Consider the following 57,671-nt stretch of genomic DNA (forward strand, 5'->3'; position numbering starts at 1 on the left):
CTCATCATTTATAACTAAAAACTTATAACTATATATTAAGCATAAATATATATTAAATTTTCAAAACTAAATTATTAATTACAATTTGGCTTTCATAAAATAACAGCCAAAAAATTAATAATTTATGAGGAAAATATTAAGTTTTATTGGATTAGCTTTAATCAGCAGTTCTGTATACGGCCAGGGTTCCCCTGATTATGGAAACGGTTTGAAAATAAATTTAAATACTGAAGGCGATAAGTATGTAAGATTTATATTATGGGACCAGTTCTGGATCCGGAACACGGAAATGAACCCCGGAAGTATGGTGGGCGGCGAACCAACTAAAAACACGTGGAACCTGGGAAACCGGAGGGCGCGTATTTTAGCCTATGCCCAGATTACAAAACGTTATATGATCCTGACCCATATCGGGATCAATAACCAGACGTTTATCAACGGCGGCGCCACCGGAACAACCGGAACAGGAGGTTATGGAAACGGTAAAAAACCACAGCTTTTCTTTCATGATGCATGGAATGAGTATGCGGTTGTAATGCCCGGAGAAGCCGGAAAATTCAGCCTTACTTTAGGAGGCGGCCTTCATTATTACATGGGGCTTTCCCGGATGACGATGGCTTCAACACTCAACTTTTTAACCCTGGATTCCCCTGTTTTCAGCTGGCCTCTGATTGACAATTCAGATCAGTTTGCCAGACAGATGGGTGTTTTTGCTAAAGGGAAATACGGAAAATTTGAGTACCGGATGAGTTTAAACAAACCGTTCGCAACCGATTTAACACCTGCAAATACCTTGATTCCCGGAAACGAAGTCGCGGTTGACAATAACGGAAACCCCAACTGGTCCAAAGCCGGTTATTTTGAATATCAGTTCTTAGATACGGAATCCAATCTCCTTCCTTTTAAAGTCGGTTCTTATCTGGGAACTAAAAAAGTGTTCAACATCGGTGCCGGTTTTTACCACCAGGCGGAAGGGACCAGAACTTCAGTCAATTCAAATATAGAAAAGCATGACATCACTTTACTTTCGGTAGATGCTTTTGCCGATATTCCTCTGGGTGGAGCCAAAAACAAAATGGCCGTTTCTGCTTATGCAGGATTTTACAACTATAATTTCGGTCCGAACTACGTGAGAAATTTAGGAACCATGAACATTGCTGCCAGCGACCCGAATTTTGTGGGACAAAGAGCTTTGGCAGGCCCCGGAAATTTACAGCCGATGATCGGAACCGGAAATGTAGTGTACGCTCAGGCAGGTTTGCTATTACCGAGCCAGGCAGAGAAACCGAAAATCAGGATCCAGCCTTTTGCAGCTTACACCTATAAAGATTTTGAAGCGTTTGACAAGCCTTCCTCGCAGTTTGATGTGGGAGCCAACTGGTTTTTAGACGGGCACCATGCAAAAATTACCACGCAATATTCTACAAGGCCGGTTTACACAAGCCCGACCGAAAGCCCGAAATCTAAAGGGGAATTTATTGTACAGCTTCAGATTTATTTATAAAAACATCTTCCATATAATTTAAACAATCAACAAAAAAATTAGTGATATGAGCGAACAACACCACGATGTTTACGAGAATATGACGGAAAGGCAAAAGAACCGCACCATCTGGAGCGTCATCACGGCTTCGTCCCTCGGAACTCTGATAGAATGGTATGATTTCTATATTTTCGGAAGTTTAGCGGTCGTTCTGGCGACCAAATTCTTCCCGGCAGACAATCCTACCGCAGCATTTTTGTCTACCCTGGCAACTTTTGCGGCCGGGTTTGTAGTAAGACCTTTCGGAGCTTTATTTTTTGGAAGGCTTGGGGATATTATCGGAAGGAAATACACTTTCCTGGTTACTCTCCTGATTATGGGATTTTCTACATTCCTGATCGGATGTATTCCCGGCTATGAAACCATCGGATTCATGGCGCCGGTTCTGGTTTTAATCCTGAGACTTTTACAGGGACTTGCTCTAGGCGGAGAATACGGCGGAGCGGCAACCTATGTTGCGGAATACTCACTGCCGCACAGAAGAGGTTACTGGACTTCATGGATCCAGACTACCGCTACCGCAGGACTTTTCATTTCATTAATTGTGATCCTTATTACAAAAAATACACTTTCAGCGGAAGAGTTTGACTCCTGGGGATGGAGGGTTCCGTTCTGGATTTCAATTCTGATGGTGGGCGTTTCTTATTTCATCAGAAAAAACATGAAGGAGTCTCCCCTTTTTGCCAAGGCTAAAAGTGAAGGGAAAACATCAAAAAATCCTTTAAAAGAAAGTTTCGGAAATAAATTTAATTTCAAATTTGTCTTATTGGCATTATTCGGTGCTGCAATGGGACAGGGTGTAATCTGGTACACCGGGCAGTTCTACGCCATGAGTTTCCTTCAGAAAGTAATGAATATCAACTCTATGCAGGTAGATTACCTGATGGCAACGGCATTACTGATGGGAACGCCTTTCTTTGTGTTTTTCGGCTGGCTTTCAGATAAAATCGGCAGGAAAGCGATTATGATGACCGGAATGCTGGTTGCTATTTTAGCCTACCGCCCGATCTACGATGCCATGTACAAAAGCGTGAACATAGAGGCTAAAACCGTTGCAAGTGAAGGTGTCAAAGAAACAAGAATGGCCACCCTCCATAAAACGATTGCAACGGACAGCATGGTCACCTTTCATAAAGAAACCGCTTTTACAGACGGAACTTTAATTAAAAAAGACAGTATTGTTCACTGGTCTGCTGCAGGTCCCGTAATGAAAGACGGAAAAGCTGAAGAACCGAAAGTTTCCACAGCAATCACCCTTAACAATGAAACAAGATGGTATCTGGTATTCCTTGTATTTATTCAGGTAATTTTCGTGACGATGGTATATGGACCGATTGCCGCATTTTTAGTGGAGATGTTCCCGGTGAGAATCCGTTACACATCCATGTCTTTGCCGTATCACATCGGTAACGGGGTTTTCGGGGGACTGCTTCCTGCCGTTGCTACTTATCTTGTTACTTCCGGAAAAGATGCGGGGCATGCGACGTGGTATCTTGAAGGGCTTTGGTATCCGATTGGGGTTGCTGCTGTCTGCTTAGTCATCGGACTGATTTATCTTAAAAACAAGAACAACAATATCCATGATTAATAGGGATAATCACTTAAAAATTTATTAATTTTAAATCTACTAAAATGAACGGATTAAAAAAGATATTAGGCATTGTATGGATTTTAGCTGCCTTAACCGTTGCCTACTTCGGCATCACGGTGATGGGCATTCCTAAAATCACCTCCGGCAAACAGGAAGACCTGGTATTCGGTATCATCATACTTTTCGTACTGGTGCCGATTGTTACCGGCGGGCTGGCCATCTTCGGATATTATTCTTTAACAGGAGAATACTCTGACGAGAAATAAATTATAAAAGATAATTGATGAATGATTTTGTTCATCAATTATCTTTTATTAATAATCGATAATGAAAAAAAGACACGAGCAAAAACTGATTATCCTGAGCATAGGCTTATTTATTGCTTTCAGCATTCCCATTTCACTGCTTTTCAACAGTGAGAAGGAGGTTTTCGGCTACCCGATGCTTTTGGTTTACGTGTTCGCCGTCTGGATGCTTTCCATCATTATTTCTTTTGTAATCGTAAAAAAATATGATGAGTAGTTTCGCATTATTTATCGTTGTCCTTATTTACCTCGCACTTTTGTTCTTAGTTGCCCATCTGGCAGAGAAGAAAAAGAGTAAGATCTGGATCAATAACCCATACATCTACGCATTGTCCCTTGCCGTATACTGCACCGCATGGACGTATTACGGAAGTATCGGCGTGGCAGCGACCAGCGGACTCAATTATTTACCCGTTTACATCGGACCAATTGTGGTGGTTCCGGCCTGGATTTACATCAATACAAGGATTGTCCGCATCTCAAGAGTGAATAAAATAAGCAGTCTGGCAGATTTTATTTCATTGCGGTACGGAAACAGCAGGAGCTTCAGTGCCATTATTACCCTGGTTTGTTTTTTTGCGATTATCCCTTATATCGGATTGCAGATCAAAGCCATTTCAGAAACATTTCATCTGGTGACAGAAACGAAAATATCACCGAATATCCTTACAGACAGCGGGACTTTTGTGGTCATCCTGATTGCTGTCTTTTCATCATATTACGGCACAAGATACGTTGATGCCTCCGAAAAACGCTTGGGAATCATTTCCGCCATTGCCCTGGAGAGTTTCCTTAAATTATTCTTTATTATTATTCTTGGATTGTTTGTCATTTATTATGCTTTTGACGGATTTTCAGACCTGTACCAAAAGGCAAGTCAGTTTCCGGATTTTAAAGCTAAAAATACCTTCAACGGAATTGAAGGTGCCATGAACTGGATGGTTCTCTGCATGATTTCGGGAACGGCCATCTGTATTCTTCCGAGACAGTTCCACACTGCAATTGTTGAAAACAGACAGGAAAAGCACATCAAAACAGCAATCTGGTTTTTCCCTTTGTATCTTCTGATATTCACCGTTTTTATCTTCCCGATTGCCTGGGGCGGAAGGTTGATTTTTAACGGGCAACACGTAAACCCTGAGTTCTACTCTATCCTGATTCCGCAGCATTTTGACAATACCCTCATTACGGTTTTTGTATTTTTGGGAGGCCTGAGTTCCAGCATTTCAATGATTATTATTTCGGCCATCACCTTGTCGATTATGCTTTCCAACAATCTGATTATCCCTTACGGATTACTGGGAAAGTTTAAAGCTGAAAACGAAACCCAGAATACCAGAAACATTACCAACATCCGTAAATTCTCGATTTTCGGATTGATTATCGTAGCTTTTGCTTTTTATAAATACTTCATTTTAAAAACTTCTTTAGACTCCGTCGGATTGATTTCGTTTGTTATCATTGCGCAGCTGGCACCTGCATTTTTCGGAGCGATATTCTGGAGAAGGGGAAGCTACAAAGGCGCGGTGGCCGGCCTGTTGGCAGGGTTGGTTATCTGCTATTTCGGACTGATTATTCCGCAGTACTATTTTTCCTATAACTCTGAACTGAAAGGAATTTTAAGGGATCTGTACAATGCTTTCCAGTTTTTTGACATTTCTTTTTTAACCCGGATTCCGGAAATTTTCTTCTGGTCAGTTTTAGTAAATACCGCTTTGTTTACCATACTTTCCGTCAGCATGAAAGGAAATTACCGGGAGAGAAATTTTGCTGAACTCTATGTTGATATCGATAAATACATACAGAATCACGAAAACGCATTCATCTGGAGGGGAACAGCGTATGTTTCTGACATCCAGAACATCCTGGAACGTTTTTTAGGAAAAAAGAAAACCGAACAGGCAATGCGGATTTTCAATATCAAATACAATATCGATTCGCAGACGGAAACCGCAGATTCCAGATTTATCAAATTTTCCGAGAACCTTCTGGCCGGAAGAATCGGGACGGCTTCTGCTAAAATCCTGATTGAAGGTGTTACCAAGGAAGATAAAATTTCATTAAAGGAAGTCCTGGATATCCTGGAAGAATCCAAAGAAAATATCACCTTAAATAAAAAGCTCACCGAGAAATCCGAAGAGCTGAAGCAGCTTTCCAGTGACCTCAGTACAGCCAATGAAAACCTGATTGTTAAAGACCGTCAGAAAGACGATTTCCTGGATTCTGTGGCGCATGAACTGAGAACCCCGATTACCGCCATCCGTTCAGCCGGGGAAATCTTAGCTGACGATGATGATATTCCGTCAGATCTCAAAAAAGAGTTCTTAAACAACATCATCACGGAATCTGACCGCCTGAGTGAAATCATCAACGATATTCTGTATCTGGACAAGCTTCAGCACGGAGAAATTGCTTTAAATATTCAGGAAAATAATATTATTGAAACCTATAAAAAAGCCCTGAACCCAATTTTTCACCTGATTCAGCAGAAATTTATTCATGTCAGCGAAGTGGATTTGCTGAATGATTACCTGTTTAAATATGACGAGGCCAGGTTTATCCAGCTGTTTCAGAATATTTTAGGAAATGCCCTGAAATTCACGGATGAGCAGGGAATTATCCAGACCAAGTTTTCACAGAAAGATGATAATCTTATTATGAAGATATTCAATACCGGAAAAAACATTCCTGATGAAGACCTGAAACTTATTTTCGATAAATTTTACCAGTCCAAAAACCAGAATATCCGGAAACCCACCGGAAGCGGCCTTGGATTGGCTATTTCAAAAAAGATTACTGAAGCCCACGGTGGAAATATAAAAGCGGAAAACAGCGGGCTGGGTGTGACGTTTACCATTACCTTACCGATGAAAAACATTGTTGATGACAACACAGAACCCGAAGGGTTCAATTTTAATAGCCCTGGGTGAAACCCATGGAAATTGGAAGCAGCAAATAAGAACCCGGAAGGGTTCAATATTAAAAACAAACACAAATGGGAACGTACAGACAAATATTTTACCACATTGTTTTTGGAACAAAGCACAGAAGCCCGGTAATTAATGAAAAGAATGAATCAGAACTTTACAAATACATCTGGGGTATTCTAAAAAATAAAAATTGTAAATTATACAGGATTAATGGAATGCCGGATCACATCCATATTTTTTGTGACCTTCATCCCAGCGTGAGTCTTAGCAATTTAATAAAAGATATAAAAGTTGCAACGAATTTATGGATGAAAGAATCAGGATTATTTCCTGAATTTGATGGTTGGCAGGAAGGTTATAGTGCGTTTACAAGTTCGGTAAAAGAAAAGGAGACCATTATAAATTATATAAAAAATCAAAAAGAACATCACAAACATGAAAGTTTTGAAGATGAATTTAAAAAGCTATTGGCTGAGCATATAATCGAATTTAAACAAAATAATTGAAATTCAACCATACGGGTTGGCTTGATGAAAATCATAATTACACAGGTTTCACCTGCGGCTATTAAAATTGAACCCTTTGGGTTCTCCAATCAAACAAAGAAAAAAATGAAAAAGATATTGATTGCTGATGACGAACACAAAATATTAATGTCCCTGGAATACAGTTTCCGGAAAATAGGTTACGAAGTTTTTATCGCCAGGGACGGAACAGAGGTTCTGGAATTTCTGAGAACACTGGTTCCTGATGTCATTTTACTGGATATCATGATGCCGAACCTAGATGGCTACAGCACGCTGGAAGAAATCAAAAAAAATGAGGCCCTGAACAGCACGAAAGTCCTTTTCCTGAGTGCCAAAAACAATCCCAGAGATATAGAGAAAGGCCTTGAGATGGGAGCCGATGCCTATGTAACGAAACCGTATTCAATAAAAAAACTGATCCAGCAGATTGAGGAAATGTTTGAATAGATTTCAGATAATAGAGAAGAGATCAGAGACTTATAATTTATGGCTAATGATCATATTAACATACAAATTACAGAAGGCATTCAGAAATTGAATAAGTCTCATTTCAAGTTTTTCACCACTAAAATGATGTAAGAAACTGAGATTATTGAGATCATATAGCAACTTTATTCTCCGAAATGACAGAAACACAAGAATTAATATGAAGGCAGAAGATTTTTTTAAACAGAGCATAGAAAACAAAGTGCAGTTCTGGAAAGAACAGGCTCAGGAAATTCCTTGGTTTGAATTTCCCGAAACTATTATTTCAAAAGATGAAAACAAGTATACCCAATGGTTTGCAGACGGAAAGCTGAACATGTCGTATCTCTGCATAGACAGGCATATTGAAGACGGCTTTGGTGAAGAAACGGCGATAATTTATGATTCTCCGGTTACCGGTCACAAGAAAAAGTACACGTTTAATCAGGCTAAAGAAGAAGTTTCAAAATTAGCCGGCGGCCTGGTTTCCCTGGGTTTAAAAAAAGGCGACACGGCCGTTATTTATATGCCGATGATTCCGCAGACCCTTTTTGCAATGTTAGCCTGCGCTAGAATCGGTGTGATCCACAATGTTGTTTTCGGAGGCTTTGCGCCGCATGAATTGGTCATAAGGATTGACGACTGTAAACCAAAAGCTTTGATTACCGCCACTGCAGGAATAGAGATTGCGAAAAGAATCCCGTATTTGCCTTTGGTGGAAAAAGCGATTGAACTGGCACAGGATAAGGTGGATAACATCATTGTATTCAACAGAAAATTAGTTGATAATCAGAACGAAATGTTTGAAGGAATTATTGATTATGAAGAATTGGTCGGTAAATCAGAACCTGCAGACTGTGTTCCGGTAGAATCCAACCATCCACTATATCTACTTTACACTTCAGGAACAACGGGAAAGCCGAAAGGAATCACGAGAGATACAGGAGGTTACGCAACTGCTCTGAAATTTTCCATGAAATATATTTATGGAATTGAACAAGGCGAAACGTTTTGGGCAGCTTCCGATTTTGGATGGGCAGTGGGCCACAGCTACAGCGTTTACGGACCTTTAATTAACAGAAACACCACCATTATTTTTGAAGGAAAACCAATTATGACGCCCGATGCAGGAACTTTCTGGAGAATTATTTCTGAATATAAAGTGGCAGCAATGTTTACGGCTCCCACGGCAATCCGCGCGATTAAAAAAGAAGACCCTAACGGTGAACTGGTAAAGAAATATGATCTGTCGAACTTCAAAAAACAGTTTCTGGCAGGTGAAAGATGCGATGTTGCCACACTGGACTGGTTCGAGAAGCACATCTGCGTTCCTGCGATTGACCATTGGTGGCAGACAGAATCAGGTTGGCCAATGCTGGGCTTAATGACCTTTGATGAAAATTATAATATCAAAAGAGCTTCAGCCGGAAAACCCATTCCGGGATACGACATTAAAATTTTTGATGAAAACGGATACGAACTGAATGAGCACAAAGAAGGTTTTTTAGTCATCAAACTTCCGCTTCCGCCCGGTGCCATGCTGGGAATCTGGAATGATTACGAACGTTTTGAAAAAAGCTATTTATCACAATACAAAGGTTATTATTTTTCAGGCGACGGAGCCATAAAAGATGAAGACGGCTATATTTTTATTACAGGACGGGTGGATGATGTGATCAACGTTGCCGGACACCGTCTTTCCACTTCTGAAATGGAGGAAATTGTTTCCTCACACCCTGATGTTGCCGAGTGTGCTGTTGTAGGAGTTGATGATGAGCTTCGCGGACAGGTTCCTTTTGCAGCGGTTGTTTTAAAGAATGGTTCTGACATTTCAGAACAGAATGTGGAAAAAGAAATCATTTTGAAAGTCAGGGAAAAAATAGGTGCTGTTGCTTTCCTGAAAAGCGTGATGGTCGTCAAAAGGCTTCCGAAGACCCGTTCCGGAAAAATTTTAAGAAAACTCATCCGGACAATTATTGACGGGAAAGAATTTCAGATTCCGTCGACCATTGACGATGAGAAAATCATTGAAGAAATCCAGCAGAAAATCAATGATTACAGGGCTTAAACGAGAAATTAAACATACATTTAAATAATAAAAATTCAAATTCAAAAAAGAAAGGGATATGAGAAACTACCTGATAGAAGATTTACCGCACTACTTTGAAGAATATAAAAAGTCTATTAAAAACCCTAAAAAATTCTGGGACAAGATAGCCGATCAGAATTTTGTCTGGTATCAGCGGTGGAGCAAGGTCGTAAAATACGACATGAATGAAGCGAAAATCACCTGGTTTAAAAATGCCAAATTAAATATTACCAAAAACTGTCTGGACAGGCATCTTTCCGTGAGAGGAGAAAAAGCAGCCATCATCTGGGAACCTAATGACCCGAAAGAACAGGCACAGCATATTTCTTATAACGAATTATATACCCGCGTTAACAAAACCGCCAATGTCCTGCGCGAAATGGGTATTGAAAAAGGCGACCGGGTCTGCATCTATTTACCGATGATCCCTGAACTGGCCGTAACCATGCTGGCCTGTGCCAAATTAGGTGCCGTGCATTCCGTAATTTTTGCCGGATTTTCTGCCGCCGCCGTAGCATCAAGAGTCAATGACTGCGGAGCTAAAATGGTGATCACTTCAGACGGAAGCTACAGGGGAAGCAAGGTTCTGGACCTGAAAAGCATTGTTGACGAAGCTTTGGAAAAAACCCCGACTGTTGAAAACGTCCTTGTGGTGAAAAGAACCCACAACGAAATTAAAATGAAGGAAGGGCGAGATCACTGGATGGCTGATCTATATGAACAGGCATCTCCGGATTTTGTAACCGTTATCATGGATGCAGAAGATCCTTTATTTATTCTTTACACATCAGGTTCTACGGGAAAACCGAAGGGAATGCTTCATACATCCGCAGGTTATATGGTTTATACCGCTTATACGTTCAAAAATGTATTCAATTATAAAGAAAATGATATTTACTGGTGTACTGCAGACATCGGCTGGATTACAGGCCATTCCTATATTTTATACGGGCCGCTTTTAAACGGAGCAACTACCGTAATTTTTGAAGGCATTCCCACTTATCCTGAGCCGGACCGGTTCTGGGAAGTGATTGAAAAACATAAAATTACCCAATTCTATACTGCTCCTACGGCCATTCGTTCATTAGCCAAAGAGAGCACGGAATGGGTTGACAAACATGATTTAAGCTCATTAAAAGTGATCGGCTCGGTGGGTGAACCGATTAATGATGAAGCATGGCACTGGTTTAATGACCATGTCGGGAAGAAAAAATGTCCGGTTGTCGATACCTGGTGGCAGACGGAGACAGGAGGGATCATGATTTCGCCGCTTCCGTTTGTGACCCCGACAAAACCAACGTACGCTACCCTGCCTCTACCGGGAATCCAGCCTGTGCTGATGGATGACAAACGCAATGAAATTTCAGGAAACCAGGTAACAGGAAACCTGTGTATCCGCTTTCCGTGGCCGGGAATTGCAAGAACCATCTGGGGCGACCATCAACGGTATAAAGAAACGTACTTCACTGCTTTCCCGGGGAAATATTTCACAGGTGACGGTGCATTGAGGGATGAAGTAGGATATTATAGGATCACAGGCCGTGTGGATGACGTGGTGATAGTTTCCGGGCACAATCTGGGAACTGCTCCTATTGAAGACAGCATCAACGAACACCCTGCCGTAGCAGAATCAGCCATTGTAGGTTATCCTCATGACATTAAGGGGAATGCGCTGTACGGATTTGTGATCTTAAAAGATTCCGGTGCCGACAGAAAGCAGGAAAACCTGGTAAAAGAAATCAATCAATTAATTTCAGACCAGATCGGACCGATTGCAAAGCTGGATAAAATCCAGTTCGTTTCCGGGCTTCCGAAAACCCGTTCCGGGAAAATCATGCGTAGGATCCTGAGAAAAATTGCAGAAGGAGACTTCAGTAATTTCGGGGACATCTCTACCCTATTGAATCCTGAAATTGTTGAGGAAATCAAGAATGAAAGAATTTAAAACTAAAAAAGCGCAGAAATTTCTGCGCTTTTGCTTATTCATTTTTAATAACCTTGACTGACTGCCTTCCTAAATTGGAATGGACATCAAGCAGGTAACTTCCTGGGGGATAATTAAATTCCAGCGTATATTTTTTCAGGCCTTTATCATTCACATCGTCTTTAAGGATATTTTTTATAAATTTCCCTGAGGCCTCGTACAAACCGACAATAATATGATCAGAATGTACATAATGAACAGTCAGGTTCAGTTTATCCTTCACAGGATTCGGCACTACTTCCACTTTTAATTTCCGTTCCTGCTTTTCACCGGATACTTCCTGTGCTGCCAGACTTCCCGTTGTCATTTTATAAACATTGGTTCCGGCTGCAAACGCAACGTTGTTATTAAGAATGAAAATCCGGTTCAGAGAACCTCCTACGCCTGTATTCGTCCAAGTATTTCCACCGTCGAAAGTCTCATAAAACCCGGTATTGTGGCCACCCATCCAGCCGTGTGTTGCCGACGTAAAACCAACTGCCTGCACATAATGATCAGGAAAATCCTTTGTTTCCCAAGTAAATCCGCCATTCAGAGTCTTCAGCAGTTTCCCGGTATTCGGAAGCTCCGATTCTATGGAACAGAAAATTTTGTTATTATCTAAAAACTGCATTTTCCAGACATATTCATTATCAATGTTACTGTTATAAATTTTTGTCCAGCTGTTTCCGCCGTCCGTAGTTTTCAGGATCACAGCGCCGTTATCATCATTTCCTGCCGCATATCCTATATTCTCCGTAACGAAATGAATTTCTACCAAAGCATTAGCGTAAGCAGACATATCAATATACTGCCATGTATTCCCGCTGTCTGTGGATTTTATAATATATGCCGGATAAAACCAGGCTCCGCAGCCGTAAACGGTGGAAGTTCCCACGCAATCCAGTCCGCAGATGGCCTGTGGATAAGGCGAAATGTTGTTCACCCGCTGCCAGGAATTTCCGCCATCAACAGTTTTGTAAAAATTGTTGTTCAGCGTTCCTAAGAAACCGACGTTTTCATTTAGAAATTCTATGTTCCTGTAATACTGGTTGGTAGCCGCGCTTACCGTCTGCTGCGTCCAGTTGGCACCGCCGTTGGTTGTTTTAAAAACGGCTCCGTTACCGCCTCTTGCCGCCCAGCCTACATTTTCGTTCAGGAAGAAAACATCATCATACCTTCCGTTAGCACTTGCCGGAGGATATGAAAAAGCAGTCCATGAATATTGTGCACTGAAGAGCGAACCCAGAAGCGAGAAAGCAAGAATCATTTTTTTCATAAGGTTATTAATTTTTCAAACACAAATTTGCCACATTTCATACAGATACGCAACATATAATCCCAAAAGCATTACATAACAGTTTCATTCTTAAAAAATCAGCATTCCGGTCAGCATTAAAGCAGAAACTTTATTTCCAGGATTGGCCTGTACTTCTTCCGTTGTTTGAAAAGTGCTAAAATTTTCGTATTTTCGTGTACATATAGGCATTTGCATAAATGAGTTACGACTTAGAACAGGAAAACAAAGAGATCCTCGCAAGATATAAGGATCTGATTTCAAATACATACCGCACTTTGGATGAGGAAAACAACCGACTCATCCGGAAGGCCTTTGATATTGCACTGGATGCACATAAGGATCAAAGAAGAAAAACCGGAGAGCCCTACATCTACCACCCGATTGCCGTAGCAAAAATTGTGGCAACAGAGATCGGTCTGGGAGCCACTTCTATCGCCTGTGCCCTTCTGCATGATGTGATTGAAGATTCTGATTACACGTATGAAGACCTGAAGAAAATTTTCGGGGAGAAAATAGCGGATATCGTGAACGGGCTCACCAAGATCTCGATCATGAACCATCAGAATATTTCCGTACAGTCTGAAAATTACCGTAAGCTTCTTCTTACGCTTTCGGAAGATTTCCGGGTTATCCTGATTAAAATTGCCGACCGCCTCCACAATATGCGTACGCTGGAAAGCATGGCTCCGGACAAGCAGAAAAAAATAGCCTCCGAAACGGTGTATATTTATGCCCCGATGGCACACCGCCTCGGTCTCTACAACATCAAATCTGAACTGGAAGATCTTTCCCTGAAATACAACAATCCGGATGTCTTCAATGAAATAACGGAGAAGCTGGAACTTGCCAAGGAAAACCGCGAAAGGTATATTGAGGAATTCAAGACGGAAGTTTCTGAAAAGCTGCATGAAGAAGGATTGAACTTTAAAATAAAAGGCCGCGCCAAAGCCATTTCTTCTATTTACCGGAAGATGCTGAAGCAGGGCGTTTCTTTTGAGGAAGTCTATGACAATTACGCCATCAGGATCATCTATAAATCCGATGCCAAGAATGAAAAATTCCTGGCCTGGAAAATTTATTCCATTGTAACGGATGTCTACCACAGCAACCCTTCAAGGATGCGTGACTGGATTACACAGCCGCGGTCAACCGGTTATGAAAGCCTTCACCTTACGGTTTTAGGCCCTGACAAAAAATGGATCGAAGTACAGATCCGTTCCGAAAGAATGGATGAGATCGCGGAAAAAGGGGTTGCCGCCCATTACAAATATAAGGAAGGCTATAAGCAGAGCTCAGACGACAGGAATTTTGAAAACTGGGTGACTGAGATCCGTGAAGTACTGGAGCAGCAGCAAAATCTTACCACATCGGAACTTCTTGATAATATTAAGCTTAACCTGTATTCCAAAGAGGTATTTGTCTTTACGCCGAAAGGGGAAATTAAAATTTTACCGACCAATGCCACTGCACTGGATTTTGCTTTTTCGGTGCACTCTGACCTCGGGATGAAGTGCCTCGGGGCAAAAATCAACGGAAAACTGGTGCCTATCTCCTATATCCTCCAGAACGGCGATCAGATTGACATCCTGTCTTCCCAAAACCAGAAACCCAAATCTGACTGGCTGGAATTTGTCGTAACGTCCAAAGCCAAGTCTAAGATCAAGAGTTATTTAAATTCGCAAAAGAATCAGCTGGTGGAAGAAGGGAAAGAAATCCTGCAGAGAAAGCTCCGCCACGCGAAAATTAATTTTAACGACGAAGAAATCAATAAGCTTCAAAAATATTTCAATCTTAAAAGCTCACAGGAACTGTTTTTAAAGTTTCAGACCAATGAACTGGATGCCAGCAGCTTAAGAAAATACATAGAAAGTAAAAACGTATTCAATAATTTACTTTCGAGGTTCAGGAAATCCCCGTCCAAAAATACGGCGTACATAGAGCCTAAGGAGCAGAACCTGGACATGATTGTCTTCGGGAAAGATGAAGAGAAGCTGAATTACACCTATGCCAAATGCTGTACGGTGATACCGGGAGATAAAATTTTCGGGTTTATTACGATTTCTGAAGGCATTAAAGTACACAGCGACAGCTGCCCGAATGCCATTAACCTCCGTGCGCAGTATGACTACCGGGTGATCCCTGCCAAATGGGTAAATGCGGAAAGCTTCAAAAACAGGGTGAAAATTGAAATTGAAGGGCTTGACCGCATGGGTATGATCAACGATATTACCACTGTTATCAGCGGTGCGATGGGTATGGATATGAAGAGCTTATCGATAGAATCAAATGACGGAATTTTTACGGGAACCATTAATCTTGAGGTTAAAAATAAAAGCCAGCTGGAACAGACCTTTAAAAAACTTACCGATATCAACGGTATTTCAAGAGTAAGAAGACTATAATATTTCAGGGATGAATTTAACTTTATATTTTAAAAAATTTTTCAGCAACAGTCAGGCTTCAGGAATCATCCTTATTTTCTGTGTCCTGATTTCATTATTAATTGCCAATTCTTCTGCAGCCGGAGGATTTCAGTACTTTTTAGATACAGAAACAGGAACAGACCTGTTCGGATTGAAGTACCCGGTAAGCATCTGGATCAATGACGGCCTGATGGCCGTATTCTTCCTTTTGGTAGGCCTGGAAATTAAAAGAGAAATGGTGGAAGGCGAACTTTCATCCTTTAAAAACGCTTCACTGCCCATCTTTGCGGCGGTCGGTGGCATGCTTGTTCCGGCGGTTATCTATATCGCTTTTAACTTCGGGACAAAATATGCAAACGGATGGGGAATCCCGATGGCTACAGACATTGCTTTCTCCCTGGCTATTATTTCCCTGCTGGGAAAGAGAATCCCGAATTCAATTAAAATCTTCCTTGCCGCACTGGCCATTGTGGATGATTTAGGCGCTATTTTAGTAATTGCCATATTTTATACGGAACAGATTCACTGGATGTATTTATTACTGGCTTTCGGAGTTACCGCTTTGTTATTTTTACTGAATTTTTTAAAGGTGACCAGGATTGTTTTCTATCTGGTGCCCGGATTGTTTTTATGGTATTTCCTGCATCATTCCGGGATACATGCAACAATTGCAGGCGTTCTGCTCGCCTTTTCGATTCCAACCAATGTATCTATGACTGAAATTTCACCACTGGAAAAACTGGAACATCAGCTGCATGTTCCGGTAGGTTTTCTTATTATGCCTCTGTTTGCCTTGACCAACACCAACATCACTTTCACCCGTGAAATGGTGTCTGAAGTAACAAATACTTTAGGATTGGGAATTATCTGCGGTCTGGTGTTAGGAAAACTGATCGGAATCAATTTATTTTCATTTATCGCGATTAAATCAAAATTGAGCTCGCTGCCTCAGAATGCATCCTGGAAACAGATGTTGGGAGTCGGGCTTCTGGCCGGAATCGGGTTTACCATGTCTATTTTTATTGCCCTGCTTTCTTTTAAAGGAGCACACGAAATCCAGGATGAAGCCAAGTTTGCGATACTGATCGCTTCCCTGCTGGCCGGAGTATCAGGTTATATGATCCTGAAATTAAGCGCCGGGAATACGGTAACGGAAGATGAAAATTAGATTTCTCAGGTTCAGGTATTGATGTATTTAATGTAAGCTAATTCTCAGTCAGATTATATATTCTCATCATTTTCAGCATTGATCTTTTCAGATTCTTTTCTAAGTTCGTCTGAAAGGATTTTTTTGATTCTTACTTTTCTGAGGGCCATATTGAGTTCATTTCCGAACAGCAGAAGGTATACATTGACATTCACCCAGACCATCAGCAGGATCATGCTTCCGATGGAACCGTATAATACGTTGTAACGGGCAATATTTTTAACATATAACGCAAAGAAATATGTTGTTACCACAAACAGCACCGTCGTAAGAATGGCACCGGGAACTGCCTGGCGGAATCTTGTGATTTTTACCGTTCCCAGCCAGTAGAACATGGCTAAGAGAATGAAATAAAAGATCGGGAACGAAACCAGTCCGATGATTTTCGTCAGGTTGCTCATCAGCCAGGAAACATCATACACCGGCGTAAACATTTTAAGCACGACTTCTGAATAGTAGACTCCGAAAAGTGTCAGGAAAACAATAAGTATGAAACCGATGGTAATAAAAAACGAAAGGATAAACTCCTTGACGTCGCCCATCTTCTCCTCGGTCTGCTCATTAAACCCGTTAATTAATGAAAATGTCCCGTTGGTGGCAAATACTAACGCTAAAACAATGGTAAGGTTGCTGATCCCTTTCATGTTGGGGACAATGCTCTGCTCAATATAATTCCGTACATCGCCTTCTATGTTGGATGGGAAAACATTGTGCATCAGGACTTCAAAAATGTAAAACTGAAGCTTGTCATAATGCGGCATATAAGGCATTACCGACAGAAGGAATAAAACAAACGGAAATAGGCTGATGGTAAAGCTCCAGGAAATGGCAGCTGCTTTTCTTCCTATCTTTTCCTTGAAAACCCCTCTGAAATAAATCTGAAACATTTCCCACAGCGATATACCCAACAGAGGAATATGGATGTCATTGAGAAACTCCCGGACTTTCAGGATAAATTTAGGAACTTTCATGCCCATGGTACTTTAAATAGTATTTATCTTCGTTATCTGCTTCAGAATTGAATGAAAAGCAGAAAATAAAAGAATTAACGCTTTCTATCAAATAATGCGCTGCAAAAATAATGTTTTTTTTAAACTTACGAATTTTCTGTAAAAAACACAGGGTATGACTTTCTTTAATTTATGAATATCTTTGCCGCTTCAATTACTTAAACACATTATATGCAGATTAATTTGCTTTGTATAGGGAAAACAGACGATAAGGAAATTACGTCTTTGATCAGTTATTACCTGAAACGCCTTCCCAAGCACTGGAATTTTGAGATTGTGGAAATCCCTGATATTAAAAATGCCAAAAATCTGACGCCGGACCTTTTAAAGAAAGAAGAAGCCAAACTGTTTATGGCACATATTGACCGTACCGACCTTGTCCTGATTCTGGATGAAAAGGGAAAGCAGTTTACCAGCCGGGAATTTGCACAGAAAATAGACAGCTGGATGAATTCTTCAGTAAAGAAAATCCATCTCCTGATTGGCGGGGCTTACGGTTTTTCAGAAGAAATTTATACAAGGGCCAACGAAAAAATGTCATTATCCAAAATGACATTTACCCACCAGATGATCCGGTTATTTATCGTTGAGCAGCTGTACCGTGCCGACCAGATCTTACAGGGAAAACCTTACCATAACGATTAAGTTACAAGCCTGCTTTTAAACCGATCTGCCTTTTTGCTTCCCCCACCACGAAAGCAACGGAATTGGCAATATTAAAACTCCGGATCAGCTTAGACATCGGGATGGTCAGATGGTTTTCAAAACGGTCTAACACCTCTTTACCAAGTCCGGCACTTTCTTTCCCGAATACCAGCCAGTCGCCATCCTGGAAATCGGTCTCCAGATAGGATTTCTCGGCATGCGAGCTCATCAGCATAACACGGGACAGGTCCGGAATCACTTTCATCCACTCCTCTACATTTTCATATTCGGTAACATCAAGATGAGCCCAGTAATCAAGTCCGGAACGTTTCAGGTTTTTATCATTGATGACAAACCCGAACGGATGGATCAGATGCAGCCTGCTTTCGGTTCCTACGCATAATCTTCCGATGTTTCCGGTATTATTGGGGATCTCCGGTTCTACAAGAACAATGTTTAACATGAATTATGGATATGTATTTTAAAGTTTCCGGTGCAGCCGGTCAGAACAGTTAATATTTTGAATATAACCGGTTATTTTTTTTCGCATTTGGCATAATATTCCAGAAGCAAAGGTTTCTCGTACCCTAAAGTTACCGCTTTGTCTAAGCTTGCACAGGCTTCCTTCGGTTTTGCGGTTTCAAATAAAATCAAAGCTTTATTAACGTGGGCCTGGGCGAATTTCGGGTCAATAGCAATGGCTTTGTTTACATCTGCGAGAGCTTCCTTATTTTTTTTCAGTTTAAAATAAACATCTCCCCTTCCGCTGTACAGAAGCGATTCCGGTTTTTCTGAAATCAGCTGGTTATAATCTTTTAAAGCCCCTTCCAGGTCTCCGCTGTTCTTTTTGAGGTTTGCGAGTCCTGTCCTTGCATAAATATTATCAGGAGCAAAACTTAAAAGCTGGTTCAGGTCTTTTGCGGCAAGATCTTTTTTGCCTAAATTTTCATACACTTTAGCACGCGTCAGGTACATATCGGCGTTTTCAGGCTGTAATTTTATCCCCTGGTTCAGATAGTCCAGTGCGGCCTGTTTATTTCCTTTCTGTCCGTGGATGGAACCTAAATTGGCATATACGGCTGCAGACATTGGATTGGACTTGAGCGCAGACTCATAAGATTTAAAGGCAGACGTTGTTTTCCCCAGCCTGCGCTGTGCAGTTCCGAGGTAGTTGTAATATTCAGACTTGATCTGCTGGATTTTCTCGGTCTGTGCCAATGCGGAATACTGCTCTTCGGCGCATTTATAATCTGCTTTCTGGAAGCATTCTTCAGCAGTTTTTTTGTCCTGAGCGTAAAAGTTTAATGATAATAATGCTAAGGTAAGAAAGGATAAATGTTTTTTCATGAGGTTATCTTTTGTTTATTGATTACTTTTCTGGCGAGTGCACCAAAAATCACCCCCAATAAAGTTCCAACAAACGACCCCACCAAAATATCTATCGGGAAATGCACTCCTAAATATATCCGGCTGTATGATACTACTGCAGCCCACACAAATATAGCATAAGGAAACCATTTAAGGTTCTTTTTTAATAAAATAGTTAAGTAGCTGGCTAAAAAGAAGGTATTGGAGGCATGTGCAGAGTAAAAACCGAACTGCCCGCCGCACTTTACGATTCTCATGTGATGTTCCAGGGAAGGGTCATGACAGGGCCTCAGCCTCTCAATCCCGTGTTTGAAAACCCCGGCAAGCTGGTCTGAAACGGTTACGCCGATGGCTACGAACACCAGAATAAAAACAAGTGACCTTAATTGATAGTTTTTGAATAAAAAATAAAGAAAAATAGCATACAGCGGAACCCAGATCCAGGTACTGGAAATCAGCATCCAGAACTGATCAAATGAAGAGTCGCCCAGATTATTAAGAAATAAAAAGACCTTTTTGTCTTCCTGAATAATTTCCTCCATCTGACTTATCTGCTTACCGGTCCTTCGTAAGTTTCATCGTCGGCAGGCTTCGGCTGTACAGGCTCCTGAGGCTGTTCAGGCTCTCCTGAAACCGTACCTTTTTCAGTTTCCTTCATCGGATTGTAGTCTTTCGCCGCATCTTTCACCTTTTCGATTTCACGCTTGATCTCAGAAACAGGATTGTCTGTCTCTTTCATGATCTCCGTTTTGATATCTTCTACCGCGCCGCGCATTTTTCTTACACCTGAGCCTAAGTCACGTGCGATTTGAGGAAGTTTATCCGGACCGAATAATACAACGATTGCAACGGCAATGAGTGCCATTTCTCCTATGCTTAGTTCCATTTGGTAAAATTACGAAAGATTATACATATGCAATACAAATGTATTGTATTTTAAACAAATTTTAAGAAAGAATCAATTAAGATTAAAAATTCAACGGTTAAATTTTTCCGGAACGGTTAGCTGCACCTGAGATTATTATATTTCAAATACCCTATTGACTGCCGTTTCCGAAATCAATCCTGAATGGACAGGATACCAGGCTGATATTCCGGCAGTTTATTTTAAAGATCTTTTTTCAGATTCTTTTTCCGGAAATTAATATAGGTAATAATCACACTGGCTGCCATTAAGATAAAAGCCAGAAAGAAAGGGGCTCCTGAAAACTTGAACGGAGCATCTTCGTGCGTAAAAAAATAAAACAGGTTGGTCATCATCGGCGGACCAATTATGGCAGTGGCACTCATCAGGCTGGTTAATGCGCCCTGCAGCTCACCCTGCTCATTGGAAGGGACGCTTTTTGTAATTACTGACTGCAATGCCGGCCCGCAGATTCCTCCCAGGCAATACGGGATCAGGAAGACAAACATCATCCAGCCCTGGCTAGCAAAAGCAAACAGCAGCATACCGATGGCATACAGGGTCAATCCGTAATAGATGCTTTTCTGTTCGCCGAATTTCGGGGTCGTCCATCTGATCAGGACTCCCTGAACGAGCCCAACCAATAACCCTACGACACCCAGTGAAATCCCCACCATTCTTTCATCCCAGCTGAATTTATACATGGTGAAAAAGCTCCAGTTGCTCTGAACGGCATGCCCGGCAATATAAATCAAAATCAATGAAACAATCAGCCCGGAGATTTCAGGATGCTTTCCCAGGAATTTAAAGGATCCGACCGGATTGGCACGCTTCCAGTTGAATTCCCTTCTTTTTTCTTTATCCAGGCTTTCCGGAAGAATGAAATACCCGTACAGGAAGTTCAGCAGGCATAATACCGCCGCCGCATAAAAGGGAACCCGTGCTCCGTAATGCCCTAACAGTCCGCCCAGAACCGGCCCTATAATAAATCCAAGTCCAAATGCAGCCCCGATTAAACCAAAGTTCTTTGCCCGGTCTTCATCTGTAGAAATATCAGCAATGTAGGCACTTGCCGTTGTGACACTTGCCCCGGTAATCCCGGCAATAATCCTTCCCAGGAACAGCCATAAAATGGTAGGTGCCAAAGCGAGTAAAACATAGTCTATGGCAAACCCGAAAAGTGAAATCAGGATGATCGGCCGCCTTCCGTACTTATCACTCAGGTTGCCGACTACAGGAGAAAAGATAAACTGTGTAAATGCATATGCAAAGCCCAGCCAGCCGCCATATTTGGCCGCCTCACTTATATCGGCATGAATAAGTTCTTCAATCAGTTTCGGGACAACGGGAATAATGATTCCCCATCCTGTAATATCAATCAGCAGCGTGATAAATATGAAGCTCATTGCAGCTTTTTTCCTTGCGTTTTCCATAATGCTGCAAAAATACTCAAATCAGGAAAATAATAATAAAAAATATTGATAACCTACAGAAAATGATGGGTGTTGTGATTGAAGATTAAGCAGACTTAAAAATTTAATGAAACGTTTATCAAAAATTCAGGCATAAAAAAAGCCTTTCAAAACTGAAAGGCTTTCTCTTATTTATTGTAGTCACTTATTTTGAAGCAAGCACTTCTTTGCTGGTTGTAGATTTACCGTGTACTTCATCTTCTTTTCCTGTTTTAAGGAAATCGTATGCAATAGCAGACGCAATGAAGATGGATGAATAGGTACCGAAACCGATACCGATTAACATCGCAAACATAAATCCTCTCAGGTTATCTCCACCGAAAATGAAGATGGCCAGGATTACTAAGATGGTAGTAAATGAGGTGTTGAATGTTCTTCCCAACGTACTTGAAATAGAGTCATCAAATAATCCGGCAAGGGTTAAAGATTTTTTCTCTCTCAGGTACTCACGGATCCTGTCAAAGATAATTACCGTATCGTTAATTGAATATCCCAATACCGTTAAGATCGCAGCGATAAAATCCTGGTTGATCTCCATGTTGAACGGCATGAATTTGTGAAGCAGTGAATAAGCTCCCAGAATAATTACCGCATCATGGAACAATGCTGCCACAGCACCTAATGAGAACTGCCATTTTCTGAATCTTACCAGGATGTAGATAAAGATCCCCGCCAAAGCAGCAATTACCGCTAAAATACCGTGAGTCTGGATATCATCTGCCACGGTAGGACCTACTTTCTCAGAAGAAATAATTCCTGCGTGGTTCTTATCTGCAGATTTGAAATCTGCTAAAGTGGTCCTGGAAGGCAATTCTGATTTTAATCCTTCAAACAATTTCTGCTCGATGATCTGGTCAGCTTTCAAAGATTCGTCTTCAATAAGGTAATCCGTAGAGATTTTCAACTGATTGTCATTCCCGAACGTTTTTGCTTCAACGGAAGAGTTTTTACCGTCTTCAGTTTTGAACAGGGTTATTAATTTCCCTTCAATATCTTCAGCATTTACCGGCTTGTCAAATCGTACCACGTAGTTTCTACCTCCTGTAAAATCGATACCGTATCTGAATCCGTTGATTGCGATGGAAGCAATACAGATTACCGTTAAGATTGCTGAAACGATGTATGCATATTTTCTTTTTCCGATAAAATCAATCCATGTATTCCTGAACAGGTTTTTCGTTGCAGCAGTCCATACAGAAAGGTTTTTCCCTTTGTTCAGCCTTGAGAAGATCATTGCTCTTGAGATCAGTACAGACGTAAAGAATGTCATTAAGATACCGATTCCCAGTGTTAATGCAAAACCTTTGATAGGCCCTGTCCCGAAAAGGAAAAGTACACCTGCCGTTAATAACGTTGTTAAGTGACCATCCACAATGGCATTCAATGCATGTTTGAAACCGTCTTTGTAGGCTTCTAAAATACTTTTTCCGGCAAATAATTCTTCTTTGGTTCTTTCATAGATGATTACGTTCGTATCCACCGCCATGGCCATCGTCAGTACAATACCGGCAATACCAGGAAGGGTAAGCGTAGCATCCACAGAATCCATGATTCCGAAAATATAGAATAGGTTGATGATCATTGCGATTACCGCGTAAACACCCGCTCCACCGTAATAGAAAATGATATAAACGATGATTAATAAGAATGCAATACCGAATGAAATCATTCCGGCGTCGATAGATTCCTGCCCTAATGAAGGCCCTACTACAGTTGCCTGAACTACTTTTGCGCCTGCAGGCAGTTTACCGGCTCCTAAAACGTCTACCAGTTCTTTGGCTTCTTCCTGAGAGAAGTTACCTGAGATCTGCGTTCTTCCGTTCGGAATGGCGTTTACTACGTTCGGTGCAGTATATACCCTATCATCTAAGGTTACGGCAACCGGTTTTCCTACGTTTTTCTCCGTAAGGGTTTTCCATTCCTTAGCTCCTTTGGAATCCATCTGCATGTCTACCACCACTCTGCTCAGCTCATCATAGCTAATGTTAGCTGTTTCAACAGCACCGTCTACCGGAGCTTTCTGGTTGATGTTGCTTCTGATAGCATACAATACAAGGCTTTCGGCATCATTCGCTTCAGGCTTGTATCCCCACATAAACTGGGTATATTTAATATTGGCAGGACGTAAAGACTGTGCTACCTTACTGTTTAAGATTTTATTTACTGCCGCTGTATCAGAAAGTTTTACGTTGGCTACACCGTTGGTTCTTAATTTATCCAGATGTAAAAGGTTCATGAAGTTTGTTGTTTTGGCAACACCCATAGAATCACCTTTCGCAGCTACAACAGAGGTAAGGGTCTGGAAATACGGTGCCATTTCAGGAACCTGCTGTACTTCCCAGAACTGAAGTTTTGCAGAAGTCTGAAGCATTTTTTTCACCTTGTCGATGTCCTTCATACCCGGCATTTCCACAGAAATCCTTGCGGTTCCCGGTACTCTCTGAACGTTCGGCTGTACGGCTCCCATTTTATCGATCCTGGTACGGATAACTTCAAAAGCGGTTCCTACAGACGCGTCGATTTTTCTTTTGACAATGCTTTTCACCTGTTCGTCAGGCGTGTTGTATTTTACTTCAGTAAGTGTGGTGTTTCCGAAAAGTTCCGGGTCTGCCAGCTTAAGATTGGTGCCTTTTGCTTTATTTACCGCATCGAACTGGTCAAAGAAGTTATCAATGTAAGATCTTGTAGAATTCTTCTGTACTTCATCCGTTTTGTTCAAAGCCTCAATAAGGACCGGGTTGGTAGAATAATTGGTAAGATCGTTCACAAGATCTCTCTGGTTGATCTCCAAAAGAACGTTGATCCCGCCTTTCAGGTCAAGACCAAGTTTCATTTCCTTGTCTTTGGCTTTAGAATAATAGAGTTGGGTAAAGCCAAGATTAAGGGTATCCTCCTTCAATCGCTTGATCTCTTTCTCGTTTCCGTTTGCAGCTTCAATCTGCGATTCAATTTTGCTGGCGTACCAGGTTGGCAATAGCTCATTTAAGCAAATCAACCCTAGTACAATAGCAACAATTGTAATAAGTCCTTTTCCTTGCATTTTGTTATAACTACGTTAAATTAAGTCGGCAAATATAATCATTTTCTTGTATTTTATAAATTTTTAACAACAGAAATCGTTTATTTTCAGATATATCGGCAATCTTATTTTTATTTTAGATTTAATAATGTTTTTATGATATTATAATGGATTTTTCAATAGCTGATTGGTATGAAATTTTCATTCCTATTTAATACACTAAATATCAAAATATTATGAAAAAACTATTATTCTCTGCCTGCACCCTCTTTTTCACCCTCGGCAACGCACAAAGTATTAATTTACAGGAGTTTGCCACGGGGTTTACGGCCCCTGTTGAGATTGTTCATGCCAACGACAGCCGGATGTTCGTGGTTCAGCAGAACGGGATCATCAGAATTTTCCAGCCCAACGGAACCGTTAACGCAACCAATTTCCTGAATATCAGTTCCAAAATCACCTATGGCGGCGAAAGAGGACTTTTAGGACTCGCCTTCCATCCGCAATACCCTACGAACGGGTATTTTTTTGTGTATTACAATGACACCAGCGGAAATATCACGGTGGCGAGATACACCAGAAGCTCAGCCAATCCTGACACAGCTGATCCTTCTACGGAAAAAATCATCCTGAACCAGCCGAAACCTTTCGACAACCATAACGGCGGAAGTATTCATTTTGCGCCGGACGGCTATCTCTGGGTGGTAACCGGTGACGGCGGTAGCGGCGGCGACCCGAACAACAACGGGCAGAACAAAAACTCACTTTTGGGAAAATTGCTGAGGCTGGATATCAATTCTACGGGACCTTACAATATTCCTCCAGGAAACCCTTTCGTTGGTATTGACGGTGCGGATGAAATCTGGGCTTACGGATTGAGAAACGCGTGGAAATTTAATTTTGATACGGTTGCAGGAAACGTAATGATTGCCGATGTAGGCCAGGGCCAGATTGAAGAAATCAACAGAATGCCGCTTACCCAGGCCGGAATCAATTACGGATGGCGGTGCTACGAAGGAAATTCAGCGTATAATACTACCGGATGTGCGGCACAATCTACGATGACGTTCCCGGTGGCAGCCTATAACCACAGCGGAGGAAGATGTTCCATCACCGGAGGTTATGTTTACAGAGGCACCCAATTCCCTGCGTTACAGGGCAAATATATTTTTGCCGATTACTGCTCTACACAAATCGGGATTTTAAATACTGATGACTCCATTACCTGGACCTCAGCGTTTTCCGGAAACAATTTCTCTACTTTCGGGGTAAACAATCAGAATGAACTGTTCGTAGCGGCAGTGAACAGCGGCAGGATTTTCAGGGTAACCACCACCACGCTGGCTACTCAGGAAAATGACTTTTCCAACCCGATAAAAGTATATCCGAACCCGGCCTCGAAAAAAGTGTATGTGGAAGGGTTAAAAGATAAAAAATCAACGATAGAAATCATCAGCTTTGAGGGAAGAAAAATCATGGAATCGGCCGGCGTTAACAACGACAACAGCCTTGACATTTCGGGAATTCCGGCAGGAGCTTATTTTATCAATATCAATTCGGGAAATACAAAAACCTACAGCAAGAAATTAATTATCAAATAACAATTCAGCAAATTCTCATTTCAGATAGTTTTCAGAGTCTCAATCCTTTTGGATTGGGGCTTTTTTAATAAAGTACAGCATAATGAGCATCGGCAGGATCATTATTAACCTGATGGGCAGGGAAAACCTTTCAACCTGATCATCAAATAAAGAATTCGGAATCAGCGTGACCAAAGCAAATGAAACAGTAAAAACAGCAAGTTCAGTCAGAGATATATTTTCATATGGTTCCTGAATTTCTGTAGGTTTCGAGTTTAAAATCCCAAAACTGAGAAACATAATCATAAAAGGGAACGACCAGATCCTGTAGGTATCATACGCAACTGCATGAAGCAGCAGCGGTACAAATGAAACGATTATGAGTAAAGCAAATATCGGGAGGTTCTTCTGTAACCTGAATTCCTTAAAAATCATCCATAAAGAAAAAATCATAGGAATTCCATAGAAAACCGTGGCTTTTGAAATAAACAGCCGCTGAATAAAATGACCGTTCTGCTCTTTAAAGTAATAAATGAAACTCTTGGTATACGCAGAGGAAACAGAATCGGCCGCCTTGTGCGAAATAAAAGGGATATGGTTCAGATAGTTAAAGACTGTATTAAAATAATCCGCTCCGCTCATCTCCTGGTACATTGAAACGGCAAATGTTGTAAGCACCGGCAGGGATAAAAGCAACGCCAGCTTTTTCAATAGGTTTAAAGAAAAGAAAGATTTCACCGGGAATTGCCTGCACTCCGTAACAATCAGGGCAAAACAGCTGACCGGCAGCAACAGGAAAAATGAAATTTCATGAATAAAAATACCCACTGCCGCGACCACAGAGGCCAGGAAAATATTCCGTTTCTTAATTAAAAAGATACTCAAAACCGTCATCAGGAAAACGACATGATCCAGATACCCGATCAGATGTGCCGAAAAAACAATATACTGCGAAAGAAAAAAGATAAGGAAAAACAATATGCTGTAAAAACTGTTTTTCCTTGTACCTGTTTCTTTTACCGCGATCATAAAAATCAAAACATAGAGCAGAAAGAGTATTCCGGCTGACAGCACCAGAATGGTGAATTCATTTTTCTCAGAAAGCCACCCGAACAGTTCTCCGGCAAGCCCTCGTTTGACAAACCCAAACCTGTAATCCAGCATCCAGTGCGCCTCAGACCAGTCATTGGGCACCCGTATTGTTTTCAGGACACTGAATACCAGTGCATAAAAATACAGTAAGGTCAAGAGGGCTTTCCTGCTCATCATCCCAATCAGATCAGATCGTCATGGAGAAAATCCTGGTCTCCGGTTTATTCCTCATCATCCTGAGATCAAAAACCATCGCCACATTCCGGGTAAATGCCCTTCCCTTTTCTGTAATCTGGATATGGCTGTCATGAATTTCCACCAGCTCATCCCGCTCCATTTCCTTCAGCATTTCAAATGCGTGCTGGAGTTCGGGAAAAGAATTACCGGCATCAAAGGTTGTTTCAAGCTGACACATTAAATTTAAGATATGCCTTCTTACCACCAGGTCTTCTTCATTCAGGATATGACCTTTCACGACAGGAATTTCACCTGCTTCTACCATTTTCTGATATTCCTCAACGGTTTTTATATTCTGCGCAAAGGCATACCATGAGTCAGAAATGGCAGACATCCCAAGGCCTACCATCAGCTGGGTTTTGCTGGAAGTATAGCCCATGAAATTACGGTGCAGCTTTTTCTGAATCAGTGATTGATACAGGTCGTCATGCTCCAGGGAAAAATGGTCCATTCCCACTTCAATATATCCAAGCTCCTCCAGCAGTTTTTTTCCGTCTTCATACAGGCGGCGTTTTTCCTCACCGCTAGGAAGATCATTTTCATCAAAACCTCTCTGCCCTACTCCTTTTACCCATGGAACGTGTGCGTAAGAATAAAATGCCAGGCGGTCCGGTTTAAGTTCCATTGTCTTGCGGATGGTATTTTCCATCGCTTCCCAGGTCTGGTGCGGAAGCCCGAACACCAGGTCATGGCTGATGCCGCGGTATCCGATCTCTTTAGCCCATTCCGTTACTTCCTTTACTTTTTCAAAAGTCTGGATCCTGTTGATGGCTTTCTGTACTTTCGGGTCATAATCCTGCACACCGAAACTCACCCTTCTGAACCCAAGGCCATACAGTGTTTCCAGATGTTCCCTTGTGGTATTGTTCGGGTGGCCTTCAAAAGAAAATTCAGGTTCTTCTGCGATTTCCACCGTTTCGAAGATCCCTTCCAGTAAAGCTTTTAAATTTTGTGGTGAAAAGAAAGTGGGTGTTCCGCCTCCTAAATGCAGTTCTTTTAATTTCGGCTTTTCATTGAAAAGACGGAGATACAGCTGCCATTCTTTCAGTACGCTTTCCAGATACGGGATTTCAACACTGTGCTGTTTGGTAATCCTTTTATGACAGGCACAGAACGTACATAAAGCCTCGCAGAAAGGCAGGTGGATGTAAATAGAAATCCCCTCTTCTGCATTGCTCTCCCTGAATGACCGGATTACACTCTGCTTCCAAAGCTCCGGTGAAAAGGAACTTTCGTCCCAGTAAGGAACGGTAGGATAAGAGGTGTAACGCGGACCGGGAATATTATATTTATCTATTAAAGAATTCATTGTTGGTTTAAACTTTTTAAATGAACTTCAGGATAGAAATTCATTATGCAAAATTAAATATATCTTATGAATTTTGAATCATGAAATATATTAGGGTTTTTTTTCGAAATTTATAATGAGTCTAAATACTTCTTCGGCAACTTCTTCCCCATATCAATATAACCTTCGCTGTTGTAATGCCACGGATCATTGCCGTAGCCATAATTTCTGGTTGACCGCACAATGGCTGCACTTTTATCATTTTTAACGAATTTTTCCTGTGCATACTGAACAAGCTCCCCCGTTTTCCAGACTCTTCCGGAAGGGTCTTTCCCGGAATCTGAAATTTTCCCGATTACTACCGGAAGGTCATCCGTCAGTAAAGCGGCCCTCATCTGGTTCATTAATATTTTAAGGTGATCATCATAAGCATCTGCAATCTCTTCGGAATAGCTGGCATCGCCTTCACCCTGCATCCAGAGGATTCCCGAAGGAATGATGATGTCTTTGTTGCCATCTTTATCAATATCTGTTTCAGACAGGGCATTTTTCACTGTTTTTAAAAAATGATCATATTGGTTGAGTCCGTTGGTTCCGTAATAATCAGCATCCCAGCAGCCGAAATTTGCTTTTGCTGCACCGTCAATGGAAGTTCCTTCGCGGGCATATTTAATCAGTGCAATTTTATCATTGGGGAAAAGTTCTTTCATTTTTCCGGCAAAAGAAAGTTCCGGCCCAAACCGGTCTGAAAGTACATTTGTTTTCCCATCCGTTTTAAAGCCGGTTCCGTTGCCGGGCTTCAGGACGTCCCATTTGCCGGTTCCGCCGTTCAGATCTCCGTCCGGAACGGAATTCCCCTGAAAAATATAAACGTCTTTAAACGTTTTTAAATCACCCGGCAGGTCTTTATTGTAACCGAAACCGTTCATATTGGATTGTCCGGCCAGGATGAAAACCCTGATCTTCTGGGTGTAAAATAAGACGGGAATCAGTAAGAAGAAAAATATCTTTAAGTTTTTCATGAACAGAATTTAGTCAAAGGTAAAGCGAATAATATTTTAAATAAAGTCTTATAAAAAGATATATTCTATAGTAAGAATTCAGATACTGAATTGAATTATCTTCTGTCCAGCCAATGAGGTTCAGGAACGGATTCAAGAAAAACCCTCCACTCTTCTAAAATAGCCAGGAATTCTGTAACAGGCAACGTTATTTCAGTTCCACCTGTATTAAATATGGCAACAGGCGGATCCGGAGGATGGTTTCTTATTTCAACAGATTCCGAATCATGGTAGCCCCAGATCGTGTCATTTTTAAAATCAAAAGTATAATCCAGTGAATTAATTTCACCTCTGATATGTTCTGTAAGTTCTAATCCGTTCGGCTCCAGGAAGCTTGCAATTTCATGATTAAAAGCATTTCCGTTAATATTGCTGACACCAATACAAGGTCTTCTGGTAAAACCGGGCATTTCGGAAATATAAAAAGTTAAATTATATTTTTTTTGCTGTATTCATCATTTAAAACTTCAGTCTCATCACAGAAATCTTATCTTTTCCCGCAAAAACAACTGTATTTCCATCAACCCATTCACAGACGAAAAATCCTTTTTCATCAGAAATCTTTTTCCATGTCTTACCGAAGTCTGAAGAATAGCTGATATGACGGTCTCCTGCGGAAATAATTTCCCTGCCTCCGGAACCGGGTTTGATTTTTACACAGGTGGTATACCCTGCATTCTGCCCTGAAGCCTGTACCTGCCAGGTTTGCCCTGCGTCTTTTGTGGTGGCAATATTATTGACGTTTGCCTCTTGTTTTGTATAGTCCCCGCCAACTGCAATCCCGAACCGGTCATCTGAAAAATCAATGGAATAGATGCCCTGTGAAGATTCACCCTGGACAAAAGGAGTATTAAAAATTTCAAAATCATCTTTTTTAAGGTTTAACCTTAGAATTCTCGAAGCTTTTCCGCCGGTTGCAATCCACAGGTAGTTTTTCGTAGAAGCCATGTTGGTATTACTGGCTGCAAATGCCGCTTCCCCTTTGTTTAAGATAACCGTATTGTCATGCATGCCCCATTTTCCCTTTTTATATTCGGCCAGCTTCAGTTTGTTGTCGGTATTGGCATCACTGAAGGCAAATGCATGTTTCTTATTTACAAAATGCAGTGCATCATAAAAAGCCGTTTTGGCGGTATCTGAAAATACAATTTCAGCGGTCAGGTCTTTTTTACTGATTTTAAAAAATTCAGCAGGACTTTCAATATTGACGGCATAGAAAAAATTCTTATCCTGGGCCAGTGTCCGGAACTGCAGTTTCTTTTCGGATAGCAGAATCTGTTTGTGATTTTCAGGATCTTTCAAATCGACAAAGCCAAACTTAGAATCCGTGCCGCTGTACCAGATTTTGTTATCATACATTTCAATCGCACGAATACTTATTTTGTCAGTGAAGACGGTTTTCATGCTTTCGATATTCTGCGAAAACATGAAAGCCCCTAAGAATAAAAACAATGCGGGAAGGAATTTTCTCATATCATTCAAATTTAATCAAAAAAAATTCCGCACGAAGCGGAATTTAAATTTATTGTTTGTTGTCAATATCGATATCAACGTCTTGTAAAGGTTCCTGTTCAGCTTTGAACGTTTCTCCGTAACCACCGTTCTGCAGTTTTGAATTTCGCTTGCTGTAAAGAAAGTAAATAACAAACCCGATAGCCAGCCAGCCCAAAGAATACATCTGCGCTTCTTTGCTCAGGTTGAAAATTAAATACACATTAATGGTAATTCCCAGACAGGCAATTAACGGCAATGCGGGAACTTTAAAACTTCTTACTAAGTTTGGTTCTTTTACTCTTAAAACCCATACCGCAACACAAACCATAGTGAATGCGAATAAAGTTCCGAAACTTGTCATGTGTGCCAGGTCATTGATAGGCGTAAGTGACGCTACTATCGCAATCACCGATCCTAATATCATTAAGTTCTTTCTTGGAACTCCGGAGGTAGCATTTACTTTTGAAAAGGTAGCAGGAATAAGTCCGTCTTTAGACATTCCCAGGAAAATCCTGGACTGCCCCATGATCATTACCATCAAAACTGAAATCAAACCGATGGTTGCTGCAATCGTGATGATATAACCGGCCCAGGCCTGCCCTGCAATATCGAATGCATAAGCAACCGGAGCTTTTATAGCGTCAGGATATTTACCCAACGGATTAAAATCACTGTAATGCATCATCCCCGTAAGCACGAGAGATACCAGTATGTATAAAACTGTACAGATGATTAATGAAGTAATAATGGCAAAAGGAACATCTTTTTTAGGGTTGATTGCCTCACCGGCCTGTGTAGATACGGCATCAAATCCTACGTACGCGAAGAAAATCGCAGAAGCACCGGCAACAATACCGGCAACGCCGTATGCTTTATGAGGGACCCCGTTTTCTGTAATTGTTGTTGCTTCAGGGATAAAAGGCGTCCAGTTGGACGTGTCTATAAAAAACAGACCTGCAATAATGACAAATATAATCGCAGAAACTTTTAAAATTACAATAAAATTATTGGCTTTTGCAGCACCTTTGGTTCCTCTCAGTAAAATCCAGATTACAAATAAAACGATTAATAATGCCGGTAAATTCAAGAAAAGCTTAAAATCCATTAATTCAGGAGCCGCATTGAAATTACTGATGGTGTCCTGGAAACCCTGCAGCTTATCTGCAGGCAAATTTCCTTCAGCGAGCTGTTTTGTTGCCTCTCCGAAAGCTTTGTGAGCCGTACCGGGATCTGTAGTCATCCAATAAGGCAGATGCAGACCGAACATTTTTAGGAGTTTTGCAAAATACCCGGACCAGGAAACGGCAACCGTCATAGATCCCATGGCGTATTCCAAAATCAGTCCCCACCCGATTATCCATGCAAAAATTTCTCCTACCGTTCCGTAAGCATAAGCATAGGCAGAACCTTCAACGGGAAGTATTGATGCAAATTCAGCATAACATAAAGCAGCAAATACACAGGCAATTCCGGCAATTACAAAAGACAGAGCCAAAGCAGGTCCTGCATTATAATAGGCACCGGTACCTGTAAGTACGAAAATTCCTCCTCCTATAATAGCTCCAATTCCTATTGCAGTAAGACTCCATTTTCCCAAAACACGTTTCAGTTCACTTTTCTGTATATCAGCCTCGTAAGCACTCATTGGCTTTTTAGCCCAAATTTTCGACATATTTTATTTGTTTAGTAAAGATTTACGAAAATATAAAAAAAATAGAAACTTTAACGTTTATTAATAAATTTAAAACAATATTTGTACATAAAAAATTTTAAAATTCTGATTTACACTTTATTTAAACCATTTTCAGGGGCGTGATTTTTTGTTTATTTTTGACCTCATGAATTTATATGATCTCTTCATAAAACCTTATGAAACCTACACTCCCTTACAGATATTTTCAGAAGCCTTTGCCACCGTTTTCGGGATCCTGAGCGTTTATTTTTCAATTAAAAAAAACATCTGGGTTTATCCTACGGGAATTATCTCTACCCTGCTTTATGTTTATATTCTTTTTGATTTCGGATTGCTGGGCGACTGTATGATCAATGTTTACTATACGGTAATGAGCATTTACGGCTGGATGCTGTGGGCCGGAAGCTCGAAAGACCACATCCATGTGGAAGTTTCACGGGCCACTGAAAAAGAATGGCGCTACGGGATTTTACTTTTTGCCTTAAGTTTCATCTTAGTAACTGCAGTATATTATTTCAAGCCTTATATTGATAACGGATTTTCAATGGCCGGTGCAGATTTGGGACTCTATCACCTGGACTGGGCGAACTGGCTGGACGTTATGACCACTTCCGTTTTCCTGGTGGGAATGTGGTTTATGGCCAAACGCCGTATTGAAAACTGGATCTTCTGGATCATCGGGGATTTCATCTGCATCCCGATGATGATTTATAAAGGTTTAGGAATCACTTCGGTTCAATATTTGGTATTTACTGTAATGGCAATCCTGGGATATGCCACATGGAAAAAAAGTTTAAAAAAAATGTATTAAAGTCATGAAAAATTTATTAAAAATAGCATTCAGCGTAATCACCATATCAAGTTTAACTTCTTGTGCAGTGTATTCTGATCCTGCGGTAAGCGGGTACGGAGACCCGTATTATGATAACGGATCTTATTATGCCCCTCAGGGATATTACGGAAACGGAGGATATTGGGGAAATGACGGATATTATTACAGAAATGATGTCAATTACTATTATGACAACGGCATTCCTTATTATTATCAGAATTACGACAATTCCAGAAGGAAAGTATATGTAGACAGAAGATCTACTGCGTCCGGACAGGGAGCCACCACTTCACAACGGCCTAATAACGGTTTCAGAGGCGGCGTGAAAGACGGACCTACCAATAATGGCAGTTCCAACACCGGGTTCAGACAAAACAACAGGCAGAACAGCAGCCAGAGACAGAACAGCGGATTCAGGAACCAGCAGCAGAGCACCCCGAGAACCCAGAACAACAGCGGCGGATTCAGGAATAACTCTTCTACGAATTCCAATACCAACACAAACAGCGGCGGGTTCAGAAACAGTTCAGGGACCACTACCACGCAGCAGAACTCTTCTTCCCAGCAGAATACCACCCGTAATACAAACAGCGGCGGGTTCAGATAAAAACGGTTATAAATAAGTAAACGGACAGCTGACACTGTTCGTTTTTGTTTTAATTATAGTAATTTTGCACGTTCAGTTTTAAGACAGATATGATATCAGAAAATATAGAATTTTATAAGTACCAGGGCACAGGAAATGATTTTGTCATGATAGACAACCGCGACCTTCAGTTCCCTAAAAACAGGGAAATTATCGAGAAATTGTGTGACCGGAGGTTCGGGATTGGTGCAGACGGACTGATCCTGCTGGAAAATGATCCTTCGTACGATTTTAAGATGGTGTATTATAATGCCGACGGCGGAGAAAGCACGATGTGCGGAAACGGCGGAAGGTGCCTGGTCGCATTTGCTTTCTTTCTTGATATTTTTGAAAACCGATGCCGGTTTATCGCGATTGACGGCGAACATGAGGCGGAGATCCATAACGGGATTGTCAAGTTAAAAATGATTGATGTTGATACCATCTCCATGGAAGGCGAAGCTGCCGTTATGAATACGGGTTCTCCCCATTATGTAAAATATGTAGAGGATCTGGCTAACTACAATGTTTTTGCAGAAGGACATGGCATCAGGAACTCTGAAAACCATAAGGAAAATGGCATCAATGTCAACTTTATGGAAAAAATAACCGATGATGAAATTTTCGTAAGGACCTATGAACGTGGCGTTGAAGATGAAACCTACAGCTGCGGGACGGGAGTTACGGCTTCGGCTTTAACTTTTCTGCAAAAAGGCCATCTAACCTCAGTAAAAGTAAAAACCCTGGGGGGCAGCCTTAAAGTGTATGCTGAAAAAAACGGGGATTCTTTCACCAATATCTGGCTGGAGGGCCCGGCAAAGCAGGTTTTTAAAGGAAAAATCAACCTTATTTAATTAATAACTTTAATCATAGTGCATGAAAAAAGCTATTCTCATTATTATCCTTCTTGTTTTTGTAATAGGCGGATTTTTCGGTTTGAGATTATATACCAAATACTACGGGAATAACATTGAAAAAGACGGCTACGTCCTGATTCCCCATAACGCAGGTTTTAAGCAGATCCTGGATTCAGCGGCAAAATATGTTGACGATAAAGAATCTTTTGAAGCGGTTGCCCGGGAGAAAGATCTGGAAAGCAGTTTCAAAGCGGGGCGTTACCATTTTCAGAAAGGTCTGGGAAATGCAAAACTTGTGAATATGATCAAGGCCGGAAATCAGACGGAGAACAGTTTCAGGATCGGGGATTTCGGGGACGTTTACCAGATGCTGGGTAAAGTAACCAAAAAAACAGAGCTGGACTCTCTTAAGTTCGTGGATGGGCTCAATGCCATTGCCGCTGAAAACGGGTACAGTAATGCAGAAGACCTTAAAAAATATTTCTTTATTGATACCTATAATTTTTTCTGGACGGTTACGCCAAAAGATTTTTTCAACAGGTTTAATGACCAGTACAATGAATTCTGGAATGCCGAAAGAAAAGCTAAGGAAGAACAGTCAGGGCTGACAAGGGATCAGGTGTACGCACTTGCTTCGATTGTCTATAAAGAATCCGGAGGGAAAAAGGATGAAATGAGAACCATTGCCGGCCTGTATCTTAACCGCTACAGAAAAGGCATGAAGCTTCAGTCTGATCCAACGGTTATTTACGCCATTAATAAACAGACCAATTTCAAAGAGCCGATCAAACGGGTATTCTACAAACATCTTTCAACACCTTCACCTTACAATACCTATGCTAACAAAGGCATTCCACCGGGGCCGATCTGTATCGTAGATAAGAATTCTGTGGAAGCCGTCCTGAACGCAGAAAAAAACGAGTATATTTTTATGTGTGCAGATCCTGCAAGATTCGGATACCACAAATTCACAGCAAGTGCCGAGCAGCACGCCATTAACGCCAAGGCTTACCAGGACTGGCTGAATTCAAAAAATATAAAATAGAAAATAAATTTAACTTTATTTTAACAATTCGATAATTAACATTTCGCGTTTTAAAGCGACTTATGTACTATAAATAATAAATTATTACTTAATATTCAGGAATAGGCAGGTTAGCAATTTCGTAATATTAAGTAAAATCTTTCACGATTTTACACAAACAATACCTTATGAATCAGACGGAAATTATTAACATTTTTACAAAAAAAACCTTAGGGCTTACTTTTGTACTTTCGGCAGCGGCATTCGCCTTTGCGCAGGAGAAGGTCGGTATTTCCGGGTCGGTGGTCAATAAGAGCAACCAGCCCGTTCCTTATGCTTCTGTTACATTCAGTAACAAAGCAAACAAATTATTCAGCGATGCTACGCTTACGGACGAAAAAGGCCAGTATAAGCTTGAGCTTGCACCGGGAGCCTATGACATTACCATAGAAGCCATTGACTATAAAAAAAGTGTTGTCAATAAACAGATTACAGCACCGGGAAATATCGGGGCGTTATCCATCGATCCTGAAAGCAGTGCCACAAATCTGAAAACAGCAGACATTCAGGGTGTGGTAATTACTGCCCCTTCGACAAAGCCTTATAAAGTAGAACTTGATAAAAGAACCTATGACCCTTCCCAGGATATTGTAAGTAAAGGAGGAAGCCTGCAGGATGTACTTTCCAACGTTCCTTCCGTTTCAGTGGACACAGACGGTACGGTTTCTATGCGTGGAAGTTCCAACGTAAGATTTCTTATAAACGGTAAGCCTTCTGCCCTTCTCGGTATTGATGACGGTGCCAATGCTTTGCAGAGTATCCCCGCAGACCAGATTGAAAGAATTGAGGTGATTACCAACCCGTCTTCAAAATTTGAAGCCAGCGGAACAGCAGGTATTTTAAATATTATTTTAAAGAAAAGTAAAAAAACAGGTTTCAACGGAAGTGTAATCGGAACTCTGGGATATCTGCCTCAGACAAACTTAAATACCAATTTAAGCTGGAGAAAAGGAAATTTCACATGGTTTCTGAACGGCGGCGGCGGTTACAGGGAATCTAAGAATACCAGCAGAAATAACGCATACCTTTCTACAGGAAATTTCAGAGAAACACATAATGAATCTATTTCTGACAGCAAAAATGACAACTATAATGCATCCGGAGGCCTTGTTGTAGATCTTACCGACAAAACATCCATCAATGCATCAGGTACCGTGAGAACTTTTGACGGAACAAATATTGGGAATATTGATTACCTTAATTATGGCTTTAACAATGCGGTTACAACACGAAACAGAACCAGTACCGGTATAAACAACAATTTAGCATTTCAGGGAGATTTCGGTTTAGACCATAAGTTTAATGATAAAGGACAAAACTTAGCGCTTTCATTAAGTTTACAGAGCAACCGCTCAAATAATGGAAGTGATATCTATCAAACCCAAAATAATCTGTTCGATCTTGAAAATATTATTGACCAGAAAACAAGAAACAAAACATTAATCGGTAAGGCAGATTATGAACTTCCTATTGGTGAAAATTCAAAGCTGGAAGCAGGTTACAGAATTGATATCAACAGAAACAATTATCAGAATCTTGTTACCCAGAATACATCTACACTGCCCTTTACACTATTTCTTGAAGATTATACCTATACGGCAAAATATGAGGAGATGTTTAATGCAGGATATGTACAGTTTAAAAGTAAAATCGGTAATCTCGGATATCAATTGGGCTTAAGAAATGAAAATTCAAGAATTGACATCGATTATTTAAGCATGGCTGACGATGCTAAGAAAACGGTAAAAAATTATAACAACCTTTTCCCAAGTGTATTTCTGAGCTATGAAATCTCGAAAGACAATCAGTTCTTGCTGAACTATTCACGCAGAATCGACAGGCCGAGATCATTCTTTCTGATTCCGAATCCTAATTACAGTGATAATCAAAATATCTTTGACGGAAATATTGATCTGAATCCTTCTTACGTTGATTCTTACGAATTTGGCTACAGTATATCCAAAAGTAAATTCACAATCAACCCTACCCTTTATTTCAGACATCAAACAGATGATGTGAAAATTGTGACTTATAACAAACAGGAATTAATCAATAATGTTCCGACAACTGTTTTCCATACGAGACCGGTAAATGTAGGAAGTGATGACAGATTCGGTCTTGATCTAAACTTCAACTGGGATACAACCAAATGGCTGAAATTCCTTGGAAACGTAGATCTTTTTGGGTACAATACAAAAGGAACCTTTTTTGACCCTGCTTTAATTGATAAGCCTATGTCTTTTGAAGGAAGTGGTTTTTCAGTGAGAGCAAGACTTACATCAACTGTTAAGATCGATAAAACACTAAGTCTTCAGCTTCAGGGTTTCTACAGAGGTGGACAAAAAACACAGAGTGTTGACAGAAAAGATATGTATGCTTTAAATTTCGGAGCGTCAAAAACAATTTGGAAAGGTGACGGAACGATTTCGTTCAATATTCAGGATATTTTCAATACCAGAGCAATGGAATCAACATCATACGGCCCTGGTTTCACCAGAGATTCTTACATGCAGTGGCAGCCTAGACAGTTTGCCGTTTCATTGACTTACAGATTCAAACAGGGTGAAAAAATAGATCAGCCTAGAAGGAAGAAAGATGTCAATGCCAATGCTACAGGTGATGACCAGCAGGGGCCAATGTAACCCGGTAAAAACATCCATACAAATAAAGAATCCCGAAAGTCATTTCGGGATTCTTGTTATTTTACAGCTTCTTCAGTCTGCATTCTTGAAAGTTTGGCAAGTTCTGCTTCGTAGATTCTTTTTCTCAGGTCGCTGGAAGAAAACCGGTGGTCTCTTTTATTGTAAAAGATTTCAATTCCCTTTTCTTCACAGTATTTTTTTCCTGTAAAATCTTTGTCAAGATAATCATCACCGATGATTCTTACATCAATCACAAAAGACTTCAGGATATCCAGAAGGTCTTCTTCGGTGTAATAAGGGATGATTTCGTCTACAGCATTTACTGCGCGCAGCTGAATGTATCGTTCTACAATAGTCTGGGTAGGTTTGTTTTTAGTCGGCCTGTCGTGCGAAGGGTCAATTTGCAGACCAACGATCAGATAATCACAAACTGTTTTTGCCTCCTCCAGCATCTTGATGTGACCGGCATGCAATAAGTCAAATGAGGAGAATGTGATGCCTATTCTCTGTGTTTTCATACTAATATCCAATTATTTGTTGATTTTAAAATGTTGCTGAAATAAAGGTTCTTTTAAAAGGATAAAAGACCGGTGATTTCGTAAAAATATGTTTTAGTTCTTTCTTATAATCTTCTTTAAAGCCTTCCTGTAAATCTGCGGGGAGCCTTTCCGTATAAGGAATCATGGCCGTTCCTGATGCCCAGGTAAAAACAGCTTCTGCATCTTCCATTACGAGAGGGTAAACTTTTTCAAAAACCGTAATTTCACTGCCCTGCTGATCATACATAATCCGGGCATAGTCTTCAGTCTTCAAAACGGAATATTTTCTCTCCCATGAACCATAAGCTGTTTTATACGGTTCGGTTTCCGCCACTTTTTTCAGCAGCTGATGCACGATGAATTCATGATTGGAAGGAATCTGAACGGCCAGCTGCCCGCCTTTGTTAATTTTACTGATGATTTCCGGGAACAGTTTTTCATGGTGGCCGCACCACTGGATGGCTGCATTGGAAATAACCAGGTCAAAAGTTTCGTCTGATTCCAGCTGCTCTTCAATACTTCTCTGATAAAATTTAAGCCTGTCTGTCTCAAACGGCTTGGCTTTTTCAAGCATTTCAGAAGAAGAATCAATTCCGGTAATTTCTGATCCCGGTAAATAATTCAACAGTTCCGAAGTCAGTTCACCCGTTCCGCAGCCCAGGTCAATAACGTTCAGATTATCCCTGGGAATGACCAGTTTCAGAAGATCAAAAAACGGTGCGGACCGTTCTTTCTTAAATTGATCGTAAAGTTCAGGATTCCAGGCCATACGCAGATATTTAAACGTTTCTTGAAGCCAGATAGTTCTGCCATTGCCATACAGACCGTAATGCTTCCTCTAAAGAAGTCTCAGATTTCCAGCCGAGTTCTTTCTCTGCTTTGTCAACGTTGGCATAAGCAATGGTAATATCCCCTTCCCTGCGGTCACAGATCTGGTATTTAACCTCAACATCATTGGCTGTTTCAAAAGCTTTCACCACTTCCAGCACTGAAGATCCTTTTCCGGTCCCCAGGTTGAAAATATCAATTACCGCTTCATCAGAATCATTCTCCATTAATTTTTTTAAGGCAGCAACATGGGCTTTTGCCAGGTCTACCACATAAATATAATCACGTACTGCCGTTCCGTCTTCTGTAGGATAATCATTCCCCCAGATGCTGAGACTTTCACGGATTCCCGCAGCAGTCTGCATCACATAAGGAACCAGGTTATTCGGGACCCCGATAGGCAGTTCACCTAATTTTGCAGAAGGATGTGCCCCGATCGGATTAAAATATCTCAATAATGAAATTTTCCGGCGATAGGCTTTCGCAAAATCAGCCAGGATCTCTTCTCCCATCTGTTTGGTTTTTCCGTAAACGCTTTCCGGCATTTTCAAAGGGGTACTTTCATTAATCGGCATTTGGTCTGCCTGCCCGTAAACCGTACAGGATGAACTGAAGATAAAGTTGGAAATCTCACGCTCTTTAAATTCCTGCAGGATATTGATCAGGGAAAACAGGTTGTTTTCATAATAATCAACGGGCTTCACCTGGCTTTCACCCACTGCTTTTGAAGCGGCAAAATTAATGCAGCCGTCAATCTGGTGTGCATTAAAAACCTGGGTAAGAAGCTCTCTCCTTTTTAAATCGAAAGGATAAAAAATGGGCTTTTTTCCTGTAATTTCCTCAATATTCTTCAGAATAAATCTTTCTGAGTTCGAAAGGTCATCAACGATAACCACTTCAAAATTATTATTTAAAAGTTCTACTACCGTATGCGAACCGATATATCCAAGACCTCCTGTTACGAGTATTGCCATGTATTAATTTTTTTTGGGCTTTGCCGGTATTTGACTTCCGGCTGTTTTTTATCTGTTTATGTTTTTATCTTTTGTTATACAATATCAATAAGTAAAGTTATCTAAGCATACTATACAGAATGGTATATATTTTTATTACAAATTAATTGAAAATAAAAACGTACAATCCAAAAATTATCAGGATTTTATGATATAGCTGATTAAAATCCTACGTTATTTTTTAAGAATCAATAAAATTCTATTCGATAGAAACTCAAAAAACGGACCATTGTTACCGATAATCCTTACTGAAATGCGTGATGTGGTATTTATTGATCTATTCCTTTAAATACAGCTGTTTTCATCGTATCAGATTCACAGATTTATTAAGTTTCCGGTGAGTCTTCAATGAAAACAGCCTGATATAAAATAACTCAATGACCTGTATTTAAAAACAAGTTACTGAATGACATTTCATCCGTATAGAATAACGGTAATTTTGAATTTTAGTTCATAAATTCCAGTACCGCTTCTGTAATATACTTCAGCTGCTCGTCATCCAATTCGGTATGCATGGGAAGGGAAATTACCTGTTCCAGCAACCGGTCTGTGTTTACAAAATCCGCATCGTTGCTTTCCTGGTAATAAGCCTTCTGTTTCCTCAGCGCTACAGGATAATAGATCATAGCCGGAATATCTTTTTCGGTCAGGAATTTCTGTAAGTCGTTTCTTTTTCCGTTTACGATCCTTAAGGTATACTGATGAAAAACGTGAGACGAATTTTCTGCTCTTCTGGGAGTTAAAATATGTTCGTGCCCGGCAAATGCCTCATCATAATAATCGGCTGCTTTTGCTCTGGATTCGTTATAATGGTCGAGATGAGGAAGCTTCTTCCTTAAAATAGCTGCCTGCACACTGTCTAATCTTGAGTTTACCCCAACTTCATCATGGTAATACCGCTCATACATCCCATGGTTGACAATACCTCTTAAACGGTGGGCCAGCTCATCATTATTGGTGAAAATAGCACCGCCGTCTCCGTAGCATCCCAGGTTTTTAGATGGGAAGAAAGAAGTAGTTCCTACTGTAGACATCGTACCCGCTTTTTTCACGGTACCGTCTGAAAAAGTAAACTCGGCACCGATGGCCTGCGCGTTATCTTCAATCACATAAAGGTTATGCTCTTCTGCAATTTTTAAAATCGCCTCCATATCGGCACACTGCCCGAAAATATGTACAGGAATAATTGCTTTTGTTTTAGGGGTGATTGCTTTTTTAATTGCTTCCGGCGAAATGGTGAACGTATCATAATCAACATCTACCAGAACGGACTTAAGCTTCAGCAGGTGAATCACTTCCACAGTAGCTGCGAATGTAAAATCTGCCGTGATAATCTCATCTCCTTCCTTAAGGTCAAGCGCCATTAAGGCAATCTGAAGTGCATCTGTACCGTTTGCACAGGGAATCACATGATTTACGTCTAAATAAGACTCCAATTCATTCTGGAAAGACTTTACTTCCGGGCCGTTGATAAAAGCCGCAGAATCCATTACATTTAATACTGCATTATCCACATCATTCTTTATTTTGTAATACTGACTTTGTAAGTCAACCATTTGAATCTTTTTCATAGATAAATATTTCTGTAAAAATAAGGAATTTAAAATCCTATCAAAAATTTTATTGATTTTGTTTTATCTTTATACAAAATAAAGATATGAAAAAAACTTTACTTTTTTGTCTTTTAGCGGGTTACTCTATGAGTTTCGCACAGACATCGCTGGTTTTTGTGTTTTTCAAAGACAAGCCGAACAAGGCTGTTTTCTATGCCAATCCCCTGTCTGAGCTCTCTCAGAAATCCCTTAACCGGAGGACGGCACTGGGTATAACCCTCAATGACCAGGATGCCCCGATTGAACAGTCATACATTCAGAATATCCAGACTTTAGGCTTTACGGTTACGGATTATTCAAAATGGCTGAACGGTGTTGCCGTAAATGCCACGCCTGCACAGATTGCCACCCTTCAGGCCCAGATATATGTGCAGTCGGTGGAGAGTTTTGCTAAAAATACGGCCGGCATTCCCAAATATAAAAATGTCAATAAATGGGAAGCTATTGCTGATGGCTCCGCAAATAAAACCTTAACGACCTTCGATTACGGTTCCGGTTCCGGGCAGATTGACCAGGTGAATATCCGCCCGCTCCATCTTGCAGGATATACGGGAACTGGCGTAACCGTTGCTGTGATTGATGCCGGATTTCCTAATGTTGATACCGGTTCTGCCTTTTCAAGATTGTGGACTAACGGGCACATCAAAGGCGGCTATGATTTTGTGACCAAAGGAACTGATATTTACAATACTTCAATCAGCAACCACGGCTCTGTGGTTTTGGGAGCTATCGGAGGATATATTCAGGATACCTTTGTCGGATCCGCACCGGATGCTGATTTTTACCTGTACCGGAGCGAAAATGCTGCTGTAGAAATCCCTGAAGAAGAACTCTACTGGATTGAAGCTGCCGAAGAGGCAGACCGGAAAGGCGTTGACCTTATCACCACTTCTCTGGGCTATGCGACTTTTGACGACCCGAAATACAACTATACCTATGCTAACCTGAACGGAACCACTTCCTTTATTGCAAAAGGGGCTGAAATTGCGGTCAGTAAAGGAATTTTCACTCTGTTTGCCGCCGGAAACTCAGGTGCCCAGCCATGGCATTATCTTCTGACCCCGGCAGATAATGCAAAAGTATTCACCATCGGGTCTGTAGATGCCGCGGGTGCTTCTTCAAATTTTTCATCCTATGGCCCTAATTCTTTAGGTGTTGTAAAGCCTGATGCCAGTACAAGAGGATCCAATGCAACCTCTGTTGATAACGGTTCAACCGTACAGGTGAACGGCACTTCCATTGCCACACCGATTGCCGCCGGAGGAGTTGCCTGCCTGCTCCAGGCGTTTTCTACCATGAACAGAGATGCCATGAGAAACCGGTTAAGGCAGACCGCCTCCCTGTATCCGAATCATACGGATCAGATGGGGTACGGAATCCTGAATTTCGGAAGTTTTTACAATACGGTATTGAATACTTCGGAAACAGTTAAAGACAAACAGCTGAGCATTTTTCCCAATCCCGTTAGAGACATCCTGAACATTGTGACGGAAAAAGAAGTTCTGTCTGTAGAACTCTATGACAACCTGGGAAGGCTAATTACGAAAGTTAATCAGCAGAAGTCGGTAAAGGTTGAAGATTTTGCCAAAGGCATTTACTACCTTAAGATCCAGACGAAAGATAAAATCTTTTATGAAAAAGTAATAAAGGAATAATAAAAGCCTCTCATGTGAGAGGCCTTATTATTTTACGTTAAGTCAAGTTCATCAAAATCTTTAATTTCAGATAACAGAACAGGTTTCTGAGCCTTAATTTTTGTCCAGGTTTCTTTAAACACCTCTTCTCCGCTGTCTGCATCCTTGTTTGTATTTTCCCTGAACTGCTTTTTACCGGTCAGGAAATTGATACTCGTTTCGCTGTTGATCACCGGACCGAAATTATCACTGGAATCATACCCTGTCAGCTGGAAATCAGAATTCCTGTACTGGAAAGTGTAGGTCCAGTAACCATATCTCCCGTGCCCGTAGTGGATAAATAATTTATTCTTTTCTATCGATACGTCAAGCTCCGGGGCAAAGTAAACGCCGCCGTCTTCATTTTCTGAGGAAAAACAGGCCTTATTTTCATTGATCAGCTGGTAGCTGTTGTTTTTGGTTTTAAACAGTACGATAATCCCGCGGCGGTTCCGGTCCAGTGTTCCGCGGTCTTTATCAGTAACCACCTTATCTTTTTCTGTTCCTTTGATGATCAGGATGTAGTCATTTATTCCGTCGTTATTCAGGTCTCCCTGAACTTCGTCAAAAAGCACAAACCCTTTCGGCAGGAAATCCGCCGGTTTTTTCTTTTCCTCAACGTTTATGTGGTCTTCCACTGCTTTTTCAAGGGACAGTGCTTCATTTCCTGCAGCAGGCGGCAGTTTATCTTTTTTTGATTCTTTACAGCCTGCCGAAAACATCAGGGCAATTATTAAAACGCATCTCCTCATTATTAAGTTTAAGCTGAATTCCTGCTTGCATTAATATTCCCGAACAGTGAACGCATCACCAGTTTCTCATATGCTTCCCTGTTTCCTTCGCCTTTCTGGATTTTCATCAAAGCATACTGCTGGATGCTCAACAACGGCAATACGATCTTTTCACGGATTTTCACGGATTTTCTTGATAGGGCATCTTCTTCCTGAAGCATGGTAAACCCGGTAAGTTCCAGCATAATTTCTTTGGAAAGCCGGTATTCATCAAACAGGACCGTCCAGAACGGGCCGAATTTAGGATTGTTTTTAATGTAATAGGTCAGCGGGAAATATGTTTTGTTCATGCTCATCATAGAGTTGAGCACCAGCGTCCTGAAGAAATCCGAACCTTTGTACAATTCTCTTACTTCATCAAACCTTCCCTGTTCCTTCAGCTGCTGCATGGCAAACCCGAAACCGAAAAATCCGGGGACATTCTGTTTCAGCTGTGCCCACGACCCAACAAACGGGATTGCTCGCAGGTCTTCAAATTTCAGCTCATTTCCGCCGCCTCTTTTTGATGGGCGGCTTCCGATATTGGTCCTTCCGTAATATTCCAGCGTACTCATTTCCTGAAGATAAGGCACAAACATAGGGTGCGCTTTCAGGTCTGAATATTTCTGATAGCTGATCTCGGATAGTTCTATCATCAGGGCCCGCTCTTCTTCCGTTAAATCTTTTTTGGCATTTTTAAAGACATCATTTTCCACGCCGGCGGTCAGAAGCTGCTCAAAATTGTATTTCGCCTGTTCCTTGTTCCCGAAAATACTGGTAATGGTCTGTCCCTGAATCGTTAATTCAATTTTATTATTGGCAATGGTACTTCCCTGTGAGGCATAGAAATCATGCGTTTTTCCGCCTCCCCTTGCCGGCGGTCCACCTCTGCCGTCAAAAAAGACCACTTTAATCCCGTTCTTTTCAGAAAGTGCGGTAAGAAGTTCTTTGGCTTTGTAAATCTCCCAGTTGGCTTTCAGGTATCCGCCGTCTTTGGTTCCGTCTGAAAAGCCCAGCATAATGGTCTGCTGGTTCCCTCTTCCTGCCAGATGTTTCTGGTAAACCGGGTTCTTGTACAGCTCGCTCATCACATTTTCTGCATTGGCCAGGCCTTCCATGGTTTCAAAAAGCGGAACGATATCCATATTGATTTCTTCATCCCGGTACCCGCATATTTTAAAGAATGCATAGACATTCATCACGTCCTTCACCGCATCGGAATTGGAAATAATGTAGCGGTTCATCCCTCTGGTGCCGTTCATCTGCTGGATTTGGGATATCTGCGTAACGGTTAGTAAAGTATCTTTAACAACATCTTCAAAGTCTTCCGGATTAACCGTTTCCGACCTCTGAATCAGTTGACTGAACTTTTCTTCATAGCCAGCCTCTGTATTCCCGGATGTTTTAGCAAAAACCTCATCAATAACTGCCTGATGAATCCTGCTGTCCTGCCGGACATCCAATGTGGCAAAGTGGGTCCCGAAAATCTTCACGCGGTCCCTGAAATCAGTCAGCAGATCCAGGAACAATGAGTTGTGCTCTTCTACGACAATCTTCTCAGCCTCATCAATTCTTCTGATGATATCTTCTGCCGTAATCTTTTCATTCCTGAAAATGGCCGCATACAGTTCATTGCTTAATTTCCCCAGAACTTCGGAAACGCCTCTGAAGCTGAGCCTTCTCCGCACGGATTTAAGGTTATTATAATAGGCTTTTAAAATCGCGGAATGAAGTTCTTCCGCTACTCTTTTGGTAACGTCTGCGGTAACGAAAGGGTTTCCGTCGCGATCACCTCCGGGCCAGAATCCCAGCTGGATCAGGTCTTCATGCAGATGGAAATGGCTGGTGCCGAAATTTGATTTGATCTTGGTAAAAAGTTCCCCGATGGTATCGTAATACACATACCTCAGATAATAGATGATGCTCATGGCTTCATCAATAGGCGTCGGCTTTTCCTTATTGACAAAAGGGGTTTTTCCCAATTGCTGGAGCAGCATGTCAATATCCGTTACTGAATCTTTGGTGATGGCATTCCTGAGATCGTGCAGGATTCTCTGTACGGAATTGGGATAAAACTGTGTAGGGTGCGCCGTAAAAACAATTTTAACGGCAAAGTCCTTCAGTTTTTCACGTACTTTTTCAAGCTTATGATCCTGCAGCGAACGTTCATATAAATTGGTTACCGTTCCTTTATCGCTTTCCGAATGCAGGCTTGGAAAAGCCGCATCTTCAATACTGTCGAACAGGACTACCTGCCTTTCAATATACTGGATGATCTTAAAAAGCAGTTCAAGCTTCTGTTCTTCCGTCTGTAAATCGGTATGGTTTTTAAAAAATTCTTCTACGATTTCTTCAGGGGTCTTTCCTGCTTCGTAACCGGCTTTGCTTTCTTCGCAAAGAAACGGAAGGAGCATCCCGATGTTGGTCATTTTATCATAAGGCAGGCTCATAAACAATGAATTGTAGATCTGGAATTTATTTTCCACAATTTGCCTGAATTTTTCTGCGCGTCGGTCGTGTCTCATATAACAAATGTAGGGGATTTTGGTTTGAATTCAAATGGTATCCTGTTAACTAATTTAAAAATAAAATTGTATTTTTTTATGATTATTGATTAGTTTTGACAAGTTTTTAACCGGTATGATCAAATTTAAATTCCATATTAAAGCGGACAATTCCTTTTCTAACATAAACCCTGTTGATGATAATGGCGGGAATTTTCAGGCATCTGATAAAAATACGCTGAAAATCATCCTGATTATTTTCGGAGTTTTCTGCCTTGTTTGCTTAACATCTTTTATCGGCTTTTTCTCTATTGTTTTTAACGGAATCAATTCAATGAAGAAAGGTGCTGAAGAAAAGAATGAACAGTGGAAAACAATACATGCCCTGCCTGTTTTAAAATGTAAAATTTATACCGATGAAACAGTAACCGCTCCGATTTCCGGAAGTGAAGCAGCATTTTACTTTCTGAGGATAGGAAATGAACATTATCTGAAATATGACAGTTTAAGAGCCAATACGGAAACGCAAGGAGACATACAGATCTATGAAAATTTCGATTACAGTATGATTACCAGATACCCGAAAGGAACAAAACTTTCTGTAAACGGGAATTTATACACTATTGATTTTCAGTATTCAATTATGGATACGCTTGGAAATAACAATGTTCATTTTACCGGAAAAATTGTGAACAGAAAAGAAAAAAACATCAGTATGTATGCGCCTTTCCATTCTAAAAACCATCAAATTATAGATCATTTTAAAAATGAACACCCGTGGATCAGTTCATATCTTGAAGACATCAAGGGATATGAAAATATCATTATGGAAGAATATACCTTTAAAAACGGAGACTCTATTTATATAAAAGGTAAAATTGTAGATCATAAAATTGTTGCTTTTAATGAACATCAGATGTATACGCCTTATAAAACACAGAAACAGATCAGGGAAGAGCGTGGAATACAATAATGCATGATGGCTCTGTAAATCAATAATATTCTACTCTTTTATTATAATTTTGAATACCAGCACTTAATGATTAACTTTACATTTCACCGACATAATCTTTACCCCATGAAAAAAATATTTATCTTCCTTGTCATGGCTTTTCTTTTTACAGCCTGTGGCGACGACTGCTATAACGCTCCTCAGCCGATTGTTTTTGAATTTGTTGATGATCAGGGCGAAAACCTGATTACCAACGGAACCCTGGATCCGTTTTCGGTGAGCGACGAAAACCAGGTGGGTATACCGCTGACCAAAACTTCTGACGGGAAGGTTATTTTAGAGAATGTCGGGGCTTACAACGGGACAAAAAACTATACGTTTTATTCTGCGGTAAGAGTTTTTAATTTTTCAATCCAGTCATCCGAATTTAAAGGAGGCTGTGACGGTTACCAGATTAATAAATTAACGTTTACAGGAATAGGCATTGATGTAAAAGACGAACAGGGATACTATAAAATTATCCTGCAATAGAACTCAGGATCATCATCAGACTCATGAAAATCATTTCAATCATCTCATTTCTGGTATCCGGTTTACTGTTCTCCCAAAATACCGTTTCCCAGGACTTTAAAAAGATTCCGGAAATCCTCGACAATCCTGAACTTCTCTACCCTTTTATCGTCCCGGACAAGAAATACCAGTACTGGTCTGTGCTCCGCAATAATCCGGATCCTGATCTGGCCGTGATCTATGAAAGCCAGATGCCGCAATACATGACCCTTAATGATCCGGCACCTCAGAAAGGTTTCTTTCAGAAATGTCTGAGCGAAGACTGCTTCTCTTACCTTATGGCCTGTGAAAACGGCCGTTCCGTATATTTCTCAACCGAACAGCAGTTAAGGGATTTTATCGGATCCGTGGATAACCTTCCAGAAGCTGTTTTAATTGCCAATACATATGGTTTCAGCGTTGATTCAGCCAACAGGCCGGGCAGCTCATATAAAATAGACGACCGGTATATTTCACTGTATCTTTCAAAAACAAAAAACTGTCCGCTGACCAAGGAATCTTTCCTGATCAGAATCAACAGGAAAACCGGGAAACCGGACTCTAAAAGCAACGGCATTTATTTTAAAAGTGAAGACTGTATTACTGAGTAGAACCGGAAATCCAATCTTACTGACAGTGTAAAACCTTCATTGAAAATCACGGTTAAATTCCTGTGGAATAATAGATATTGCTCCTAACTGAATATTTTTATCCTTTAACTAAAATTGCGTGCTTCTTGAATGATCCCAATTACATGATCGTTTTTATTAAAGCCCGTCATCAGAATTTTAAAACTTCTTTAACGCTGTTTTCAGGGTTCATTGCGTACATTTGGGTTAAAATAAATCAGAACAATGCTTAATTTCGAGTTTAAGAATCCAACAAAAATACTTTTCGGGAAAGGGGAAATTGCTAAAATTTCCAAAGAAATTCCTGAAGATGCCAGAATACTGCTGATTTACGGCGGCGGCAGCATTAAAAACAACGGTGTGTATGACCAGGTGAGAAAAGCCCTTGCAGACCATGAGTTTTATGAGTTCGGAGGTGTACCTGCGAATCCTGAATATGAAGTCCTGATCACGGCCCTGGATTTTATCAAAGAAAAAAATATCACTTTCCTTCTGGCAGTGGGCGGCGGTTCGGTTATCGACGGCACAAAGTTCCTGTCTGCAGCAACCAATTACGACGGCGAGCCATGGGAAATTTTAAAGAAACTGGTACGCACTTTTGAAGGCGAAGGACTGCCGTTCGGAAGCATCCTTACGTTACCGGCAACAGGTTCTGAAATGAATTCGGGCTATGTGATTTCGAGAAGGGAAACCAATGAGAAGCTGTCTTCGGGAGGCCCGGGACTTTTCCCTCAGTTTTCAGTACTGGATCCGGAAGTGGTAAGAAGCATTCCTGAACGTCAGATTGTAAACGGATTAACCGATGCCTATACCCACGTATTGGAACAGTATATGACCACTACTTCCCCGGCTGATCTTCAGGAGAGAATTGCCGAAAGTATCCTGATCAGCATTCAGGAAACGGCTCCGAAAGTGCTGGGCGGTGATTTCGATTATGATGCAGCCGGCAATTTTATGTGGTGCTGTACGATGGCCCTGAACGGATTGATCCAGAAAGGCGTGATTACCGACTGGGCCGTGCATGCTATGGGACACGAGCTGACCGCTTATTTCGGAATTGACCATGCAAGGACGCTGGCTGTCATCGCTCCCTCCCATTACCGTTACAACTTTGAATCCAAGAAAGAGAAGCTGGCGCAGTATGCAGAAAGGGTTTGGGGAATCAAAGACGGTTCAGTAGAAGAAAAAGCGGAACTTGGAATTAAAAAACTGGAAGAATTTTTCCACAGCCTTCATATTCAGACCAGGCTTTCAGAATATACGGAAGATTATAAAGGCACTGCCGAAAGGGTGGAAAAAGCATTCACGGAAAGAAACTGGCTGGGCTTAGGTGAATATAAGACACTGACTCCGCAGGATGCACGCCAGATTGTGGAAATGAGCTATTAGCAAAGCCCAAAAACAGGTTGTTTGAAATTTTATTGAACAGGTTTTACAGCTTTATAAAGTCAGATGCTGAAATTTAAAACCGCTGTAAAGTTTTTAACCGGTTGCTTTCCGTATCTTTTCACCTGTATAAATTTGTCTTTTCTACAACTGTTGGTTTAAAAAAGCAGAATTTCATTACTGATATTTCAAATTTATTTATATTTTAGCATATTCTAAAATTTGTGAAATGAAAAAACAGTTACTTTTATTTGCCTTTTCAGCATTGGCGCTTACTTCCTGCGAAGATGACGATATCAAGGGTTATGAAATGGATATGATGAAAGGTGAGTGGAAAACCAGCAAGACAGAACTTGTTTCCGGAAAAGACGATAAAACGGTAATTGACACCACGGTTCCTATGGGTTGCTCTGCAAAAAATATTACGGAGTACAGAACGGATTATTATGCATCATATTCCGCCTATGCAGGAGTGGGTACAGATTGCCAGCTAAGTGCTAAGTCAGAAGGAACTTACGAGTACAATGCCGAAACCAAGGAACTGATTATTAAATATGATAATGACAGCTCCAGAAAATATCAGGTGGTTGTGCTTACAAGCTCTGAGATGAAACTGAAACAGATGTTCGGGAATGTTGATGAAGACGGAGACCAGATTATAGACGTAACGTATATCTCGTATAAAAGATAACTTAAGATAAAACAGACTCCCGAATTTCCGGGAGTTTTTTATGAAAAAGAATTTTAATAGAAAATAAAAAGTATTAAAAAAATGAAGAAGACTTTAACGGCATTTCTATTGCTGACCTTTGCCCTTTTCTTTTCACAGGAAAAAAAGCCGATGTTCTGGCAGGACATCCAGAACTTCAAAAAAACGGATCAGGAAACCGCACCGCCGAAAGATGCCATTCTGTTAGTCGGAAGCTCGTCTTTTACCAAATGGACTGATGTTGACCGGTACTTTCCGGGTAAAACCATTATCAACAGAGGTTTCGGAGGCTCCAGGCTGACCGATCTCAACGATTATGCTGATGACCTGTTAAACCCTTATCAGCCCAAACAGATCATTGTGTATTGCGGGGAAAATGATTTCGCCGACAATGATAAGCTTAAAGCAGATGTTGTGGTTGACCGTTTTAAAACATTTTATAAAAAAATCAGGTCCCGGTTTCCGAAAATTGAGGTAGATTATATTTCCATCAAATATTCTCGGAGCCGCGAAAAACTCTGGCCACAGATGAAAGAAGCAAATAAAAAAATTGCCGCTTTCATGAAAAAGGAGCCTAATGCAGAATTTATTGACATCACTGAAGTTATGCAGGATGCCAACGGAAAAGTAAGGAACGATCTTTTTGTGGAAGATCTGCTTCATATGACACCGGAAGGATATCAGCTCTGGACTTCGGTTATGATGCCTTATATGAAATAAAAATAAGCAGTATATCTGTTGTTGATGTAATACAAAGAAAAAAAGGAATTTACATTAATTATTATAAAAGCTGTCTCATCAGGGTGAGACAGCTTTTTTATGTATAATAAGGATGACTCGCTAAAAATGCTTTGAATACCTGTATATTGAGTACAATCTATAACCTTTCATGATTAGCGGAAACTGTGAAAATCACGGAACAGAAACACAGCCTTATTCTTATGATGCGGTGCAGAAAAAATTAGTCATAGACGGAGAAACTATTGAAGTAGTAAGTATTAACAATAATAAACTGCAGCTTGTAGAAGCTTATGAAGATATAAACGGAGATAACGTTGATGACAAATTTATTCTTTACTTGGTAAAATAAAGCAAAAAACTCCCGGCATTACCCGGGAGTTTTTTGTTCTGTATAAATACTGTTTATTTCTTCTTTTTAGACTTCGAGATCGCTTTTTGCTGCGCCCTGTTCGCTCCGAATTTCTTGGGTTCTTTTCTTTTTGAAGGGCCGCCCCAGTTTTCTTTCTTGTTTTTGTCTTTCTTCTCATGGAAAGCACCTCCACCGTCATACAGCTTCACCTGCGCCGGATTTTTCATGACAATCAGCTCTTCCTCAGAGGCGATTTTCTTAGGATTCACTTTCACGCCTTCAGGGAATGCAATAAAGGTTAATTCCTTATCCATCAGGAGCTCGATATCAAGAATTAAAGGTTCTTCCTTCTTGGTTACAAACGTTACGGCTATCCCGTTTTTATCTGCCCTACCCGTTCTACCGATCCTGTGAATGTACTGTTCCGGAATTTCAGGGGTTTCAAAGTTGACCACGTGGGTAATGTCTGAAATATCCAGACCTCTCGCCATGACATCTGTAGTAATCAGGCCTCTTATTTCTTCATTCTCAAACCTCTTCATGGCTTTCAGCCTGTAGTTCTGAGATTTATTGGAGTGGATCACGTCAAACTCATCAGGGAAAAGCTCACTAATTTTTGTGTACAGAAGATCTGAATTCTTTTTATTATTCGTGAAAATCAACACCTTAGACATATCCTGATTGCTCTTCAGCAAATGTTCAAGAAGGTTGATCTTGGTATTGAAGTTTTCTACCTTATAGGCAGTCTGTTCTATTTTTTCAAGTGGCGTACCGGATTTCGCCAGGGAAATTTCAATAGGCCCTGCAAAATACTGGTCCAGCATTTCATCTACAGCATCTGTCATGGTAGCTGAGAAAAGGATATTCTGCCGCTTGTCCTTCATCATTTCAAAAATGTGGGTCAGCTGCGGCCTGAAACCTAAGTTAAGCATCTCATCAAACTCATCAATAATCAGCTTCTGAACTTCTTTCAGGGAAATGGCATTATCAATGGCGAGATCCATAATCCTTCCCGGCGTGCCCACTAAAATATCACATCCGTTATTGAATAGAAGCTTTTGGGTATTGATGTTTTTCCCTCCGTAAATCCCGATTACTCTTGCAGTAAGATTCTCTGTTAATTTCTCGACAATTTCCGTTACCTGAACCACCAATTCCCGGGTAGGAACCAAAACAACAATTGTAGGGTTCCCGTTTTTATTGTACTTCCAGGTTTTAAGGACAGGCAGCAGATAGGCTAATGTTTTTCCGGTACCCGTCTGCGCAATTCCCATCACATCCCTTCCGGAAAGTATAGGCCCTATACTTTTTTCCTGAATGGGTGTAGGCTCAAACAATTCCAGGTCCGCAAGAACATCAAGAATTTTAACAGGCAGGTCAAAATCTGCAAAAGTGAGTTTTTCCATTTTGCAAAGATAGGCAATTAATTTTTTGCAGTTATACAGATGAACAACATAAGCGTCATGCGTGAAGATTTAAGAATGATCAGAATAATGTTCTTCTTTAACAAGCTCTTATTTCCTTGTAATTCTCAACAGAATGATGATGATCAACACCATTGAAAAAATAAATCCCAGTAAAGCTATCAGAGACATTTCCCCGATTTTAGGGCCGGATCCGGAAACAAAGACAATAGCCGTGGCAATTATATTGGCTCCGAGAACCATCGCTAACATCAGATTGACGATCCCTGATTTTATGAGCTGATTTGTTTTGTCGATATTCTTGATCTCGCTGGTAACGGTAAATTTGTTTTCATCCAGCTTCTGCAGGACGGACCGGAGTTCTTTCGGGATTTCATCCATCGTATCCGTGAAGCTCATCATCCTATCTATTCCCGTTTTTACGATGTTTTTCGGGCTGATCTTTTTAGCGAGTATTTTCTTCGTGTAGGGATGAAGGCTTTTCACCACATCAAGATCAGGGTTGATGGTCCTTCCGACGCCTTCAATCAGGCCGATTCCTTTAAAGAGAAGATAAAAATAATCCGGCATGTACAGGCGGTTGTCCTTCAATACATCTTTCATTTTATTGATAACGGACTGGGGATCGATTTCTTTTAAAGATGTACTGTGAACAAAATTAAGGATATCCTCTACGTCATTTTCAAACCGCTTTTCATCCGGAATCTGGTAGCTTACCGCCATTTTTTTCAGGTAACGGACAATTTTATGGGGATTTTTTGCCACGAAACTGACAATCATATTCTCCAGGACTTCCTTATCATTCGGCGGGATTTTACCTACCGCTCCGAAATCAATGAAAACCACTTTGCCGTCTTTCTGCACCAGGATATTGCCGGCATGCGGATCTGCATGGAAGAAACCGTAATCTAAAATCTGTGAGATAAAAAGCCTCAACCCGACTTCAGAAATCGTCACCGGATCAATATGATGTGCTAAAAGGCCTGCTTTATCCGTCACCTTAATCCCGTCGATAAACTCCATGCAGAGCACCGTATTATTGGAAAATTCCTCATACACTCTGGGAACATAAGTTTCTTTATGGTTTTTAAAGTTCCTCCTGAACTGCAGGATATTTTCCTTTTCATTGATCAGCGACACTTCTTCAAGCAGCGATTTTTCAAACGTGTAAATAGCCTGCTTCAGATTCAGCTTCTCCCCTATTTCAGAATAGGATGAAACCAGTTTTTCAAGGTCTTTAATCAGCAGTAAGTCATCTTCTATAATGCTCTGGACATCCGGTTTCTTAATTTTTAAGATAACATCCGTCCCGTCAGCAAGAACCGCTCTGTATACCTGCGCAATAGAAGCCGTTGCAAGAGGCTGTTTTTCAATCTTCAGAAAATGATCTGAAACCGTGATGCTGAATTCAGATTCCATGATTTCTTCCACGTCCATTTCCACCGTATCCACTTTATCCTGGAGCTTCTGGAGTTCCTGTACGAGTTCCGGAGGAAGCAGGTCTTCCCGGTTGCTGAACGTCTGCCCGAGTTTCACAAAAGTAGGCCCCAGTTCTTCCAGCACGAGCCGGATTCTTTCATATACGGTTCCTTTTGAAATAATTTCATCGGGGTTCCGGGAAATTTCCACCGGCTTATTCCCGCTGTTCATCCTGGCGAGAAGATCTTTAAAACCATATTTACTCAATACGGAAATAAGCCTGGCAGATCTTTTCAGTTTTCTTTGCTGTTTATCGAACATAATGTATAAAAATACAAAAAAATAAGCTGTCACTATACCACAGCACCTTCAAATATTATCCTGTACACAACAAACAGGTTTTCATCTTTATACCTGACAGAGGGACTCATGTGAGTTCATACCACAATCCCGAATGGCTTACTCTATCATTTTTAAGATTTTAATTGAAACAATAATTCTCTTAACATGGAATAGTACGGCTAAAATTATTATATTTAAAAAATTAATCATTAAATTATATTGTTATGAAAAATTTAAAGAAAATCTCAAGAAACCAGATGAAAAGTATTGCAGGAAGCGGAATTATCAGAAACTGTTCCAACCAATGCTGTCCGGATGACGGAAGGCCAAGATGCCCGAGATTAGTATGTCCGGCTGTGATCTGCCCTCAGTAGTATCTTTAGGATCACTGATTTAATAAAAAAAAGAATGCAAAACTGCATTCTTTTTTTATTTACCGTAAATAGATATCGTATAAATCTTTCCTCCGGTCTTTCATCACCTGTACAGAACCATGGTGGTGAAGGTCTTTCAGAAGGTTAAGGTCTACATCTACAATTAAGGTCATTTCCGTATTCGGTGTGGCTTCCCCTTTAACAGCATTGGACGGGAAAGGAAAATCCGACGGGGTAAAAACAGCAGCCTGTCCGAACTGGATATCCATATTGTTTACGCCGGGTAAATTCCCCACACAGCCTGCAATGGCCACGTAACATTCATTTTCAATGGCTCTTGCTGCCGCACAGTGGCGGACGCGTATGTAAGCATTCTGCGTATCCGTAAGGTAAGGGACAAAAAGTATTTTCATGCCCTGATCTGCCAGGATTCTCGGAAGTTCCGGAAATTCCACATCGTAACAGATAACGAGCCCGATTTTTCCGCAGTCGGTATCAAACACTTTGATTTCGTTTCCGCCTTTCATCCCGTAATATTTCCTTTCGTTCGGGGTGATGTGGATCTTACGGTATTCATCTATCCTGCCGTCCCGGTGGAGGAGATAGCTGAC

49 protein-coding genes and 1 pseudogene (1 of these 50 running past the window's edge) are annotated in these 57,671 nt (G+C 40.9%); 27 read left to right on the forward strand and 23 right to left on the reverse strand.

Annotated elements, in window-relative coordinates:
• The first annotated feature begins 124 nt into the window (after nucleotides 1-124).
• From ASE55_RS02260 to acs, 9 genes and pseudogenes are all read left to right on the forward strand, one after another.
• Complete coding sequence (locus ASE55_RS02260; RefSeq protein ID WP_056214967.1) at nucleotides 125-1,504, forward strand: hypothetical protein; 1,380 nt, start codon at nucleotides 125-127, stop codon at nucleotides 1,502-1,504.
• Between the two features lie 46 nt (nucleotides 1,505-1,550).
• Nucleotides 1,551-3,131 carry an MFS transporter gene (locus ASE55_RS02265; protein WP_056214970.1) on the forward strand — a complete coding sequence of 527 codons (1,581 nt, stop codon included), beginning with the start codon at nucleotides 1,551-1,553 and terminating at the stop codon, nucleotides 3,129-3,131.
• A 44-nt stretch (nucleotides 3,132-3,175) separates the two neighbouring features.
• Nucleotides 3,176-3,400: a DUF6814 family protein gene (locus ASE55_RS02270; protein WP_056214974.1), complete on the forward strand. Its 225-nt coding sequence runs from the start codon at nucleotides 3,176-3,178 to the stop codon at nucleotides 3,398-3,400.
• Between the two features lie 61 nt (nucleotides 3,401-3,461).
• Nucleotides 3,462-3,656: a hypothetical protein gene (locus ASE55_RS02275; RefSeq protein ID WP_056214977.1), complete on the forward strand. Its 195-nt coding sequence runs from the start codon at nucleotides 3,462-3,464 to the stop codon at nucleotides 3,654-3,656.
• Entirely contained in the window at nucleotides 3,649-6,369 is a 2,721-nt protein-coding gene (locus tag ASE55_RS02280) for an ATP-binding protein (protein ID WP_056214981.1), read from the forward strand. The genes ASE55_RS02275 and ASE55_RS02280 overlap by 8 nt, the downstream gene beginning before the upstream one ends.
• A 65-nt stretch (nucleotides 6,370-6,434) precedes the next feature.
• Nucleotides 6,435-6,875: an IS200/IS605 family transposase gene (gene tnpA / locus ASE55_RS02285; protein ID WP_056214983.1), complete on the forward strand. Its 441-nt coding sequence runs from the start codon at nucleotides 6,435-6,437 to the stop codon at nucleotides 6,873-6,875.
• A 105-nt stretch (nucleotides 6,876-6,980) separates the two neighbouring features.
• On the forward strand, nucleotides 6,981-7,343 hold the full coding sequence (locus tag ASE55_RS02290; RefSeq protein WP_056215140.1) for a response regulator transcription factor: 363 nt from the start codon (nucleotides 6,981-6,983) through the stop codon (nucleotides 7,341-7,343).
• A gap of 199 nt (nucleotides 7,344-7,542) precedes the next feature.
• Nucleotides 7,543-9,429 carry an AMP-binding protein gene (locus tag ASE55_RS02295; RefSeq protein WP_056214986.1) on the forward strand — a complete coding sequence of 629 codons (1,887 nt, stop codon included), beginning with the start codon at nucleotides 7,543-7,545 and terminating at the stop codon, nucleotides 9,427-9,429.
• A gap of 55 nt (nucleotides 9,430-9,484) precedes the next feature.
• Nucleotides 9,485-11,395 (forward strand): annotated as a pseudogene (acs, locus tag ASE55_RS02300) (acetate--CoA ligase); the annotation flags it as partial.
• A gap of 34 nt (nucleotides 11,396-11,429) precedes the next feature.
• On the opposite strand, the gene ASE55_RS02305 reads toward acs, so the two are convergent.
• The gene (locus ASE55_RS02305; protein ID WP_056214991.1) at nucleotides 11,430-12,692 is read right to left on the reverse strand and encodes a WD40/YVTN/BNR-like repeat-containing protein; all 1,263 of its coding nucleotides are present in this window, start codon (nucleotides 12,690-12,692) and stop codon (nucleotides 11,430-11,432) included.
• A 218-nt stretch (nucleotides 12,693-12,910) separates the two neighbouring features.
• Between ASE55_RS02305 and ASE55_RS02310 the strand changes: the two genes are divergently transcribed.
• Together ASE55_RS02310 and nhaA are read left to right on the forward strand one after the other, a co-directional pair.
• Nucleotides 12,911-15,115 carry a RelA/SpoT family protein gene (locus ASE55_RS02310; protein WP_056214993.1) on the forward strand — a complete coding sequence of 735 codons (2,205 nt, stop codon included), beginning with the start codon at nucleotides 12,911-12,913 and terminating at the stop codon, nucleotides 15,113-15,115.
• 10 nt (nucleotides 15,116-15,125) lie between these two features.
• Nucleotides 15,126-16,304 carry a Na+/H+ antiporter NhaA gene (gene nhaA, locus ASE55_RS02315; RefSeq protein ID WP_056214995.1) on the forward strand — a complete coding sequence of 393 codons (1,179 nt, stop codon included), beginning with the start codon at nucleotides 15,126-15,128 and terminating at the stop codon, nucleotides 16,302-16,304.
• Between the two features lie 53 nt (nucleotides 16,305-16,357).
• On the opposite strand, the gene ASE55_RS02320 is transcribed toward nhaA, so the two are convergent.
• Complete coding sequence (locus ASE55_RS02320; protein WP_056214998.1) at nucleotides 16,358-17,320, reverse strand: YihY/virulence factor BrkB family protein; 963 nt, start codon at nucleotides 17,318-17,320, stop codon at nucleotides 16,358-16,360.
• A gap of 204 nt (nucleotides 17,321-17,524) precedes the next feature.
• On the opposite strand from ASE55_RS02320, the gene ASE55_RS02325 reads away from it, so the two are divergent.
• Nucleotides 17,525-17,998, forward strand: coding sequence for a 23S rRNA (pseudouridine(1915)-N(3))-methyltransferase RlmH (locus tag ASE55_RS02325; protein WP_056215001.1), 474 nt, complete (start codon nucleotides 17,525-17,527; stop codon nucleotides 17,996-17,998).
• Nucleotide 17,999: 1 nt separating this feature from the next.
• On the opposite strand, the gene ASE55_RS02330 is transcribed toward ASE55_RS02325, so the two are convergent.
• From ASE55_RS02330 to secD, 6 genes are all read right to left on the reverse strand, one after another.
• Nucleotides 18,000-18,461 carry a tRNA (cytidine(34)-2'-O)-methyltransferase gene (locus tag ASE55_RS02330; protein WP_056215004.1) on the reverse strand — a complete coding sequence of 154 codons (462 nt, stop codon included), beginning with the start codon at nucleotides 18,459-18,461 and terminating at the stop codon, nucleotides 18,000-18,002.
• 71 nt (nucleotides 18,462-18,532) lie between these two features.
• Nucleotides 18,533-19,345 carry a tetratricopeptide repeat protein gene (locus tag ASE55_RS02335; RefSeq protein ID WP_056215007.1) on the reverse strand — a complete coding sequence of 271 codons (813 nt, stop codon included), beginning with the start codon at nucleotides 19,343-19,345 and terminating at the stop codon, nucleotides 18,533-18,535.
• Nucleotides 19,342-19,908: a phosphatase PAP2 family protein gene (locus tag ASE55_RS02340; RefSeq protein WP_056215009.1), complete on the reverse strand. Its 567-nt coding sequence runs from the start codon at nucleotides 19,906-19,908 to the stop codon at nucleotides 19,342-19,344. The genes ASE55_RS02335 and ASE55_RS02340 overlap by 4 nt, the downstream gene beginning before the upstream one ends.
• Before the next feature lie 5 nt (nucleotides 19,909-19,913).
• Complete coding sequence (locus ASE55_RS02345) at nucleotides 19,914-20,252, reverse strand: twin-arginine translocase TatA/TatE family subunit (protein ID WP_056215012.1); 339 nt, start codon at nucleotides 20,250-20,252, stop codon at nucleotides 19,914-19,916.
• Nucleotides 20,253-20,473: 221 nt separating this feature from the next.
• Nucleotides 20,474-21,703, reverse strand: coding sequence for a TCR/Tet family MFS transporter (locus ASE55_RS02350; protein ID WP_056215015.1), 1,230 nt, complete (start codon nucleotides 21,701-21,703; stop codon nucleotides 20,474-20,476).
• A gap of 184 nt (nucleotides 21,704-21,887) precedes the next feature.
• Nucleotides 21,888-24,782, reverse strand: coding sequence for a protein translocase subunit SecD (gene secD / locus ASE55_RS02355; RefSeq protein WP_056215017.1), 2,895 nt, complete (start codon nucleotides 24,780-24,782; stop codon nucleotides 21,888-21,890).
• A gap of 215 nt (nucleotides 24,783-24,997) precedes the next feature.
• Between secD and ASE55_RS02360 the strand changes: the two genes are divergently transcribed.
• Nucleotides 24,998-26,362 (forward strand): PQQ-dependent sugar dehydrogenase, encoded by a 1,365-nt coding sequence (locus tag ASE55_RS02360; protein ID WP_056215020.1) that lies wholly within the window; start codon nucleotides 24,998-25,000, stop codon nucleotides 26,360-26,362.
• Nucleotides 26,363-26,401: 39 nt separating this feature from the next.
• On the opposite strand, the gene ASE55_RS02365 is transcribed toward ASE55_RS02360, so the two are convergent.
• From ASE55_RS02365 to ASE55_RS02390, 6 genes are all read right to left on the reverse strand, one after another.
• The gene (locus tag ASE55_RS02365; RefSeq protein WP_128414478.1) at nucleotides 26,402-27,610 is read right to left on the reverse strand and encodes a hypothetical protein; all 1,209 of its coding nucleotides are present in this window, start codon (nucleotides 27,608-27,610) and stop codon (nucleotides 26,402-26,404) included.
• 10 nt (nucleotides 27,611-27,620) lie between these two features.
• Nucleotides 27,621-28,979, reverse strand: a complete 1,359-nt coding sequence (gene hemN / locus ASE55_RS02370; protein ID WP_056215025.1) for an oxygen-independent coproporphyrinogen III oxidase — start codon at nucleotides 28,977-28,979, stop codon at nucleotides 27,621-27,623.
• A gap of 110 nt (nucleotides 28,980-29,089) precedes the next feature.
• Entirely contained in the window at nucleotides 29,090-29,980 is an 891-nt protein-coding gene (locus ASE55_RS02375; protein ID WP_056215028.1) for a sialate O-acetylesterase, read from the reverse strand.
• A 95-nt stretch (nucleotides 29,981-30,075) separates the two neighbouring features.
• Entirely contained in the window at nucleotides 30,076-30,429 is a 354-nt protein-coding gene (locus ASE55_RS02380) for a hypothetical protein (RefSeq protein ID WP_056215030.1), read from the reverse strand.
• A 49-nt stretch (nucleotides 30,430-30,478) separates the two neighbouring features.
• The gene (locus ASE55_RS02385) at nucleotides 30,479-31,492 is read right to left on the reverse strand and encodes a WD40/YVTN/BNR-like repeat-containing protein (RefSeq protein ID WP_056215033.1); all 1,014 of its coding nucleotides are present in this window, start codon (nucleotides 31,490-31,492) and stop codon (nucleotides 30,479-30,481) included.
• Nucleotides 31,493-31,541: 49 nt separating this feature from the next.
• The gene (locus tag ASE55_RS02390) at nucleotides 31,542-33,185 is read right to left on the reverse strand and encodes an APC family permease (RefSeq protein WP_056215036.1); all 1,644 of its coding nucleotides are present in this window, start codon (nucleotides 33,183-33,185) and stop codon (nucleotides 31,542-31,544) included.
• A 166-nt stretch (nucleotides 33,186-33,351) separates the two neighbouring features.
• Between ASE55_RS02390 and pnuC the strand changes: the two genes are divergently transcribed.
• The 5 genes from pnuC (at nucleotide 33,352) to ASE55_RS02415 (ending at nucleotide 39,246) form a co-directional block, all read left to right on the forward strand.
• The gene (pnuC, locus tag ASE55_RS02395; RefSeq protein WP_056215039.1) at nucleotides 33,352-34,017 is read left to right on the forward strand and encodes a nicotinamide riboside transporter PnuC; all 666 of its coding nucleotides are present in this window, start codon (nucleotides 33,352-33,354) and stop codon (nucleotides 34,015-34,017) included.
• A 4-nt stretch (nucleotides 34,018-34,021) separates the two neighbouring features.
• A complete protein-coding gene (locus ASE55_RS02400; protein ID WP_056215042.1) occupies nucleotides 34,022-34,645 on the forward strand; it encodes a hypothetical protein in 624 nt (207 codons plus the stop codon).
• An 89-nt stretch (nucleotides 34,646-34,734) separates the two neighbouring features.
• Nucleotides 34,735-35,517, forward strand: a complete 783-nt coding sequence (gene dapF / locus ASE55_RS02405) for a diaminopimelate epimerase (RefSeq protein WP_056215044.1) — start codon at nucleotides 34,735-34,737, stop codon at nucleotides 35,515-35,517.
• A 22-nt stretch (nucleotides 35,518-35,539) separates the two neighbouring features.
• A complete protein-coding gene (mltG, locus tag ASE55_RS02410) occupies nucleotides 35,540-36,565 on the forward strand; it encodes an endolytic transglycosylase MltG (RefSeq protein ID WP_056215047.1) in 1,026 nt (341 codons plus the stop codon).
• Nucleotides 36,566-36,732: 167 nt separating this feature from the next.
• Entirely contained in the window at nucleotides 36,733-39,246 is a 2,514-nt protein-coding gene (locus tag ASE55_RS02415) for a TonB-dependent receptor domain-containing protein (protein ID WP_056215051.1), read from the forward strand.
• 56 nt (nucleotides 39,247-39,302) lie between these two features.
• Here the strand turns inward: ASE55_RS02415 and ASE55_RS02420 are convergent, their stop codons facing one another.
• The 4 genes from ASE55_RS02420 to ASE55_RS02435 all read right to left on the reverse strand — a co-directional run bounded on the left by ASE55_RS02420 (nucleotide 39,303) and on the right by ASE55_RS02435 (nucleotide 43,197).
• Nucleotides 39,303-39,764 carry an adenylyltransferase/cytidyltransferase family protein gene (locus tag ASE55_RS02420; protein WP_056215054.1) on the reverse strand — a complete coding sequence of 154 codons (462 nt, stop codon included), beginning with the start codon at nucleotides 39,762-39,764 and terminating at the stop codon, nucleotides 39,303-39,305.
• Between the two features lie 25 nt (nucleotides 39,765-39,789).
• Nucleotides 39,790-40,554, reverse strand: a complete 765-nt coding sequence (locus ASE55_RS02425) for a methyltransferase domain-containing protein (protein WP_056215057.1) — start codon at nucleotides 40,552-40,554, stop codon at nucleotides 39,790-39,792.
• A gap of 10 nt (nucleotides 40,555-40,564) precedes the next feature.
• Nucleotides 40,565-41,587 (reverse strand): UDP-glucose 4-epimerase GalE, encoded by a 1,023-nt coding sequence (galE, locus tag ASE55_RS02430; protein ID WP_056215060.1) that lies wholly within the window; start codon nucleotides 41,585-41,587, stop codon nucleotides 40,565-40,567.
• 485 nt (nucleotides 41,588-42,072) lie between these two features.
• Nucleotides 42,073-43,197 carry a DegT/DnrJ/EryC1/StrS family aminotransferase gene (locus ASE55_RS02435; RefSeq protein ID WP_056215061.1) on the reverse strand — a complete coding sequence of 375 codons (1,125 nt, stop codon included), beginning with the start codon at nucleotides 43,195-43,197 and terminating at the stop codon, nucleotides 42,073-42,075.
• A gap of 86 nt (nucleotides 43,198-43,283) precedes the next feature.
• On the opposite strand from ASE55_RS02435, the gene ASE55_RS02440 reads away from it, so the two are divergent.
• Complete coding sequence (locus tag ASE55_RS02440; RefSeq protein ID WP_056215064.1) at nucleotides 43,284-44,894, forward strand: S8 family peptidase; 1,611 nt, start codon at nucleotides 43,284-43,286, stop codon at nucleotides 44,892-44,894.
• A 32-nt stretch (nucleotides 44,895-44,926) separates the two neighbouring features.
• Here the strand turns inward: ASE55_RS02440 and ASE55_RS02445 are convergent, their stop codons facing one another.
• Together ASE55_RS02445 and ASE55_RS02450 are read right to left on the reverse strand one after the other, a co-directional pair.
• Entirely contained in the window at nucleotides 44,927-45,664 is a 738-nt protein-coding gene (locus tag ASE55_RS02445) for a hypothetical protein (protein ID WP_238584972.1), read from the reverse strand.
• Between the two features lie 8 nt (nucleotides 45,665-45,672).
• Complete coding sequence (locus ASE55_RS02450) at nucleotides 45,673-48,207, reverse strand: phosphoenolpyruvate carboxylase (protein ID WP_056215066.1); 2,535 nt, start codon at nucleotides 48,205-48,207, stop codon at nucleotides 45,673-45,675.
• A gap of 115 nt (nucleotides 48,208-48,322) precedes the next feature.
• On the opposite strand from ASE55_RS02450, the gene ASE55_RS02455 reads away from it, so the two are divergent.
• The 7 genes from ASE55_RS02455 to ASE55_RS02485 all read left to right on the forward strand — a co-directional run bounded on the left by ASE55_RS02455 (nucleotide 48,323) and on the right by ASE55_RS02485 (nucleotide 53,501).
• A complete protein-coding gene (locus ASE55_RS02455; RefSeq protein WP_056215069.1) occupies nucleotides 48,323-49,159 on the forward strand; it encodes a hypothetical protein in 837 nt (278 codons plus the stop codon).
• A gap of 105 nt (nucleotides 49,160-49,264) precedes the next feature.
• Nucleotides 49,265-49,669: a membrane lipoprotein lipid attachment site-containing protein gene (locus ASE55_RS02460; protein WP_056215071.1), complete on the forward strand. Its 405-nt coding sequence runs from the start codon at nucleotides 49,265-49,267 to the stop codon at nucleotides 49,667-49,669.
• A 23-nt stretch (nucleotides 49,670-49,692) separates the two neighbouring features.
• On the forward strand, nucleotides 49,693-50,298 hold the full coding sequence (locus tag ASE55_RS02465) for a hypothetical protein (protein WP_056215074.1): 606 nt from the start codon (nucleotides 49,693-49,695) through the stop codon (nucleotides 50,296-50,298).
• Nucleotides 50,299-50,541: 243 nt separating this feature from the next.
• Nucleotides 50,542-51,705 (forward strand): iron-containing alcohol dehydrogenase, encoded by a 1,164-nt coding sequence (locus ASE55_RS02470; RefSeq protein ID WP_056215077.1) that lies wholly within the window; start codon nucleotides 50,542-50,544, stop codon nucleotides 51,703-51,705.
• A gap of 226 nt (nucleotides 51,706-51,931) precedes the next feature.
• On the forward strand, nucleotides 51,932-52,393 hold the full coding sequence (locus tag ASE55_RS02475) for a lipocalin family protein (RefSeq protein ID WP_056215080.1): 462 nt from the start codon (nucleotides 51,932-51,934) through the stop codon (nucleotides 52,391-52,393).
• An 81-nt stretch (nucleotides 52,394-52,474) separates the two neighbouring features.
• The gene (locus ASE55_RS02480; RefSeq protein ID WP_056215083.1) at nucleotides 52,475-53,131 is read left to right on the forward strand and encodes a GDSL-type esterase/lipase family protein; all 657 of its coding nucleotides are present in this window, start codon (nucleotides 52,475-52,477) and stop codon (nucleotides 53,129-53,131) included.
• 169 nt (nucleotides 53,132-53,300) lie between these two features.
• Nucleotides 53,301-53,501, forward strand: a complete 201-nt coding sequence (locus ASE55_RS02485) for a hypothetical protein (RefSeq protein WP_056215087.1) — start codon at nucleotides 53,301-53,303, stop codon at nucleotides 53,499-53,501.
• Nucleotides 53,502-53,554: 53 nt separating this feature from the next.
• On the opposite strand, the gene ASE55_RS02490 is transcribed toward ASE55_RS02485, so the two are convergent.
• Together ASE55_RS02490 and ASE55_RS02495 are read right to left on the reverse strand one after the other, a co-directional pair.
• Complete coding sequence (locus ASE55_RS02490; protein WP_056215089.1) at nucleotides 53,555-54,907, reverse strand: DEAD/DEAH box helicase; 1,353 nt, start codon at nucleotides 54,905-54,907, stop codon at nucleotides 53,555-53,557.
• 108 nt (nucleotides 54,908-55,015) lie between these two features.
• A complete protein-coding gene (locus tag ASE55_RS02495) occupies nucleotides 55,016-56,665 on the reverse strand; it encodes an ABC1 kinase family protein (protein WP_056215092.1) in 1,650 nt (549 codons plus the stop codon).
• 245 nt (nucleotides 56,666-56,910) lie between these two features.
• On the opposite strand from ASE55_RS02495, the gene ASE55_RS20435 reads away from it, so the two are divergent.
• Entirely contained in the window at nucleotides 56,911-57,060 is a 150-nt protein-coding gene (locus ASE55_RS20435) for a bacteriocin-like protein (protein ID WP_185116267.1), read from the forward strand.
• A gap of 59 nt (nucleotides 57,061-57,119) precedes the next feature.
• Here ASE55_RS20435 and ASE55_RS02500 read toward each other — a convergent pair whose 3' ends face one another.
• Nucleotides 57,120-57,671, reverse strand: the 3' portion of a protein-coding gene (locus ASE55_RS02500) for a carbon-nitrogen hydrolase family protein (RefSeq protein WP_056215095.1). The gene runs 948 nt beyond the window's last position; only the last 552 of its 1,500 coding nucleotides appear in the window; its start codon lies off the right edge, out of view; the stop codon is at nucleotides 57,120-57,122.

The organism is Chryseobacterium sp. Leaf201 (assembly GCF_001421435.1).
Lineage (GTDB): Bacteria > Bacteroidota > Bacteroidia > Flavobacteriales > Weeksellaceae > Chryseobacterium.

What these genes read in the sequence shown, in the direction of transcription:
- ASE55_RS02260 (WP_056214967.1), top strand. Translation starts at nt 125, where the DNA reads ATGAGGAAAATATTAAGTTTTATTGGATTAGCTTTAATCAGCAGTTCT.
- ASE55_RS02265 (WP_056214970.1), top strand. Translation starts at nt 1,551, where the DNA reads ATGAGCGAACAACACCACGATGTTTACGAGAATATGACGGAAAGGCAA.
- ASE55_RS02270 (WP_056214974.1), top strand. Translation starts at nt 3,176, where the DNA reads ATGAACGGATTAAAAAAGATATTAGGCATTGTATGGATTTTAGCTGCC.
- ASE55_RS02275 (WP_056214977.1), top strand. Translation starts at nt 3,462, where the DNA reads ATGAAAAAAAGACACGAGCAAAAACTGATTATCCTGAGCATAGGCTTA.
- ASE55_RS02280 (WP_056214981.1), top strand. Translation starts at nt 3,649, where the DNA reads ATGAGTAGTTTCGCATTATTTATCGTTGTCCTTATTTACCTCGCACTT.
- tnpA (WP_056214983.1), top strand. Translation starts at nt 6,435, where the DNA reads ATGGGAACGTACAGACAAATATTTTACCACATTGTTTTTGGAACAAAG.
- ASE55_RS02290 (WP_056215140.1), top strand. Translation starts at nt 6,981, where the DNA reads ATGAAAAAGATATTGATTGCTGATGACGAACACAAAATATTAATGTCC.
- ASE55_RS02295 (WP_056214986.1), top strand. Translation starts at nt 7,543, where the DNA reads ATGAAGGCAGAAGATTTTTTTAAACAGAGCATAGAAAACAAAGTGCAG.
- ASE55_RS02305 (WP_056214991.1), bottom strand. Translation starts at nt 12,692, where the DNA reads ATGAAAAAAATGATTCTTGCTTTCTCGCTTCTGGGTTCGCTCTTCAGT.
- ASE55_RS02310 (WP_056214993.1), top strand. Translation starts at nt 12,911, where the DNA reads ATGAGTTACGACTTAGAACAGGAAAACAAAGAGATCCTCGCAAGATAT.
- nhaA (WP_056214995.1), top strand. Translation starts at nt 15,126, where the DNA reads ATGAATTTAACTTTATATTTTAAAAAATTTTTCAGCAACAGTCAGGCT.
- ASE55_RS02320 (WP_056214998.1), bottom strand. Translation starts at nt 17,320, where the DNA reads ATGGGCATGAAAGTTCCTAAATTTATCCTGAAAGTCCGGGAGTTTCTC.
- ASE55_RS02325 (WP_056215001.1), top strand. Translation starts at nt 17,525, where the DNA reads ATGCAGATTAATTTGCTTTGTATAGGGAAAACAGACGATAAGGAAATT.
- ASE55_RS02330 (WP_056215004.1), bottom strand. Translation starts at nt 18,461, where the DNA reads ATGTTAAACATTGTTCTTGTAGAACCGGAGATCCCCAATAATACCGGA.
- ASE55_RS02335 (WP_056215007.1), bottom strand. Translation starts at nt 19,345, where the DNA reads ATGAAAAAACATTTATCCTTTCTTACCTTAGCATTATTATCATTAAAC.
- ASE55_RS02340 (WP_056215009.1), bottom strand. Translation starts at nt 19,908, where the DNA reads ATGGAGGAAATTATTCAGGAAGACAAAAAGGTCTTTTTATTTCTTAAT.
- ASE55_RS02345 (WP_056215012.1), bottom strand. Translation starts at nt 20,252, where the DNA reads ATGGAACTAAGCATAGGAGAAATGGCACTCATTGCCGTTGCAATCGTT.
- ASE55_RS02350 (WP_056215015.1), bottom strand. Translation starts at nt 21,703, where the DNA reads ATGGAAAACGCAAGGAAAAAAGCTGCAATGAGCTTCATATTTATCACG.
- secD (WP_056215017.1), bottom strand. Translation starts at nt 24,782, where the DNA reads ATGCAAGGAAAAGGACTTATTACAATTGTTGCTATTGTACTAGGGTTG.
- ASE55_RS02360 (WP_056215020.1), top strand. Translation starts at nt 24,998, where the DNA reads ATGAAAAAACTATTATTCTCTGCCTGCACCCTCTTTTTCACCCTCGGC.
- ASE55_RS02365 (WP_128414478.1), bottom strand. Translation starts at nt 27,610, where the DNA reads ATGATGAGCAGGAAAGCCCTCTTGACCTTACTGTATTTTTATGCACTG.
- hemN (WP_056215025.1), bottom strand. Translation starts at nt 28,979, where the DNA reads ATGAATTCTTTAATAGATAAATATAATATTCCCGGTCCGCGTTACACC.
- ASE55_RS02375 (WP_056215028.1), bottom strand. Translation starts at nt 29,980, where the DNA reads ATGAAAAACTTAAAGATATTTTTCTTCTTACTGATTCCCGTCTTATTT.
- ASE55_RS02380 (WP_056215030.1), bottom strand. Translation starts at nt 30,429, where the DNA reads ATGCCCGGTTTTACCAGAAGACCTTGTATTGGTGTCAGCAATATTAAC.
- ASE55_RS02385 (WP_056215033.1), bottom strand. Translation starts at nt 31,492, where the DNA reads ATGAGAAAATTCCTTCCCGCATTGTTTTTATTCTTAGGGGCTTTCATG.
- ASE55_RS02390 (WP_056215036.1), bottom strand. Translation starts at nt 33,185, where the DNA reads ATGTCGAAAATTTGGGCTAAAAAGCCAATGAGTGCTTACGAGGCTGAT.
- pnuC (WP_056215039.1), top strand. Translation starts at nt 33,352, where the DNA reads ATGAATTTATATGATCTCTTCATAAAACCTTATGAAACCTACACTCCC.
- ASE55_RS02400 (WP_056215042.1), top strand. Translation starts at nt 34,022, where the DNA reads ATGAAAAATTTATTAAAAATAGCATTCAGCGTAATCACCATATCAAGT.
- dapF (WP_056215044.1), top strand. Translation starts at nt 34,735, where the DNA reads ATGATATCAGAAAATATAGAATTTTATAAGTACCAGGGCACAGGAAAT.
- mltG (WP_056215047.1), top strand. Translation starts at nt 35,540, where the DNA reads ATGAAAAAAGCTATTCTCATTATTATCCTTCTTGTTTTTGTAATAGGC.
- ASE55_RS02415 (WP_056215051.1), top strand. Translation starts at nt 36,733, where the DNA reads ATGAATCAGACGGAAATTATTAACATTTTTACAAAAAAAACCTTAGGG.
- ASE55_RS02420 (WP_056215054.1), bottom strand. Translation starts at nt 39,764, where the DNA reads ATGAAAACACAGAGAATAGGCATCACATTCTCCTCATTTGACTTATTG.
- ASE55_RS02425 (WP_056215057.1), bottom strand. Translation starts at nt 40,554, where the DNA reads ATGGCCTGGAATCCTGAACTTTACGATCAATTTAAGAAAGAACGGTCC.
- galE (WP_056215060.1), bottom strand. Translation starts at nt 41,587, where the DNA reads ATGGCAATACTCGTAACAGGAGGTCTTGGATATATCGGTTCGCATACG.
- ASE55_RS02435 (WP_056215061.1), bottom strand. Translation starts at nt 43,197, where the DNA reads ATGAAAAAGATTCAAATGGTTGACTTACAAAGTCAGTATTACAAAATA.
- ASE55_RS02440 (WP_056215064.1), top strand. Translation starts at nt 43,284, where the DNA reads ATGAAAAAAACTTTACTTTTTTGTCTTTTAGCGGGTTACTCTATGAGT.
- ASE55_RS02445 (WP_238584972.1), bottom strand. Translation starts at nt 45,664, where the DNA reads ATGAGGAGATGCGTTTTAATAATTGCCCTGATGTTTTCGGCAGGCTGT.
- ASE55_RS02450 (WP_056215066.1), bottom strand. Translation starts at nt 48,207, where the DNA reads ATGAGACACGACCGACGCGCAGAAAAATTCAGGCAAATTGTGGAAAAT.
- ASE55_RS02455 (WP_056215069.1), top strand. Translation starts at nt 48,323, where the DNA reads ATGATCAAATTTAAATTCCATATTAAAGCGGACAATTCCTTTTCTAAC.
- ASE55_RS02460 (WP_056215071.1), top strand. Translation starts at nt 49,265, where the DNA reads ATGAAAAAAATATTTATCTTCCTTGTCATGGCTTTTCTTTTTACAGCC.
- ASE55_RS02465 (WP_056215074.1), top strand. Translation starts at nt 49,693, where the DNA reads ATGAAAATCATTTCAATCATCTCATTTCTGGTATCCGGTTTACTGTTC.
- ASE55_RS02470 (WP_056215077.1), top strand. Translation starts at nt 50,542, where the DNA reads ATGCTTAATTTCGAGTTTAAGAATCCAACAAAAATACTTTTCGGGAAA.
- ASE55_RS02475 (WP_056215080.1), top strand. Translation starts at nt 51,932, where the DNA reads ATGAAAAAACAGTTACTTTTATTTGCCTTTTCAGCATTGGCGCTTACT.
- ASE55_RS02480 (WP_056215083.1), top strand. Translation starts at nt 52,475, where the DNA reads ATGAAGAAGACTTTAACGGCATTTCTATTGCTGACCTTTGCCCTTTTC.
- ASE55_RS02485 (WP_056215087.1), top strand. Translation starts at nt 53,301, where the DNA reads ATGATTAGCGGAAACTGTGAAAATCACGGAACAGAAACACAGCCTTAT.
- ASE55_RS02490 (WP_056215089.1), bottom strand. Translation starts at nt 54,907, where the DNA reads ATGGAAAAACTCACTTTTGCAGATTTTGACCTGCCTGTTAAAATTCTT.
- ASE55_RS02495 (WP_056215092.1), bottom strand. Translation starts at nt 56,665, where the DNA reads ATGTTCGATAAACAGCAAAGAAAACTGAAAAGATCTGCCAGGCTTATT.
- ASE55_RS20435 (WP_185116267.1), top strand. Translation starts at nt 56,911, where the DNA reads ATGAAAAATTTAAAGAAAATCTCAAGAAACCAGATGAAAAGTATTGCA.